Source organism: Pantoea sp. A4 (assembly GCF_000295955.2).
Lineage (GTDB): Bacteria > Pseudomonadota > Gammaproteobacteria > Enterobacterales > Enterobacteriaceae > Pantoea > Pantoea multigeneris.
Genome location: NZ_ALXE01000028.1, coordinates 55,750 through 113,420 on the forward strand (window position 1 = coordinate 55,750; position 57,671 = coordinate 113,420).

The 57,671-nt window shown below is 53.9% G+C and carries 51 protein-coding genes, 1 tRNA gene and 1 pseudogene (1 of these 53 running past the window's edge); 29 read left to right on the top strand and 24 right to left on the bottom strand.

From position 1 onward, the window contains the following. Positions 1–89: 89 nt before the first annotated feature. Positions 90–1,517 carry an exodeoxyribonuclease I gene (sbcB, locus tag B880_RS0114190; RefSeq protein ID WP_017348094.1) on the bottom strand — a complete coding sequence of 476 codons (1,428 nt, stop codon included), beginning with the start codon at positions 1,515–1,517 and terminating at the stop codon, positions 90–92. Positions 1,518–1,727: 210 nt separating this feature from the next. Here sbcB and dacD point away from each other — a divergent pair, with 210 nt between their 5' ends. The 3 genes from dacD (at position 1,728) to tmaR (ending at position 4,641) form a co-directional block, all read left to right on the top strand. Further along, entirely contained in the window at positions 1,728–2,897 is a 1,170-nt protein-coding gene (gene dacD / locus B880_RS0114195) for a serine-type D-Ala-D-Ala carboxypeptidase DacD (RefSeq protein WP_026042655.1), read from the top strand. Between the two features lie 206 nt (positions 2,898–3,103). After that, positions 3,104–4,162 (top strand): FUSC family protein, encoded by a 1,059-nt coding sequence (locus tag B880_RS0114200; protein WP_017348096.1) that lies wholly within the window; start codon positions 3,104–3,106, stop codon positions 4,160–4,162. A 158-nt stretch (positions 4,163–4,320) separates the two neighbouring features. Then, entirely contained in the window at positions 4,321–4,641 is a 321-nt protein-coding gene (tmaR, locus tag B880_RS0114205; RefSeq protein ID WP_017348097.1) for a PTS system regulator TmaR, read from the top strand. Between the two features lie 29 nt (positions 4,642–4,670). On the opposite strand, the gene B880_RS0114210 is transcribed toward tmaR, so the two are convergent. Continuing rightward, on the bottom strand, positions 4,671–5,660 hold the full coding sequence (locus B880_RS0114210; protein ID WP_017348098.1) for a LacI family DNA-binding transcriptional regulator: 990 nt from the start codon (positions 5,658–5,660) through the stop codon (positions 4,671–4,673). Positions 5,661–5,753: 93 nt separating this feature from the next. After that, positions 5,754–6,665: a ketopantoate reductase family protein gene (locus B880_RS0114215; RefSeq protein ID WP_017348099.1), complete on the bottom strand. Its 912-nt coding sequence runs from the start codon at positions 6,663–6,665 to the stop codon at positions 5,754–5,756. A 271-nt stretch (positions 6,666–6,936) separates the two neighbouring features. On the opposite strand from B880_RS0114215, the gene B880_RS0114220 reads away from it, so the two are divergent. From B880_RS0114220 to B880_RS0114250, 7 genes are all read left to right on the top strand, one after another. Next, positions 6,937–7,455, top strand: coding sequence for a GNAT family N-acetyltransferase (locus tag B880_RS0114220; protein WP_017348100.1), 519 nt, complete (start codon positions 6,937–6,939; stop codon positions 7,453–7,455). A 43-nt stretch (positions 7,456–7,498) separates the two neighbouring features. Further along, positions 7,499–9,115 (top strand): ABC transporter substrate-binding protein, encoded by a 1,617-nt coding sequence (locus tag B880_RS0114225; protein WP_017348101.1) that lies wholly within the window; start codon positions 7,499–7,501, stop codon positions 9,113–9,115. Positions 9,116–9,129: 14 nt separating this feature from the next. Further along, a complete protein-coding gene (locus tag B880_RS0114230; RefSeq protein WP_017348102.1) occupies positions 9,130–10,125 on the top strand; it encodes an ABC transporter permease in 996 nt (331 codons plus the stop codon). Next, positions 10,122–10,955 (top strand): ABC transporter permease, encoded by an 834-nt coding sequence (locus tag B880_RS0114235; RefSeq protein ID WP_017348103.1) that lies wholly within the window; start codon positions 10,122–10,124, stop codon positions 10,953–10,955. The genes B880_RS0114230 and B880_RS0114235 overlap by 4 nt, the downstream gene beginning before the upstream one ends. Then, positions 10,952–12,568 (top strand): dipeptide ABC transporter ATP-binding protein, encoded by a 1,617-nt coding sequence (locus B880_RS0114240; protein WP_017348104.1) that lies wholly within the window; start codon positions 10,952–10,954, stop codon positions 12,566–12,568. The genes B880_RS0114235 and B880_RS0114240 overlap by 4 nt, the downstream gene beginning before the upstream one ends. After that, positions 12,565–13,899, top strand: a complete 1,335-nt coding sequence (locus tag B880_RS0114245; RefSeq protein WP_017348105.1) for an LLM class flavin-dependent oxidoreductase — start codon at positions 12,565–12,567, stop codon at positions 13,897–13,899. The genes B880_RS0114240 and B880_RS0114245 overlap by 4 nt, the downstream gene beginning before the upstream one ends. Before the next feature lie 87 nt (positions 13,900–13,986). Then, positions 13,987–15,009 (top strand): LLM class flavin-dependent oxidoreductase, encoded by a 1,023-nt coding sequence (locus B880_RS0114250; protein WP_017348106.1) that lies wholly within the window; start codon positions 13,987–13,989, stop codon positions 15,007–15,009. Between the two features lie 3 nt (positions 15,010–15,012). Here B880_RS0114250 and B880_RS0114255 read toward each other — a convergent pair whose 3' ends face one another. Continuing rightward, positions 15,013–15,621, bottom strand: a complete 609-nt coding sequence (locus tag B880_RS0114255; protein WP_017348107.1) for a glutathione S-transferase — start codon at positions 15,619–15,621, stop codon at positions 15,013–15,015. A gap of 132 nt (positions 15,622–15,753) precedes the next feature. Between B880_RS0114255 and B880_RS0114260 the strand changes: the two genes are divergently transcribed. Further along, on the top strand, positions 15,754–16,671 hold the full coding sequence (locus B880_RS0114260; RefSeq protein ID WP_017348108.1) for a LysR substrate-binding domain-containing protein: 918 nt from the start codon (positions 15,754–15,756) through the stop codon (positions 16,669–16,671). On the opposite strand, the gene B880_RS0114265 is transcribed toward B880_RS0114260, so the two are convergent. Both B880_RS0114265 and B880_RS0114270 read right to left on the bottom strand, forming a co-directional pair. After that, positions 16,631–17,959, bottom strand: coding sequence for an MFS transporter (locus B880_RS0114265; RefSeq protein WP_017348109.1), 1,329 nt, complete (start codon positions 17,957–17,959; stop codon positions 16,631–16,633). The genes B880_RS0114260 and B880_RS0114265 overlap by 41 nt on opposite strands. A 62-nt stretch (positions 17,960–18,021) precedes the next feature. Continuing rightward, positions 18,022–19,074: an Ldh family oxidoreductase gene (locus B880_RS0114270; protein ID WP_017348110.1), complete on the bottom strand. Its 1,053-nt coding sequence runs from the start codon at positions 19,072–19,074 to the stop codon at positions 18,022–18,024. A gap of 105 nt (positions 19,075–19,179) precedes the next feature. Between B880_RS0114270 and B880_RS0114275 the strand changes: the two genes are divergently transcribed. Beyond that, complete coding sequence (locus B880_RS0114275; protein ID WP_017348111.1) at positions 19,180–20,070, top strand: LysR family transcriptional regulator; 891 nt, start codon at positions 19,180–19,182, stop codon at positions 20,068–20,070. 48 nt (positions 20,071–20,118) lie between these two features. On the opposite strand, the gene B880_RS0114280 is transcribed toward B880_RS0114275, so the two are convergent. Continuing rightward, entirely contained in the window at positions 20,119–21,162 is a 1,044-nt protein-coding gene (locus tag B880_RS0114280; RefSeq protein ID WP_017348112.1) for an amidohydrolase family protein, read from the bottom strand. Between the two features lie 227 nt (positions 21,163–21,389). On the opposite strand from B880_RS0114280, the pseudogene B880_RS26115 reads away from it, so the two are divergent. The 4 genes and pseudogenes from B880_RS26115 (at position 21,390) to B880_RS0114295 (ending at position 25,389) form a co-directional block, all read left to right on the top strand. Further along, positions 21,390–21,742 (top strand): annotated as a pseudogene (locus B880_RS26115) (type II toxin-antitoxin system RelE/ParE family toxin). Between the two features lie 4 nt (positions 21,743–21,746). After that, a complete protein-coding gene (locus B880_RS0114285) occupies positions 21,747–22,049 on the top strand; it encodes a helix-turn-helix domain-containing protein (protein WP_017348113.1) in 303 nt (100 codons plus the stop codon). 70 nt (positions 22,050–22,119) lie between these two features. Beyond that, the gene (locus B880_RS0114290) at positions 22,120–23,298 is read left to right on the top strand and encodes a DUF2235 domain-containing protein (protein WP_017348114.1); all 1,179 of its coding nucleotides are present in this window, start codon (positions 22,120–22,122) and stop codon (positions 23,296–23,298) included. A gap of 300 nt (positions 23,299–23,598) precedes the next feature. Then, positions 23,599–25,389 (top strand): 3'-5' exonuclease, encoded by a 1,791-nt coding sequence (locus B880_RS0114295; RefSeq protein ID WP_017348115.1) that lies wholly within the window; start codon positions 23,599–23,601, stop codon positions 25,387–25,389. Between the two features lie 51 nt (positions 25,390–25,440). On the opposite strand, the gene shiA is transcribed toward B880_RS0114295, so the two are convergent. Beyond that, entirely contained in the window at positions 25,441–26,772 is a 1,332-nt protein-coding gene (shiA, locus tag B880_RS0114300) for a shikimate transporter (RefSeq protein ID WP_017348116.1), read from the bottom strand. Between the two features lie 2 nt (positions 26,773–26,774). On the opposite strand from shiA, the gene B880_RS0114305 reads away from it, so the two are divergent. Then, positions 26,775–27,065, top strand: a complete 291-nt coding sequence (locus tag B880_RS0114305) for a hypothetical protein (protein ID WP_036646028.1) — start codon at positions 26,775–26,777, stop codon at positions 27,063–27,065. 172 nt (positions 27,066–27,237) lie between these two features. Next, positions 27,238–27,777, top strand: a complete 540-nt coding sequence (locus B880_RS0114310; protein ID WP_026042657.1) for a DUF2058 domain-containing protein — start codon at positions 27,238–27,240, stop codon at positions 27,775–27,777. 34 nt (positions 27,778–27,811) lie between these two features. On the opposite strand, the gene B880_RS0114315 is transcribed toward B880_RS0114310, so the two are convergent. Beyond that, positions 27,812–28,504: an RluA family pseudouridine synthase gene (locus B880_RS0114315; protein ID WP_017348119.1), complete on the bottom strand. Its 693-nt coding sequence runs from the start codon at positions 28,502–28,504 to the stop codon at positions 27,812–27,814. Positions 28,505–28,714: 210 nt separating this feature from the next. On the opposite strand from B880_RS0114315, the gene B880_RS0114320 reads away from it, so the two are divergent. Next, on the top strand, positions 28,715–29,197 hold the full coding sequence (locus B880_RS0114320; RefSeq protein WP_017348120.1) for a cold-shock protein: 483 nt from the start codon (positions 28,715–28,717) through the stop codon (positions 29,195–29,197). A 48-nt stretch (positions 29,198–29,245) separates the two neighbouring features. After that, complete coding sequence (locus B880_RS0114325) at positions 29,246–29,491, top strand: DUF2543 family protein (RefSeq protein WP_017348121.1); 246 nt, start codon at positions 29,246–29,248, stop codon at positions 29,489–29,491. A gap of 54 nt (positions 29,492–29,545) precedes the next feature. On the opposite strand, the gene B880_RS0114330 is transcribed toward B880_RS0114325, so the two are convergent. The 8 genes from B880_RS0114330 to B880_RS0114365 form a co-directional block, all read right to left on the bottom strand. After that, on the bottom strand, positions 29,546–30,172 hold the full coding sequence (locus B880_RS0114330; protein WP_017348122.1) for a LysE family translocator: 627 nt from the start codon (positions 30,170–30,172) through the stop codon (positions 29,546–29,548). A 22-nt stretch (positions 30,173–30,194) separates the two neighbouring features. Continuing rightward, entirely contained in the window at positions 30,195–31,151 is a 957-nt protein-coding gene (locus B880_RS0114335; RefSeq protein ID WP_017348123.1) for an ornithine cyclodeaminase family protein, read from the bottom strand. A 16-nt stretch (positions 31,152–31,167) separates the two neighbouring features. Continuing rightward, positions 31,168–31,713 (bottom strand): carboxymuconolactone decarboxylase family protein, encoded by a 546-nt coding sequence (locus B880_RS0114340; RefSeq protein WP_017348124.1) that lies wholly within the window; start codon positions 31,711–31,713, stop codon positions 31,168–31,170. A gap of 16 nt (positions 31,714–31,729) precedes the next feature. After that, the gene (locus tag B880_RS0114345) at positions 31,730–32,311 is read right to left on the bottom strand and encodes a bacilysin biosynthesis protein BacA (RefSeq protein WP_026042658.1); all 582 of its coding nucleotides are present in this window, start codon (positions 32,309–32,311) and stop codon (positions 31,730–31,732) included. A gap of 8 nt (positions 32,312–32,319) precedes the next feature. Beyond that, positions 32,320–33,285, bottom strand: a complete 966-nt coding sequence (locus B880_RS0114350) for a branched-chain amino acid transaminase (RefSeq protein WP_017348126.1) — start codon at positions 33,283–33,285, stop codon at positions 32,320–32,322. Beyond that, entirely contained in the window at positions 33,282–34,700 is a 1,419-nt protein-coding gene (locus B880_RS0114355) for a phenylacetate--CoA ligase family protein (protein ID WP_017348127.1), read from the bottom strand. Before B880_RS0114355 ends, B880_RS0114350 begins: the two co-directional genes overlap by 4 nt. Positions 34,701–34,791: 91 nt before the next feature. Continuing rightward, on the bottom strand, positions 34,792–35,214 hold the full coding sequence (locus B880_RS0114360; RefSeq protein ID WP_017348128.1) for a DUF2000 domain-containing protein: 423 nt from the start codon (positions 35,212–35,214) through the stop codon (positions 34,792–34,794). Between the two features lie 17 nt (positions 35,215–35,231). Next, positions 35,232–35,600, bottom strand: a complete 369-nt coding sequence (locus B880_RS0114365) for a Dabb family protein (protein WP_026042659.1) — start codon at positions 35,598–35,600, stop codon at positions 35,232–35,234. Positions 35,601–35,762: 162 nt separating this feature from the next. Here B880_RS0114365 and B880_RS0114370 point away from each other — a divergent pair, with 162 nt between their 5' ends. Then, a complete protein-coding gene (locus tag B880_RS0114370) occupies positions 35,763–36,230 on the top strand; it encodes an Lrp/AsnC family transcriptional regulator (protein ID WP_026042660.1) in 468 nt (155 codons plus the stop codon). A gap of 96 nt (positions 36,231–36,326) precedes the next feature. Here B880_RS0114370 and B880_RS25060 read toward each other — a convergent pair whose 3' ends face one another. Together B880_RS25060 and B880_RS0114380 are read right to left on the bottom strand one after the other, a co-directional pair. Then, positions 36,327–37,514, bottom strand: a complete 1,188-nt coding sequence (locus B880_RS25060; RefSeq protein ID WP_157060559.1) for an MFS transporter — start codon at positions 37,512–37,514, stop codon at positions 36,327–36,329. A 415-nt stretch (positions 37,515–37,929) separates the two neighbouring features. After that, positions 37,930–38,005, bottom strand: a tRNA-Asn gene (locus B880_RS0114380). 253 nt (positions 38,006–38,258) lie between these two features. On the opposite strand from B880_RS0114380, the gene B880_RS0114385 reads away from it, so the two are divergent. Further along, positions 38,259–39,581: an NtaA/DmoA family FMN-dependent monooxygenase gene (locus B880_RS0114385; protein WP_017348132.1), complete on the top strand. Its 1,323-nt coding sequence runs from the start codon at positions 38,259–38,261 to the stop codon at positions 39,579–39,581. 25 nt (positions 39,582–39,606) lie between these two features. Here B880_RS0114385 and B880_RS0114390 read toward each other — a convergent pair whose 3' ends face one another. The 3 genes from B880_RS0114390 to B880_RS0114400 form a co-directional block, all read right to left on the bottom strand. Further along, positions 39,607–40,698: an ABC transporter substrate-binding protein gene (locus tag B880_RS0114390; RefSeq protein ID WP_026042661.1), complete on the bottom strand. Its 1,092-nt coding sequence runs from the start codon at positions 40,696–40,698 to the stop codon at positions 39,607–39,609. A 156-nt stretch (positions 40,699–40,854) separates the two neighbouring features. Further along, positions 40,855–42,978, bottom strand: a complete 2,124-nt coding sequence (locus tag B880_RS0114395) for a TonB-dependent siderophore receptor (protein ID WP_017348134.1) — start codon at positions 42,976–42,978, stop codon at positions 40,855–40,857. A 400-nt stretch (positions 42,979–43,378) separates the two neighbouring features. After that, a complete protein-coding gene (locus B880_RS0114400; protein ID WP_017348135.1) occupies positions 43,379–44,917 on the bottom strand; it encodes an MFS transporter in 1,539 nt (512 codons plus the stop codon). A gap of 144 nt (positions 44,918–45,061) precedes the next feature. Here B880_RS0114400 and B880_RS0114405 point away from each other — a divergent pair, with 144 nt between their 5' ends. Then, a complete protein-coding gene (locus B880_RS0114405) occupies positions 45,062–45,964 on the top strand; it encodes a LysR family transcriptional regulator (protein ID WP_017348136.1) in 903 nt (300 codons plus the stop codon). 26 nt (positions 45,965–45,990) lie between these two features. Here the strand turns inward: B880_RS0114405 and B880_RS0114410 are convergent, their stop codons facing one another. Together B880_RS0114410 and B880_RS0114415 are read right to left on the bottom strand one after the other, a co-directional pair. Beyond that, positions 45,991–47,400, bottom strand: a complete 1,410-nt coding sequence (locus B880_RS0114410; RefSeq protein WP_026042662.1) for an amino acid permease — start codon at positions 47,398–47,400, stop codon at positions 45,991–45,993. Between the two features lie 425 nt (positions 47,401–47,825). Continuing rightward, positions 47,826–48,755, bottom strand: coding sequence for a LysR substrate-binding domain-containing protein (locus B880_RS0114415; protein ID WP_017348138.1), 930 nt, complete (start codon positions 48,753–48,755; stop codon positions 47,826–47,828). Between the two features lie 110 nt (positions 48,756–48,865). On the opposite strand from B880_RS0114415, the gene B880_RS0114420 reads away from it, so the two are divergent. The 6 genes from B880_RS0114420 to B880_RS0114445 all read left to right on the top strand — a co-directional run. Further along, positions 48,866–50,242, top strand: coding sequence for an L-serine ammonia-lyase (locus tag B880_RS0114420; RefSeq protein ID WP_017348139.1), 1,377 nt, complete (start codon positions 48,866–48,868; stop codon positions 50,240–50,242). Between the two features lie 34 nt (positions 50,243–50,276). Then, positions 50,277–51,362, top strand: a complete 1,086-nt coding sequence (locus B880_RS0114425; RefSeq protein ID WP_202813421.1) for a GlxA family transcriptional regulator — start codon at positions 50,277–50,279, stop codon at positions 51,360–51,362. A gap of 357 nt (positions 51,363–51,719) precedes the next feature. Next, the gene (gene glyA, locus B880_RS0114430; RefSeq protein ID WP_017348141.1) at positions 51,720–53,021 is read left to right on the top strand and encodes a serine hydroxymethyltransferase; all 1,302 of its coding nucleotides are present in this window, start codon (positions 51,720–51,722) and stop codon (positions 53,019–53,021) included. 25 nt (positions 53,022–53,046) lie between these two features. Continuing rightward, a complete protein-coding gene (locus B880_RS0114435; protein WP_017348142.1) occupies positions 53,047–54,297 on the top strand; it encodes a sarcosine oxidase subunit beta family protein in 1,251 nt (416 codons plus the stop codon). A gap of 64 nt (positions 54,298–54,361) precedes the next feature. Beyond that, entirely contained in the window at positions 54,362–54,730 is a 369-nt protein-coding gene (locus B880_RS0114440) for a sarcosine oxidase subunit delta (protein ID WP_017348143.1), read from the top strand. Beyond that, a protein-coding gene (locus B880_RS0114445) for a sarcosine oxidase subunit alpha family protein (protein WP_017348144.1) crosses the window boundary here: on the top strand, positions 54,727–57,671 show its 5' portion. 82 nt of this gene lie beyond the right edge of the window; 2,945 of the gene's 3,027 nt are visible here — the first part of the coding sequence; the start codon lies at positions 54,727–54,729; its stop codon lies beyond the right edge, outside the window. The genes B880_RS0114440 and B880_RS0114445 overlap by 4 nt, the downstream gene beginning before the upstream one ends.

Below are 57,671 nucleotides of genomic sequence, written 5' to 3' on the forward strand. Positions count from 1 at the left end.
GGCAAAATAAAAACAGCGGCTTATAGCCGCTGTTTTTTTATGGGGTGCAAGGTGTTATGTGGGTAACAAACCCTGACGGGCCAATGGGGTTAAGACACCAGCCCCTGCACATACTGCCACAGCGCTTTAAGCTGCTTCATCTTCTCTGCATCCTGTTCATGCAGGCTCGCTAACGACTCCAGCTCCAGCATAAAGGCCTGAACCCGCTCCGGGGTGAACACCTCACGTCGGTGCTGTAACCAGCGCTGCTGCTCGGCGTCATCCAGCGTGCCGGGGAAGTTGCGCGCGCGATAGCGGAACAGCAAACGCGCAATGCGCCCATCGTTAAAGCTCAGATCCAACGCAGGCAAATTGGCCGAATCGGTTTGGCGAATAATGTTCATGCCTGCGCGGTCAGCGTCACTGAAGAAGCCATCATACAGCTGCGCATCAACGTTCTCTGACGGTGTAAAAGGCTCCGCTTCTGCAAACAGCGTCACCAGCTTCTCGCGCAGCTCCGGGTGGCTACGCAGCACGGCAAGGTTATCCAGACAGTGCTGACGATCAATCCCTAAGCGCGTGGCGTCTTCCGGGCGCAAAGTGTTGGCTGGTGCCAGCACCGGGCATTTATTGATGTGCACCAACTTCACCGGCACCGCGGCCAAATCACCCAGCTCGCTTTTAGCGGTATACAGGCGCTCTCTCAGTTCACTGGCGTTGAGATCAAGCAGCGGGGCCATGTCGCCCGCCAGATCCACCATAATCACGGCGTTCTTGTTCTCTGGATGCCATGCCAGCGGCACAACCCAACTGGTGTTGCCACGAGCGGCACCAAACATACCGGAAACGTGCACCAGCGGTTTCATTTGTGGGATATCGATAAGCGTGATCAGCTTATTTTTATTACGATGGGTGTAGAGGAACTCAAACAGCTTTGGCTGTTTTTCTTTTACCAGCTTCGCCATGGCAATGGTGGCGTGTACGTCTGACATCGCATCGTGCGCGTTTTCATGGGCCACGCCGTTGGCTTTGGTCAGGTGTTCGAGGCGGAAGCTGGGGAAACCGTCATCGTTTTCTGGCCAGACAATCCCTTCCGGGCGCAGCGCGTAGCAGGCACGCATCACATCCAGCAGGTCCCAACGCGAATTGCCGTTCTGCCAGCTCCAGGCGTAAGGATCGAAAAAGTTACGATACAGCAGGTGGCGCGTGACCTCGTCATCAAAACGTACGTTGTTATAGCCGACAATACAGGTCTGCGGCTCGGTAAACAGCCCGTGAATACGCGCTGCAAAATCTGCTTCGTTAACCCCGCGAGCCTGTGCGACCTGTGGCGTGATGCCGGTAATCATCACCGCTTCTGGATGCGGCAGATAGTCGTCCGCCGGACGGCAATAAAACACCTCGGGTTCTGCTACCGAATTAAACGCTAAATCCGTGCGCAGGGCGGCAAACTGTGCCGGACGATCCAGCGCTGGGCTGGTCCCGAAGGTTTCATAATCGTGAAATAAAAAGCTAGGCGAGGGGCTGGCGTTCGGCAAAATAGGGTTCCGCTGTGGCTGAATATCGGCAAAGCGTCATGGTAAACCAAATCGCCTCGGGTCTAAAGCGCTTGCCCGGAAGTTGCGCACTGTCTCCAGCCTGGCGACATAAATTTGCGCAGTCACACTTTTTTTCAATTTATCTAACCTATTCAGCGCAATATGCCGTAAAAAGTGCGGTTGTTTAGCCCGTTTAATGAGGATGAAGTGTTGAAAAGGCGTCTGTTAATTACTGTTACTGGCATGTTGGTTTGGGCAGCGGCTGCCCATGCGGATGATAACACCATGCCTTTCCCCCTGACGCCACCTGGCATTGATGCCGCTTCGTGGGTATTGATGGATTCGGCCACCGGCCAGGTGTTAACTGCGGGTAGCCCGGATGAGCGCCGCAACCCTGCCAGCCTGACCAAGCTGATGACCGGCTATGTGGTCGACCGCGCGGTGGATCAACACAAAATTTCCCTGAACGATGTGGTTACGGTGGGTAAAGATGCCTGGGCGGCCGGTAATCCGGTGTTCAAAGGCTCCTCACTGATGTTTATCAAACCTGGCGATAAGATCACCGTGCGCGATCTGAGCCGTGGCGTGATCATTGATTCCGGTAATGATGCCTGCGTGGCGCTGGCCGACTATGTCGCTGGCAGCCAGCAGAGCTTCGTCACCATGATGAACTACTACGTGCAGAAGCTGGGCCTGCAAAATACCCACTTCGAAACGGTACATGGTCTGGATGCACCGGGTCAGTTCTCCAGTGCTCTGGATATCGCTAAAATCTCACGCGCCATCATCAACGGTGAGCCTGAGTTCTACGCCATGTACAGCGAGAAAACCCTGAGCTGGAACGGCATCAACCAGAACAACCGTAACGGCCTGCTGTGGGATAACAGCCTGCATGTGGATGGTCTGAAAACCGGTCACACCGAAACCGCGGGCTTCAACATTGTGGCCTCGAACGTGGTAGATGGTCAGCGTCTGATTGCGGTAGTGATGGGCGGTAAGAGCTCTAAAGGGCGTGAAGAGCAGGCGCGTAAACTGCTGGTCTGGGGCCAGAGCAACTTTACGACCGTGCAGCTGTTCCACGCCGGGAAGAAAATCGGTAGCGAAAATGTCTGGTACGGCAACCCGCATCAGGTAGATGTGGGTACCGCAGAAGATGAATCTATTACCGTGCCACGCAGTGAAGCGCAGAACATCAAAGCCAAATATGTTCTGTCTGGTAAAGAGCTCGATGCGCCATTGAATGCGGGTCAGGTCATCGGTGAAATCCAGGTGATGGATAAAGATAAGCAGATCGGCAGCTATCCGTTAGTCGCGCTGAATCCGGTGGATAAAGCCGGCATTGTGACGCGCCTGATTGACTACGTGAAACAAAAAATCTAATGCGTGGGGCGGCTGGTGAAGACCACTGGCCGCCACTTGCAAACAGATTGTTATCTGAACGTTTCCCCGCTGTTTTAAAGGCGTTTCACGCTTGCTCAATAGTGACATGCTGACAAAATAAACGCCTTTTTTCTCGTTTCTACGGTTATTTCTCAGAGAGGCAACCGCTACACTAGCGGCTCGGCTTTTATTCACGGAACACCGTTTTGCGTCCCGACAAACCCATTTCAAAACTCGAATTCTGGTTTTATCGTCACTATCGCAGCGTGCATGGCGTGCGTATTGCCATCGCGTTTGTGCTGTCGTTTCTGTTTGTCCGGATCACGGACATCCCCGAAGGCACCTGGCCGCTGATTACCCTGGTGGTGGTGATGGGGCCGATCTCGACCTGGGGTAACGTTTTCCCACGTGCGGTACAGCGTATTGGCGGCACCATTGCCGGTTCCATTTCGGGTCTGATTGCCCTGAAGTTAGAGTTAATCTCCCTGCCGGTTATGCTGGTGTGGTGCGCGGTGGTGATGTTTGCCTGTGGCTTCCTGACCCTGGGTAAACACCCCTACATGGCGCTGCTGATCGGCATTACGCTTAGCGTGGTGGTTGGCTCACCCGCCGGGGATTTCACCATGGCGCTGTGGCGCGGTGGTGACGTGATTCTGGGGTCGCTCATGGCGCTGATGTTCAGCGCCGTGTGGGCGCAGCGGGCTTACACGCACTGGCGTATTCAGCTCAGCGATGCGCTGGGTGAAATGGCGAAAATTTATCACGCCGGTTTCTCCGCCAATCTGGTTGAGAAGCCACGACTCAATAAGCCGTTTCAGAAGCTGCTCTCCAACGTCATTAAAATGCGTGCGCTGCTGGTGCCCTCCAGCAAAGAGACGCGCATTCCGAAGTCGGTGTTTGAGGCGATCCAAACCACGAATCGTAATATGGTGACCACCATTGAACTCCAGGTGAATGCGTGGTGGGCTTCGCGGGAGAGCCACCTGCTGTTACTGAATGCACCGGGGTTACGTCGCTTGCAGCAAACCACCGAAAATACCCTGCGTGCGCTGTCACAGTTGGCCATTCATGGTAAAAGCGAAGAAGTCACCGCCAGCAGCCATGAACTGGCGGTATTAAGCGCCGAACTCAAAGCCCTGATTGCCGAAGCAGGCAGCGACAAACTGCAAGAAACGCCGATTCACGGCTATTTATGGCTCAGCCTGGAGCTGGCTAAGCAGCTGGAGCGCATCACCGACTTAATGAAACTGGCGCTGCGCAAATAACGCTCAAAGACAATCACTTAATGCGAAGATTGATTTGTTTGCGCTAAGATAAGGCCCAGTCCGATTTACGCTGTTAACATGGCTTTGCGGTGTTGGTGCCGCTAAGCTGTACGTGACGACTTGCTGCCTGTGCAACAGGCATAGAAAAAGGTGCCCCAATGGATAATGCCAAACAATCATTTCAGGACGTGCTGGAGTTTGTGCGGATGTTTCGCCGTAAAAACAAGCTGCAGCGTGAAATTGTCGATAACGAGAAGAAAGTGCGCGATAACCAAAAGCGCGTACTGCTGCTGGACAACCTCAGCGAATACCTCAAGCCTGGCATGAGCATTGAAGCGGTACAGGAAATTATCGCCAGCATGCGCGCAGACTATGAAGATCGCGTTGATGAATACATCATCAAAAATGCCGATCTGTCAAAAGAGCGCCGTGAGCTGTCGAAAAAACTCAAAGCCATGGGTGAACCTAAGCCTGAGTAAGCTTCCCACGACAGCGGGGCAACCCGCTGTCAGTTCACCGGCCTGCCGGTGGTCTCGCGAATGATCAATGTCGCCTTCAATGCTTCTTCCGTCTGCTTTTCCCCCTGCAATTGCGCCACTATCCGCGTGACGCTCACCGCGCCGAGTTGCTGTAAATCCTGCCGAACGGTGGTTAACGCCGGTTGATACCACGCACTTTCCGCGGTGTCGTCGTAGCCGATCAGTGACATCTGTTGTGGAATGGCAATGCCACGCTGATGCAGCGCGCGCATCGCGCCCAGCGCCATCTGATCGTTCGCCACCAGAAGCGCCTGCGGCAACAGGGGTTGCGTAGCGATCGCGGTATAGCCAGATGCGGCACTCCAGTCACCTTGCAGCACACACTCCGCGAGCAATTCATGCTGAGCTAACGCCTGTTGCCAGGCGGCAAATCGTGCCTGGGCGGCAACGGAATCCGCAGGGCCGTTGAGAATGCCTATGCGCTGGTGCCCTAACGCCACCAGATGGTCAACGGCCAACTGCGCGCCAACGTGGGCGGGGTAGAGGCACTTAGCGACCTCGGCTTGCTCCTCGGTATCCAGAAACAACACCGGTTTCTCCCCACAGCGCTGTTGCAGCGTTTCCGCTTCGCCTGCGGACAGCGGCAGGTTGATCAGTAACCCGTCTACGCGCTGGGCTAACAGTTCACTCACCGTATCGGCGGCCGTTCCCCGGTTGCCCATAGCAATCACCAGCCGGTAACCGGCGACAGCGGCACTGTGCTGAATGGCGGAGGCAATCTGAGCGGGTGCCAGCAAAGCTAAATCACTGGTCGCCAGCCCCAGGGTGCGGCTCTGCTTGCCCGCTAACTGCTGCGCAACGCGATTAGGAATGTAATTAAGCTGCTGCATCGCCGCCGCCACTTTGTCACGCGTGGCATCAGCCACCTGATGAGGTGTATTCAGCACCCGGGAAACGGTTTGATAGGAGACGCCCGCAAGGCGAGCTACATCATTCAGGGTGGCACTGCGTGCTGTCATTATCGTCTCCGGGATTAAGAGGAGAGGAGTGTAACAGTCGCAGCGCAAAGCGGGAACAGCCGCACCTTTATGGGGCGCGGCTCAGGTGTGCTATTAGCCCTGCTGGTAAACCTGGAGATTCACATACACCGCATTCAACAGCGGCGTACTCAGGCCATTGCGGCGGGCGCGATGCAGCAGATCGCCAATGATCTGATCGGCTTCAATGCGATAGCCCTGGGTTAAATCACGATACATAGAGGAGGTCATTGCGGTCTCGGGATTGTTCAGCCATTGGTAAATCCCGGCAGTGACCGCGGGACGCGGACGATAGCCATCAGCCGTAATGACACTCAATATTTCACTGAACAACGCCTGTAACAAGGCTTCACCTCCCTCAGATCGCAGCACCTGCTGGGTATTGCCGCGCGCCAGACAGGTAACGGCTCCGAGTGTGCTCAGCAACAGCCATTTTTCCCACAGCTCAGTGATAATATCGGCGCTGGGGAACAGATCGAACTGCGGCGTGCGCAAAGCCTCTTCAACCTGTGCCAGACGCGGATCGTCGCGGTTATCCAGCGTGCCGAAGTAAAGCTGATGCAGGCGAGAAAGTTGGATAATTTCACCCTGATCACCCAGCGTGGCATGAATTTTACACATACCTCCCAGCACCCGATGATCGCCAAAACGCGCGCGCAGCAGATCCAGATGCCGCATGCCGTTCAGCAGCGGCAAGATCAATGTCTCTTCACCCACCGCAGGGACGATATCTTGCAGTGCTTGTTCCAGTGCAAAACTTTTCACACTCAGGATGATCAGATCAAACGACGTGGTCAGCTCTGCGGCTTGCAGCCACTGCGGGCGCAGGATCTCCGTGCTTTCCGGGGTTTGCAGTACCAGACCAAACTGTTGCAGCTGCTGATGGCGGCGCTCACGCACCAGGAAAGTGACATCCCGCCCGGCCTGTGCCAGACGCGCGCCAAAATAGCCTCCGGTTGCTCCGGCTCCTACAATTAAAATGCGCATAGTTTCCCTGTCTTTGTGGTGTCTGAAGCTTAACACCTTAAGGTTTTGTGCTGCGGGATGCCAGCATTGCGGGTGCTGATTTACCTCAGTTTTTTCGGCAAAAAAAGGATTTTTCTCGTCCGATATTATTCATTATTACGCTAACCATAGTTTTAATAGAGCTAACCAAAGTGAATATCTGAATTCAGCACAACCATTGCCACTATTGTCGGTTTACATCCGGGAGGGGGAATTTTAATAATCAGCGCAACAGAGTTAGCCGGATAAAATAATGGCCTCATTGATTCAGGTAGCGCGCGAGACGGATGCAGAGGAAGTCTTTGATTTATTACAACGCGCTTATGCCGCAGTAAAAGAGTTTGATATTCGGTTTACCATTCTGCAAGGCACGGTAGAAAAAGTGCGTGCAGTGATTGCCACAGAAACCGTACTGCTGTTGAGAAGAGAAGGGCGGGCTGTCGCCACGGTAACCATTAGAATGCCGTGGGAGCAGGATGACAACGCACCGGTTCATCTGCCCTTTATTCACTGGTTCGCGGTAGATCCTGATTTTAAACGTCAGGGTTATGGCACGGAAATATTAACCTGGGCAGAACAGCATTTGCTGGCCGATACGCTGAAAGCCCCTGCGGTTTATTTAGCGACGGCCATTCGTCATCCCTGGTTGAGCAATATTTATCAAAACCGGGGTTATCAACCCTTTTTCTGGCGTACCAATCCTCTGGGGGAAGAGATGGTATTTCTGCGCAAATCATTAAGCGTGAGCGCAGCCATACCGGAACGTACGTAGTCATTCCGAACTATAACAACTCAACATAACAACGAAGGATTTTATGAAACTGAGCCTGCTCGCTTTGACGCTGGGAATTGCCAGCCTGTCTGCTATTGCCGCTAACACCAGCGCCGCCGAACAACCTAAATCAGGTGGCGATCTCACCTGGGGGGTTGAAACCGAACCCGCTACCCTGAACCCACAGCTCAACGGCCAGGATAAAGTGGAGCTGCTGCTACGTAACTCGTGGGAATCGTTGTTAGCCCGCACGCCGGATGGCGGTTATGTGCCGTGGTTAGCCCAGAGTTACAGCGTCAGTGACGACGGGAAAACCTACCGCTTCAATCTTCGCCACGATGTCACGTTCTCTGATGGTGAAAAATTCAATGCGGCTGCGGTAGCGGAAAACTTCCGTCACACCCAGGATGCCGCCTACTGCGCAGGTTCAACGCTGTGCGCCAAAGGTGCGCTGATCGACACTATCAGCACCCCGGATGACTACACCGTGGTGGTCACGCTGAAGCAGGTTTACAGTCCGTTCCTGGCCTTCTCTTCAGGGCTGGCGCTGCTGTCACCGAAAAGCTGGCAATCAACCCAGCTCAAATCCGGCGGTAAAGAACTGGCCGGTACCGGACCCTTTATTCTGCAAAGCTACGAAAAGGGCCAGCAGATCACCTTCGTGAAAAATCCGCACTACAACTGGGCACCGGCAACGGCACATCACCAGGGCCCGGCCTGGCTGGATCGCGTGACTTACCGCTTCCTGCCAGAGTCTTCGGTACGTACCGGCGCGCTGCTTTCCGGTCAGGTGGATGTGATTGAAGGGATTTCCGGCAACGATGCCGGTGAATTCAAGGATAACAAAGACTTCAGCTATCAACATGCCCTTAACACCGGGACGCCGTACTCGCTGTTCCTGAATGTGGAATACGGTCCGACCCAGGATGTCAAAGTGCGCCAGGCGCTGCTACAGGGGCTCGACATTGCGCCGATCCTGCAATCGGTGTATCGCGGCGAACGTACCCGCGTCTGGGGCATTACCTCGCCTATCGATCCTCTGTATGACAAAGCCATTGAAGGGAAATATGGCAACAACCCGCAGTTGGGGAATCAGTTACTGGATGAGGCAGGCTGGAAAACCCGTGATGCGCAAGGCTATCGCATCAAGGACGGCCAACGCCTGAGTATTGAAGTGATTCAGGCTCAGGCCACGGTACGCGACCAGCGTGACGTGTTGTTGCAGGCCATTCAGGCGCAGGCCCGTCAGCGTCTGGGCGTGGATATCAAACTGCGCTATGTGGATTCCGGCACCTATGCGGATGTACGCAACAGCGGGAAATTTGGCGCGATTGCCAACTCCAACACCCCGCCGGATGGCATCGATATTGAAAACCACTACCGTCCTGTGAAGGCCGGTGGACCGATCAACTATAGCCGTATTAATGACGCCAAAATCAATCACTGGCTCGATCAGGCCGCCAGTACGCTGGATACCACTCAGCGCCGTGGCTTCTATGGTGAGCTGCAGAACTATGCGCTGTTGCAGCAAGCGGTGGCGATCCCCCTGTATGAGCCGGAAGACCAGGTCGCCGCAGCCAGCTATGTGCACGGCATCCAGTTCCGTAGCTTCAAGCAGATGCCAGAAAACCCGTATGACATCTGGTTAAGCGCCCACTAACGGGAGAGTAAGTCATGAGTGTAGACAGCATTGTAAACCCATCGACCCCGGCGCGCCCGGGGCCCTCACCGCGCCTGAAACTGGCGCGTCGTGTGGGTTTGCGCCTGCTAGGGGGCGTGGCGGTACTTTGGGCTGCGGTATCGGTGGCATTTGCCGCCGTCTACCTGGCACCGGGGGATATCGTCAGCCTGTTGATTGGCGAGCAGGTGCGCACGCCGGAGATCGAAGCCGCGATTCGCGCAGAGTGGGGGCTGGATAAACCCCTGTGGTGGCAATACCTGTCTTATCTCTGGCGGTTACTGCATGGCGACATGGGGCGTTCTTACATGCTCAATACCGATGTCAGCCACCTGTTGATGTCGCAAATCTGGCCCACCCTGAAGTTGACGCTGGCGGCGTTGGTGGTGAGCGTGGTGTTCGCCGTACTGATCTCGGCGTTTACAGCCCATCGCCGCTGGGGGCGACGCATCGCTGCCACCCTGGAACTGCTGCTGGCTTCTACGCCTTCGTTCTGGATGGGGATTGTTCTGCTGTTTATCTTCAGCTTTACCCTGCGCTGGTTCCCGGTTGCCGGGGATCGCCAGTTTTCCGCACTGGTGCTGCCTGCGCTCTCGCTGGGACTGGCGCAGGGGGCGGTGCTGGCGCAGGTGCTGCGACGCGAAATGGAACTGGCGCTGGATGCACCGTTTGCCCTAACGCTGCGCGCCTGGGGCGTCACCGAGTGGCGCATTCGCCTGCGTCATGCTCTGCGCCATGCGGCGTTGCCGGTAGTCACACTCACCGGCTGGTTAACCGGCGGTTTACTCAGCGGTGCGGTCATTACGGAGCAGGTCTTTGGGCGTCCGGGCTTAGGTCGCCTGACGGTGGATGCGGTGCTGGCAAAAGATCTGCCGGTGGTACTGGCCGTGGCCATTGTTTCGGCGCTGATTTATGTGGTGATGAGTACGCTGACCGACATTCTCAGCTTGCTGATCGATCCGCGTTTACGTCTGCGTGAGGGGAAATCATGAGTGCAGTAAGCCTGCGGCGCATTGCCGTTCCGCCAACCGGTTTATGGCTGGCGTTGTTATTTTTACTCATCATCGCGCTGGCGGTGATCGTGCCTGGCTGGTTAACTCATGCCGATCCGCTGCTTGCCGATCCCGTCAATGCACAGCTGCCGTCCTCGTGGCAGCACTGGTTAGGCACCGATCAGTTAGGGCGAGATGTACTCGCCCGGGTGATCTACGGCAGCCGCTACTCGCTGATGATCAGTACCGCTGCGGTGACGGTCGCGGTGGTGTTCGGCACGCTGCTGGGCTTGCTGGCGGCCCTGGCGGGTGGGGTGATCGATGAAGCGATCAGCCGCACGGTGGATGTGATCTCCGCCTTCCCCGATCTGCTGCTGGCACTGATGCTGATTGCATTTACTGGCCCTGGCACCACCAACCTGATCATTGCCCTTGGCGTGGCTTCGGTGCCGCGCTTTGCGCGCGTCGTGCGTACCCAAACCTACCAGGTGATGACTTCCGGCTATGTGGAACAGGCGCGTACTTTTGGCCTGCAGCCGGTGACGCTGATTGGCCGTCACGTATTGCCCCACGCCATGGCACAAGTGCCGGCATTAGCCACGCTGGGTCTAGGCACGGCGATTATTGGCACGGCGGGCTTAAGTTTTCTCGGTATGGGACCACAGCCGCCCACCGCCGAGTGGGGGCTGATGCTGGCTGAGGGACGCAACTACCTGCGCAACGCGTGGTGGATTGCGGTCTGGCCGGGCGTATTTATTACCCTGACGGTGGTGGCGGTGAATACCGTCGGCCGCTACTGGCAGGCCCACTTTAGCGGGAGAGCAGTATGAGCCGCCCCCTGATCGACATTAAAAATCTGAACATTCGCTTTGGTCCGCACACGGTGGTGAAAAACCTCTCGTTACAGATAGCGCCAGGGGAATCCGTGGCGCTGGTGGGTGAGTCTGGTTCGGGGAAAACCCTGACGGCGCGGAGTCTGCTGGGCCTGTTGCCGCCGGGGGCTGAACTCACCGCTGACCGCTTCGTGATCGCGGGTGAAGAGATGGCGCAGGCGAAAGCCCGTGAATGGCGGGGTCTGCGCGGCAAACGTATTGGCTATGTGTTGCAGGATGCGCTGGTGTCACTGGACCCACTGCGGCGCGTCGGGCAACAGCTGGCGGATGCACAGCAAGGCAGTGGGCAGAAACCGACGCAGGCACGCAGCCTGGCGCTGCTTGAAGCCGCCGGGATCGCCGATGGCGCACAGCGTCTGTCACAGTATCCGCACCAGCTTTCCGGCGGACAGCGGCAGCGTACGTTAATCGCCACGGCACTGGCTGCCTCTCCTGACCTGCTGATTGCCGATGAACCTACCACGGCGCTGGATATGACGGTGCAGCGTCAGATCCTGCAACTGCTGGCAGAGCGACGTGCCGCGGGACAGGCTCTGTTACTGATCAGCCATGATTTGGCCGTGGTGTCTGAACTGGCGGACCGGGTATTAGTGATGCGCGATGGTGAAGTGGTTGAAGAGGGGCCGGGCGAGCAGTTATTGCGTCGGCCACAGCACCCCTGGACACGTCAGCTGCTGCGCGCCGTACCGACGCCGGAAACCCGTGGGCAACGTTTGGCAACCGCCGAACCGGAGCCGCTGCCGCAGCGTCAGATCCAACATGATAAACCGCTGCTGGAGGCCAAAGGTCTGTACAAAGCCTATGGCAGCCGTCAGGTGCTGAATAACGTCAATTTTCGCCTGCACCCCGGTGAAACCCTGGGCGTGGTAGGCGAATCCGGTTCGGGGAAAACCTCGCTGGTGCGGGTGGTGATGGGCTTAACGGAGCCGGACAGCGGTACGCTGCTGCTGGAAGGGCAGCGCTGGAATAATCTCAGTGAGGCGGCACGCAGGCCGCAGCGTGCACGGCTACAGCTGATCGCTCAGGATCCTTTCAGCTCGTTTGATCCGCGCTATACGGTAGAGAAAATCATTGGTGAAAGCCTCGACAGCGTCGGGATCTTCGGCGCAGAACGGCAGCGCCGCGTGCGGCAGCTGTTGGATGAAGTGCAACTCGGTGACCGCTTTTTAACCCGCTATGCCCATCAGCTCTCGGGTGGTCAGCGGCAACGCGTTGCCATCGCCCGCGCCTTTGCGCCACAGCCCGCATTGTTGGTGGCCGATGAGCCGGTCAGCGCGCTGGACGTCTCCGTGCAGGCCCAGGTGCTGGATCTGCTGGCAGAGATGCAGGCCGAGCACGGCACCGCGCTGCTGTTTATTTCCCACGATCTCGGCGTGATCCAGCATTTGGCGGATCGCGTAATGGTGATGCGCAATGGGGAAGTGGTCGAGCAGGGCGAAGTGACGACGTTATTCCGCTCACCACAACATCCGTGGACCCGTCAATTGTTGCAGGCATTGCCACATCTGCCTGCCGCTTCTCATATTCATTTTGCAGGGAGTCAGCTATGAGTCAGCAGTCACGTCAGCTTCGTCTTGGGGCGATTATTCAGGGGCCATCGGGCAATATGTCCGCCTGGCGTCACCCGGATGCGGTAGCCGATGCCAGTATCAACGTCGAATTTGTGCAACAGCTGGCGCGCAAGGCCGAGCAAGGGCGCTTCGACTTTCTGTTTATCGCCGATGGTTTGTACATCACACCGCAGTCGATTCCCCATTTCCTTAACCGCTTTGAGCCGATTACGCTGCTCTCTGCGCTGGCATTGGTGACGCGGCATATCGGGCTGGTCGGCACGCTTTCCACTTCCTACAGCGAGCCTTTTACCGTGGCGCGGCAGTTTGCCAGCCTTGACCACCTCAGTGGCGGGCGCGCCGGGTGGAACGTGGTCACGACGCCACTGGAAGGCACCGCGAAAAACTTCTCCCGGGCGAAGCATACCGAACATGATGAACGCTATCGGGTGGCGAGTGAATATTTGCAGGTGACCAAAGGGCTGTGGGATTCGTGGGAAGCCGATGCCTTCACGCGGGACAAAGCCAGCGGCCAGTACTTTGACCCAACCAAACTGCACACGCTGAACCATAAGGGACACTACTATCAGGTACAGGGGCCGCTGAATGTAGGGCGTACGCCGCAGGGCCGACCGATTGTGTTCCAGGCGGGAGCCTCTGATGCAGGGAAAGCGTTGGCCGCCGAAGCCGCCGATGCCATTTATACCCGCCAGGAGACCCCGGAACAGGCAAAAGCGTTCCGTGACGATGTGCATCAGCGCCTGATTGCCCAGGGCCGCAGTCCGGATGAGCTACTGGTATTCCAGGGCACCAGCGTAATTATTGGTGACAGCGAAGCCGATGCAGAACAGCGCTATCAGGCCACGGCACAGTTGGTGACGCTGGAGAAAGCGCTGGAGTATCTTGGCCGTTACTTTGAGCATCATGATTTCAGCCAGTATGACCCCGATGCGCCGTTCCCCGACATTGGCAACCTCGGCGAAAATAGCTTCCGCAGCACCACCGATGCGATCAAGCACAAAGCGCGCGCGGGCAACCTGACACTGCGCCAGGTGGCGCTGGAGGAAGCAACGCCGCGTCCTTCATTCCTCGGCACCGCCGAGCAGGTGGCGGACGGGCTGGCGCACTGGTTCCTCTCTGGCGCGACCGATGGCTTTATTGTGCGCGGTGGCACGCCAACGGCCTTTGATGATTTTGTCGACCAGGTGATCCCACTGTTGCAGGCGCGTGGGCTCTATCGCCGTGAATATGAGGCAACAACGCTGCGTGAAAACCTCGGGCTGCCACAGCCAGAGAATCAGTTCGCGGCGAAAGCACAGCAGGTGGCATAAAGCGACAGGAGGAAGCTCAATTTGGGAGGCAGCTTAGCCAGAGACAGGCTACTCTAGCGGCATATCACTGTGTAAAGGTGCCTCATTATGAAAAAAATTGGATTCCTCTCTTTCGGCCACTGGACGCCGTCAAATCAGTCCGCCACGCGCTCTGCGCAGGATGTGCTGTTACAGTCCATCGACCTGGCCGTAGCCGCTGAAGAGTTAGGTGCTGACGGGGCTTACTTCCGCGTACACCATTTCGCTCGCCAGCTGAGTTCGCCGTTCCCACTGCTGGCCGCGGTGGGTGCGCGTACCAAAACCATTGAGATTGGCACGGGCGTTATCGACATGCGCTATGAAAACCCGCTCTACATGGCGGAAGATGCGGGTGCCGCTGATTTAATCTCCAACGGCCGACTGCAACTGGGCATCAGCCGGGGTTCACCGGAGCAGGTGATTGATGGCTGGCGTCATTTCGGTTTCTCTCCGCGTGAGGGGGAAAGTGATGCGGACATGGGCCGTCGTCACACTGAAGAGCTGCTGGAAGTGCTGCGTGGAGAAGGGTTTGCTGAGCCTAACCCGCAACCGATGTTCCCGAACCCACCGGGCCTGCTGCGCCTTGAGCCTTTCTCTGCAGGGCTGCGTGAGCGCATCTGGTGGGGTTCCGGTTCGAATGCCACGGCGGAGTGGGCTGCGAAACTGGGTATGAACCTGCAAAGTTCTACCCTGAAAGATGACGAAACCGGCGAACCGTTCCATATCCAGCAGGCGAAGCAGATCCGTCTGTATCGTGAAGCCTGGAAAGCCGCAGGTCATACGCGTGAACCGCGTGTTTCTGTTAGCCGCAGTATCTTTGCGCTGGTGAATCAGATGGACCGGATGTACTTTGGCCGCAGCGGTCAGGAGAGCGATTCCGTGGGTTATCTGGATGCCAACACGCGCGCCATTTTTGGTCGTAGCTATGCGGCTGAACCGGAGAAGCTGATCAAACTGCTGGCGGAAGACGAGGCGATTGCCGAAGCGGATACCCTGTTGCTGACGGTGCCAAACCAGCTGGGTGTGGACTACGCGGCCCACACCATTGATGCCATTCTCAAGTACGTTGCCCCGGAACTGGGCTGGCGCTAAGCGCTAGTCATGAGGGTACTGGCTGAACACCGGTAACTGCTCCATCTGTAGCGTCAGGCGCTGCAGATGGGGATACTGGGTGCTGGCTACCACCCCAGGCAACATGTATTGAATAAACCGCCATACCACGGCACTGGTGATCGCCACCTGATCCACCTTTCGCGTTTCCCACTCGCGCTCGGCAATCAAACCATTCCAGGCTGCACAGGCCGCATGTAACTGCTCTTCAACTCGGTCAATCCACGGCTGGTGGCTCTTCTCTTCCGGGCGTACGCGATGTTCGTAGATGTGCTGTACCGCCTTTTCACCGGCGGCGAGGGCGAAGCCCAGAATCCGCAGATCTTCTGCCAGCGCCTGAGGCTGGGTGGGCAACAGCTGGTGCGCTGCATCCGCCTGCGCTTCAAAATAGCTCAGAATCAGATTCGACTCCATCAACGTAGTGCCATCCGCCAGAGTCAGCGTTGGCGCTTTCACCACCGGATTGACGCGCTGGAACGCCGCGTAATCACTGAACACCGACAGCGGCAGGTTTTCAAAGGCAACGCCGTAATAGTGCAGTGAAATCGCGACGCGACGAACAAAGAGTGAATCCAGCATTCCGTACAGCTTCATAGGCAGTCCTGTAAGTAAAAGTGACGTTATTGCGATGTGCAAACACCATAACCGAGCTATTCCGGGAAGAAAATTGCGGATTTCTCACGGATTATGTAAGTTTTACTGACAATTCATACAGAAGGGCGTTCGATGGCCGATTATCCTCCCGTGGCAGCGCTGCGTAGTTTTGAAGCGGTAGCGCGCTTAGGCAGCGTGACGCAGGCAGCGCAGGAGCTGCACGTCAGCCATTCTGCTATTAGCCAGCACCTGAAATCGCTGGAGTTACAGGTGGGCGTTAAGCTGTTTAACCGGCATGGGCGCGGGTTGTTGATCAACGAAGAGGGCCGGTTGTATGCCCTGCATGTGCGGGATGCACTGCAACGCATTGCCGAGGCGACAAGGCTGGTGCAGGCCCGTCCACGCGTCGCCGAAGTGACGCTGGCGCTGGTGCCCTCTTTTGGCAGCCACTGGCTTATTCCGCGTTTGCCGCGCTTTCGCGCCCGTTGCCCGCACATCACGCTGCGATTAATCGCCGGTTTAACCCTGAACGACCTGCCACAGCAAGGTATTGATGTAGCGATTCGCATGGGGAAAGGGGATTGGGAAGGGGTACAAAGTCAGCTGCTGTTTCGCGATGAGTATGTGGTGGTGGCGGCACCGAACTTTAATGGCGGCGTACTGCCGCACACGCCCCAGGCGATTGTCGACAGTGCGTTGATCTTTTCCATGGAGTCCTGGCAGGCATGGTGTGATAAAGCCGGGATCGCCGCGCCGCCCGCCCGCAGCGGACTGTGCATCAATGACTCGAACTTGTTGCTGGAAGCGGTGCGTTTAGGTCAGGGGATTGCGCTGGAACGGCGCTCGGTGGTGCAGGCGGCGATCCAGCGCGGAGAGTTGGTGCAGTTAAGCCCCGTTAGCGTGGCCTATCCGTGGCCTTACTGGTTAGTGACCACGCCGGATCGTGACAGCGATGCGCGGCGTGAGCTGATCGGCTGGTTGCAGGAGGAGGCCGCCAGTTACCTTCAGCTTACTGAGCCGTGGCAAGCTGGCTCTCACGCTGACGCATAAACAGCAGCAGCACCAGCGCCAGACCGGCGGCAAACAGGATCACCCCGCCCATCAGCATCATGCCTGCGGTGAATGAGTTGGTCATCTCGCGGGCGATGCCCATCATAAACGGCCCGGCAAAGCCGCCAAAGGCCCCAATGGAGTTGATTAAGGCGATGCCACCCGCGGCCGCCTGACCGCGTAAGAAGGTGCCGGGCAGGGTGAAAAAGATAGTTTTGGCGGAAATCGTCCCCACCAGCGCAACCGTGATCCCGATCAGGGCGGGTACCAGGCTGGTGAGATACAGGGAAACCATCAAGGCCGTTGCGGCCAACAGCAGGGCAGCGATCAAATGCACCCCAGCTCGCCCGCCGCGGTCGACCGCTCTGGCCCAGAAGATCAACCCCAGCGTGGAGAAGAAGTAGGGGATCGCGGCCAGCCAGCCGATCAGTCCCAGCTCGATGCCCTGAGATTTCAACATCTGCGGCAGCCAGATGCCGATGCCGTAGGTGCCAGACGTGTAGCTAAAGGTAATGGCGCTCAGAAGCCAGACGCGCGGGTCACGCAGTACGGCGCGGAAGTGGTGGCTTTTGTCGTTATGCCCCGCTTCCGTTGCCAGCATTTTACGGTAGGTGTGTTTCTCGGCATCACTCATCCAGTGAGCATTTTCCGGGCGATCCGCCAGCCAGCGCAGGGTGAACAGCCCCAGCACTATCGCCGGTAATCCTTCAATCACAAACATCCACTGCCAGCCCGCCAGTCCTGCCAGGCCGTGCATTTGCAGCAGGCTGGTGGAGAGCGGGCCACCGACTAAAAACGACACCGGGGTGGCAATGGTGAACCAGGCCAGCACGCGGGTGCGAAACTGGGGCGGAAACCACAGGCTGAGATAGAAAATCACGCCTGGGAAAAACCCCGCCTCGGCAATCCCCAGCAGCAGCCGCAGGGTATAAAAACTCCAGGGGCCGACCACCACCGCCATCAGCGTAGCAACTATCCCCCAGCTGATCATAATGCGGGCCAGCCAGACTCGCGCGCCGTACCGGTACATCGCCAGATTACTGGGCACTTCACACAGGCAGTAGCCAAAGAACATAATCCCCGCGCCAAGACCAAACTGAAAGGCCGTCAGGCCGAGCTGATCGCGCATTTGTAGCGCTGCGTAACCGACGCTGGTGCGGTCGAGATAATTAAAGAAGTAGGCCAGACCGAGCAGCGGAATCAGCCGCCATGCGGCGATACGGCACAGGCGGCGCTCTTCGGGGCTTAGCGCCGGTGGTGACAGATCGTTACGGATTTCAGACGTCATGGGGCACCTCGTCAGGATCGTAGGGATCGCCAATGCCGCTTCTGTGAGCGGCTACGGCGATATCAGGCTTGTGACAGCGTTAACTGTTGCTCCAGCATCGCGAGATCCTGCTCGCCGATCGTCAGTCCATCTCTCTCCGCTGCGGCGGCGCGTTGGTTTTCTCGTTCCCCTGGCATATGGATGGCACTGAAGCCCTCAGCCAGAGGGGAAGCTTTGGCCCGTGCGACCAGTTCATCGGCGCGGGAAACGTAGCTCTCCAGCGGCAGGGCAATATCCGGGCGGAAGGTGATAAAGGCATGGCCGACGTTCTGCGGCTGGCTGAAATTACTGTTTTGATTACGCACCTCGCCGCCGTAGCCGCTGCCAGACATCACACCCGCCAGGAGCTCCATCATCAATCCCAGACCGGAACCTTTGGGCCCAGCCATGGGTAACACCACGCCATCCAGCGCGGCTTGTGCATCGGTAGTGGGCTGGCCTGCGGCATCCAGCGCCCAGTCTTGCGGTATCGCCTCACCGCGTCTGGCAGCACGGCGAATTTTGCCAAATGCCACCACCGAAGTGGCCATATCCAGCATCAGCGGCGTTTTACCGCCTGGGGCCGCAAACGCAAACGGGCTGGTACCAAGGAACGGCGTGCGTCCACCCCACACCGGCATCAGCGGCGGCGCGTTGGTAAACACCATCGCCCCTAATCCTGCGTCGAGCGCCTGCTGTAACCAACTGGCCGCCATCCCAAAGTGATTGCTGTTAGAGGCCAACACCATGCTAATCCCGTATTGCTGGCCGCGTGCTATCGCTTCCTGCATGGCTCTGCGTGCGACGAGATAGCCCATGCCGTTATCACCGTCGAGGTGAGCAGTAGCGCCGTCCCCTGCGCTGAGGCGAAACTGCGGGCGCGCATTCACCACGCCGGAGCGTAAACGCTGGGTATAAACCGGTATCCGACCAATTCCATGTGAAGCCACACCGCGTGCTTCAGCATCGACCAGGCAGTGAGCAACCACGGCAGCATCTTCGCTGGGCAGCCAGGCGGAAAAAATTTGTGTCACGGTTGCGCGGAGCTGGCTGAGGTGAACGGTTTGTTGGGCGGTGCAATCAGGCAAAGTGCTCATCCGGTTCTCCTGGGAACAAGGGGGTATGCGCCTATTGTGTGCAATTTGTTCAATGCGGGTCTATCTGCTAATTTTCAGTGATTGTTGAATCTCAGGAATAGATCGATGGATTTTCGTGATCTGAATTACTTTGCCACCGTTGCAGAGTTGGGCCATTTAGGCCGGGCAGCTGAAAAGCTGTGCCGGACGCAGTCGGCGCTGTCGAAATGCATCAAACGGCTGGAAGAGGAGCTGGGGACTCAGCTGTTTAGCCGCAGTGGGCGCAACATTGTTCTGACGCCCGCGGGGGCGGTGTTGCTGGAGCGAGCGAAAGTGCTCCAGCGCGGTGTGGAAGAGTCTAAACGACAAATTCAGGATTTTGCCCGTGGGGTGCGCGGCCACGTCCGGCTGGGGGTGTCCAGCACCATGGCCGAGTTGCTGTTGCCTGCGGTGACGGCAGAATTTATGCGCACGGCTCCCGCCGTGACACTGTCGCTGACGCTGGGCATGAACGATCACCTGCGCAATCTGCTGCACGCAGGGCATATTGATTTAATGCTTGGGCCACTCACGGATGACGACCCGCTGTTTACCGCCTACCCGTTGATCGATGATGAGGTGGTGATTGTTGCCGGCCCGGAGCATCCGATTTTTCAGCAGCCTGCCACTATCGCCAAGTTGGAAGGGCAGCGCTGGGTGCTGGCCCCCAACCCGGTGGCGACGCGCCGCTGGCTCAATGGCCTGTTGGAGCAGCATGGACTCCCTCCTGCCCACGTGCAGATCGAAACCAGTTCAATCCTGCTGGTGCCGCAGTTGATATCACGCAATCACCTGCTGAGTGTGCTCTCGCGGCGCAATCTTGGCCCCGGCAGGCCCGGCCACCCCCTGCGCGAAGTGCCAATTGCTGGCGCGGTGATGCAGCGCACCTTCGGCGTACTCTACCGTGAGGAGACGCTGCTGACCCCGCCAGTGCTCTGCTTGCTGAATATTTTACGCAGTGGAGCCAGCGTCACATGAAAATGTGACGCCAGTCCATTTTTAGGCGGCAATTGTGACATGCATGAATTAAATTCCATGATTGCTATCACGTTCTGGTATCTCCAGCTGATAAACCCGGCTTGCCGTACCGCGAAACAGCCAGTCGCGTTCCGCTGCACTTGCGCCTGCGGTGAGACGTTTAAAGGCATTCCAGCCGTTGCTGTACGGGTATGAGCCTTTATCCACCGGAAAATTACTCTCGAACATACAGCGCTCGACGCCAAAGGCTTCAATGCAGGTCATCATCCACGGCTGCCAGGCCTCAGCCAGCGCGGCAGAAGTGGGCGGGCGCTCACCCTGCTCGAAGTTAAACCCGTTAATGCGCATCCCCAGCCCACCCAGTTTCACATACACATTGGGTAATTGTGCCAGTTGGCGCATGGCGTGTGCCCACTGGGCAAAAACGGTTTCCGGGTGGTTGGCGTAGCGAGCAATGCGCACCACGCCGCCGCAGTGGTTGATGACGATGCGCGTCTCCGGGAAACGCTGGGCCAGCGCGAAGAGCTCAGGCAGCTGCGTAAAGAACAGCCAGGCCTCATAATTGAGGCCGAAATCGGCCAGTTGTTCCACGCCCGCCTGGTAGTCCTTATTCAGTAACAAGCCCGCAGGTGCCGCCGAAAGCGGGTTTACCAGGCTGGGATCTTCATCCCATGCCACCAGATGTCGCACGCCGCGTAAACGGCCATGACTGGCAGCCAGTTCCGCATCCAGCACTTCCCGAACGGCAGCCCCGAGGCGTAAATCGGCATAACCAATAATCCCCTCGGCAACGCGGGGGCGAAGCAATTGCTGATGAGCGGTGGCATCTGCCACATAGGCAACTTCACCCACCGGGCGCAGCGCTTCTGGCCCTTCAGTACGATAGCGCGTCAATGCCTGCATAAAGACCGAAGCGGTAATGTTATGGCCGGATTGCGCATCCGCCAGATACTCCTCCAGCAGATATTGCCAGCCGGGACGATCATAAAAATGGTGGTGGGCATCGATAATGGGTAAATCGGGCTCCAGCGCCGCCTCTGTCCCGCTCGCCAGCCATGCTTCTCTTACCGGAAGATAGTTACTTGTGCTCATCACCCTTACTCCGTGTCAGTTGTCCGCGCTTAACTATAGAACCCAGAGAGTGAATTTTGCGAGGTAGGTTCTGAAAACCCCTACAGGAATGCAAGTCCAGAATTCAGCGTGGAAACCCTCTCCCAACCCCGATTTTTGCCCGCTGTCGTGATCCAACAAAATGCGTACCCTCAGGATTATTGCTTTACACCTATATAGTACCTGACCTATATTGATAAGGAGATCCTGTGTGGGCTATTAAAACCACTGACAGCTTTGATCGTTGGTTTCATGCTTTGCATGAGACCGATCGCGCTTGCGTTCTCGCAGCGTTAATCGTGCTACGGGAAAAAGGTCCTGGCTTACCCAGACCTTACGCAGACACGATTAAGGGGTCGCGCTACAACAATATGAAAGAGCTTCGTATCCAGAGCCGAGGCGAGCCATTACGCGCATTTTTTGCTTTTGATCCTGAACGTACGCCATTCTGTTGTGTGCAGGTAACAAGGTAGGCAATGAGAAACGCTTTTACCGCGAGATGATCCCGCTGGCTGACCAGGCGTTTTTTCAACATCTTCAAAGTCTGACCAAAAAGGAGTAATGCTATGGGTAGTACGCTGGAACAACTGCTGGCTAACGAACAGCCGCAGGTCGTGGTGGAAGCACAAGCGATGGCGACGGATATTTTACTCAATATCCACCTCGCCACGCTGCGGGAACGGGTACAAAAAACACAGGTAGAGATGGCGAATGCATTGGGTATTCGGCAGCCAACGATCGCTGGGATGGAAAAACCTGGCCGCGATCTCAAGCTCTCCACGTTGAAACGCTACGTTGAAGCCACGGGCGGTAAGCTGCGTCTGGATATTGAGCTGCCTGATGGTTCACACTTTGCTTTCGCCCTCTAAAAATTAAGCGCAGCGCGGGTTGGCTTTTCAAGTGCTACTTTTTAAATATAAAAGTCAGCGGAGAGCGTGAATGAGCAAACGTATTGTGATTTGCTGCGATGGCACCGGCAATGAGATCAACACCACCATGTCGAACGTGCTCAAATTTTTCCGCATCCTTGAGAAAAATGAGCAGCAAAAAGTCTTTTATTCACCGGGTGTCGGCACCCTGAGCCTTGCCAACGCCTGGCAACGCATGCGGCAGAAGTGGCGCACGCTGTTTGGGTTAGCGACCGGTTACGGCATGGATGATGACATCCTGGCCGCCTATCAATTCCTGTGCCAGCAGTGGCAGCCGGGTGACAAAATCTACCTCACCGGCTTCAGTCGCGGTGCTTACACTGTGCGGGTGCTGGCCGCGCTGATTGATACCATTGGCGTGCTGGCACCGGAGCAGTACAACCTCGCCAGCTATGGCCTGACCACCTATAAAAAAGCCAGCGGGAATCTCCCCCCGGCAGGACGTGCGACTGCGCTGGAGAATATCTGGTCATTTGGTCGAGTGGCGGGTGGAAGGCAAGCGCGCATTGAGTTTATCGGCGTCTGGGATAGCGTGGCGTCGGTGATTGTGCCACGCATGGACCGCCTGTTCCCCAGCATGCAAACGCTGCCCTTCACGCGCACCAATCGGGCCGTGAAAATCTTCCGTCAGGCGATCTCTATCGATGAGCGTCGTCGCATGTTCCGCCTCAATCGCTGGAATTCGCCGCAAAACTATCGCCCCGATCCCTATGACAAAGCCTGTGAGCTCTCCCAGGATATTCGTCAGATCTGGTTCGCTGGCGTACATGCCGATGTGGGGGGCGGTTATCCAGAAAGTGAAAGCGGGCTGTCGAAATATCCACTGAACTGGATGCTACAACAGGCCCAACAGGCGGGACTCACCTATGATGCAGTTGCGCTACAGGCCATTTCCCACGGCGGTCGGCTGCCGCACAGCGAGGAGATCTTTGTCGCGCCAGACGACGTAGGTGAGTTGCATGATTCACTGACCGGGGGATGGTGGCTACTGGAGTGTCTTCCAAAAGCACTACGCTTTCGTGAGTGGCGTGGGCGAACCGCCTTTTTGGGCTGGTACCTGCCGCTTGGGGAGCCGCGCTTCATTCCTGACGGGGCGCTGATTCACACTTCGGTGCAACAGCGCATGGCGGCGATTCCCGCTTACCAGCCGGTTAATTTACCGGCGCATCCTGTCTGGGTCGATGAATGAGGCTAAATGTATTCTGATCCAGTGCGGTATTATTTTAATAACGCAATTGTGGCTCGATTTTCCTGAATAAATAGCCAGTGGTTTGATCGCTGGCTTAATTATGAAGGAGGATAGGCTGATTAACCGATTACCTCGCTAATTGAAAAAATGACCCTCTAATAACTGAATTCTGCCTGATCAATATAGACAATCAGTGGTTTCCGTCCATAATAAGGCGCTATCATTCCCACCCGCTGACGATGTAAGAATGCCTGTGAACTGTAATATTACAGGACGTCTGCATCGGTAAATGGATATTTCATGGCAAAGCTTATTACCTCTCTCTCTACCTGCTCAGACCGGATGACACCGGGAGAGCGGCGTGTAGCCCAACGACTTGAAGCACTGCTGCCAGATGATTGCCTGATCTGGTACGATATTCCCGTTGGTCGTGACCATCTCCATCCAGACTTTATTGTGATTGACCCAGGCCTTGGGCTTATTTTCCTCGAAGTGAAAGACTGGCGACCTTCAACGCTGCGCTATGCCAGCCCACAACGCGTCACGCTGGAGACTGACAAAGGTGAAGTGCATCACAGTCATCCTCTGGTGCAGGTAAAACAGTATGCTTGTGCGACGGTCAATAAGCTTGAGCAGGAACCCCGGTTGCAACAAACTGGTGCATATCAGGGGAAATTAAATCTGGCCTGGGCTTACGGCGTGGTATTTACCAATATAACCCGACGCCAGCTACAGTCATTGTCCACAAACCCGCTAGACGACGCAATATTCCCCACGGCGCTAACAATCTGTCAGGACGAAATGACAGAAACCACACCCGCGACAGTGTTCAGAAATAAACTCAGCGGTCTGTTCAAGGGTAAGTTCCGACCCCCCATCACCCCGGAAATCCGCGATATTGTCCGCCAGCATCTGTTCCCTGAAATTGTTATCCAGCCCAAAAAGCAGGCCAACTCGCTGGCCAAAGTGATGGATATTCAGCAAGAGGTACTGGCGCGTAATATCGGTGAAGGGCACAGGGTTATTCATGGCGTGGCGGGTTCGGGAAAAACGCTGATTCTGATTTATCGCTGCCTCTACCTGGCAGAAACCCTGCAACGCCCGGTGCTGGTGCTGTGCTACAACATCACGCTCTCAAATTATCTGCGTGAACAGTTGGCCGCACGCGGGCTGGCAGAAAAAGTACACGTCTTCTATTTCCATGCGTGGTGTAAGCACGCAGTGGAAACCTCAGGCGTGAAAATGCTGAGTCGTGGTAGTCATGACAGCCATTTTATTGCGCTGGAGGCGGCACAGGAAAGCGGTGACTATACCGATGCCGGTTATGATGCGGTGGTGATTGACGAAGGGCATGACTTTGACAGCCGCTGGCTGACGCTGATTGCACGCCTGTTCGATAATCAACAGCGATCGCTGTTGCTGATGTACGACGATGCGCAGTCACTGTATCGTCGCGAGCGGGCGCTGAACTTTTCTCTCGCCAGCGTAGGGATTCAGGCTCAGGGGCGAACCTCAATTCTGCGCGTCAACTACCGCAATCCGCAAAGCATCCTGAATTTTGCCTACGCGTTCTCCCGCGAATATTTCGAAAAGCACCACAACAAAGAGATCCCCCAGGTGTTGCCCGAAGCCTGTGGTGAGCTGGGCACTGACCCCGTTATCATCAGCTGTGATTCGGTAGAAAAAGAGGCGCAACAGGTGCTGAGGTGGATCAAGCAAAAACGCGCGCAGTATGGCCGCTGGGGCGACATTGCCATTCTCTTTCCGGCCAAATTCTCGGCGCTACCGCTGTGTGAAAAGCTCAGCGCCGAGGGGATACCTTTCGCGACCTGCTTTGAACCGGCGGAGAAGAAACGCTATGCCCACCAGGATGATGTGGTGCACTTACTGACATATCAGAGCAGCAAAGGGTTAGAGTTTCCGTTTGTCGCGGTACTTAACGCCTCATTTGTGCCGAGTAAATCAGAGGATGAAACCCAGGCAATTCCGGCCCTGTATGTGGCATTTACCCGGGCAACCCAGGAGTTGATGGTCAGCGCTTACCGCAAAAACACCATCAGCCAGCATCTGGAAAGTTTCGCGACGGTGTGAGTTGAGAGAGGCAGGTAACGACCGGAAAGGGCCGATCGTTACCTGAGCAGGTTACGGGTTGTGAGCTTCTGCGGCAGGTTTCATAAAGATGGCGGTTAAGGCAGAGATCAGACAGCCAGCCATCAGGTAAATGGCTACGCTATGCCATTCACCGCCAAAGAATGCCAGCAGCCCGGCTGCAATAAACGGGGTAAACCCGCCGCCAACCACGCTGGCCACCTGATAGCCGACACCGGCACCGCTGTAGCGATAGCTTGCGCCAAACATTTCGGTGAACATCGGCTGTTGCACGCAAACTACCATGTCATGGGCGATGTTAGCCAACAGCAGTGAGAAGATCACGACGCCAACAATCGAACGCTGCTCCAGCGCCATAAAGAACGGGAAGGCGCTCACGGCGCCCAACAGGGCACCGACAATATAGATGCGGCGGCGACCGAAGCGGTCAGCCAGCCAGGCAAACAGCGGAATCGTCAGGCAACTGATGCCGCCAACCAGCAGGCCAATATTCAGAAACAGCTCGCGCGGCAGTCCGAGGTTCTGCGTGGAGTAGTTCAGAGCAAACGCCGTAACGATGTACATCGTCAGCAGTTCACACAGGCGCAGCGCAATAATTTTCAAAAATGCGCCCGGATGACGTAACAGGGCTTCAATCACCGGCAGTCGCTGTTTTTTCTGTTGCGGCTGTGCTTCTTTCGCCTGTTCAAATTCCGCTGACTCTTCCATGCCATTACGGATCCACAACGCCACCAGCACCAGCAAAATGCTGAACAGGAACGGCAGACGCCAGCCCCAGCTTAAAAACTGCTCATTGGTGGTGTGGCTGCTGATCAGGGAAACCAGCCCGGTGGCAAGCAGCAACCCAACGCCGTAACCTACCTGAATCCCGCTGCTGTAAAACGCCTTTTTGCCTGATGGCGCACTCTCCACCGCCAGCAGGGCCGCGCCGCCCCATTCACCGCCCACGGCAAAGCCCTGAATGGCACGCAGCGTAACCAGCAGGGCTGGTGCCCACCAGCCAATGGCAGAGAACGAGGGCAGAATACCGATACAGGCGGTGGCACCACCCATCATCCATACGGTGAGCATCAGCATGCGTTTACGGCCGAGACGATCGCCAAAGTGACCAAACACAATACCGCCCAGTGGGCGAAACAAGAAGCCGACACCAAAGGTGGCGAAAGCGGCTAAAGTCCCCATCGCTGGGCTGATCTGGGGGAAAAATTCACTGTTAAACACCAGTGCTGCGGTAATGCCATAGAGTAAGAAATCAAACCAGTCGACCACGGCACCGGCAAAACTGCCAAGGGCAGCACGTCGGGCGCGGTCTGACGAAGGGGCATTCCCCTCATCAGGGCGAGGGGTAATGAGTGTGGAGTCCATAATTGTCCTGTCCGTATCTCAAATTCTTTATGTATCAAAATGGTGGTGGCGGCTCATCTCGTATGTCTCGTACCCAGGGCGGCTTTTGGCATCAATACCCTGATGATGACGAGGAATATGCAGGCGATATGAGCGTTGCCAGGCCGAACACTATACCCGCCAGCGCGGAAGCGGTGAAGCGAGGTGTGATCATTAACGGCATATTTGCGAGCCGGGTAGGGAAAGGGCTTGCAAAGGGTAAGGATGATTCATCTACGCAGGTGATATATCGCCTAAAACTTGTCCAAATATGAGATTACGTGCGTAGTGGCAGCGGTGAAATAATCACGCTTAACAGGGGGATTTATAATTCACACCTTCAGTTTCAGGCCAAATCACCGTCTCTCCGTGGCCGGTTTTGACTCGCGCAGGCGCTGGCTTTGCGGGTATAATCCGACAAATTTTTCACAGGATTTACAGATAAAAATGGCAAAACTTACTCTCCAGGAGCAGATGCTCAAAGCGGGTTTAGTCTCGAGTAAAAAAGTCGCCAAAGTGCAAAAGACGGCGAAAAAATCGCGTGTTCAGGCGCGTGAAGCGCGCGAAGCGGTTGAAGAGAATAAAAAAGCGCAGCTAGAGCGGGATAAACAGCTCAACGAGCAGATTAAACAGGCCGCACAGGCCAAAGAGTATCAGGCGCAGGTTAAGCAGCTGATCGAAATGAACCGCATCACCGTGGCGAAAGGGGATATCAGTTTCAACTTCACGGATAACAATCTGATTAAAAAAATGCTGGTTGATAAGCTGACGCAGACCCAACTGGTGAATGGGCGTCTGGCTATTGCCCGTTTGAGCATCGATAGCAACGGCGATGCGCAGTACGCCATTATCCCTGCCGTGGTGGCGGATAAAATCGCGCAGCGTGATGCCAGCAGCATCGTGCTGCACAGCGTATTAAGTCAGGAAGCTGAGGATGAAGATGACCCGTACGCCGACTTCAAAGTGCCTGACGATCTGATGTGGTAAATCGCCAATCGTCATGTCGGTTATGACGTGAATGTCAGAACGGGCTGAGATTGCGGGCGTGAATCTGCTCGCCACTCACCGGATGGACAAAATCCAGTGCGCTGGCGTGCAGCATCAGACGAGGTGGCTGCCCGGCGCTGATTAGCCCGCCGTACAGGTCGCAGCCGAGAATCGGGTGGCCCAACTGCTGGCAGTGAATACGTAGCTGATGCGTGCGCCCGGTTTCTGGCATTAACTGCACCCGCGTCAACGGCATTGGCGCTTCTCCTGCGGTTTGACGAGACTCACGCGCTACCACCTGATAGCGAGAACGCGCCGGTTTGCCGTTCAGCGCGCAGATGGACATCAGCGGAAACAGCGCCGGATCTTTGGCAATAGGCGCATCAATCACCCCTTCATTATCCGTCAGGTGGCCGCACACCAGCGCCGTATAAACCTTCGTTACGCTCCGCTGACTGAACTGCTGACACAGTGCCGCATTTATCGCTTTATTGCGCGCGATCACCATCAACCCGGATGTACCAAAATCAAGGCGATGCACCAGGGTACAGCCCGGAAACTGCTGCACCAGGCGGTGATGCACCGAATCGAGATTCAGCGGATTTTTCCCCGAGAGGCTTAGCAGTCCGGTCGGCTTGTTGATCAGCACCAGGTGTTCATCCTGATAGAGAATCTCTATTTCGGCATGGCAGGGTGGGGCAATAAAGTTATCAATGATCGTCGACATCTGGCTGCAAGGCTGGCAAGTGGGGGGCGGATAGTAACCAATTTTGCGCGACCTGGCGAATCAGACTGTGGCTGTCGCTTTTTTATCAACCTCCTCGCACCGCTGAAATTTTTCGTCCAGACTTACTGCAAAGGCGTAGTCTGCGCGGGCGTTGTGCTTTACACTGCGCGCTGCAAAAAACTGAGTAGATTAACGATTAAACAGGCGGTAATGGCGATGAAAGGTACGATCACAACCTGGTTTGCAGATAAAGGTTTTGGCTTTATCAAAGATGAAGAGGGCGAAAACCGCTATTTTCATGTGATTAAGGTCGCCAACCCTGAACTGATCAAGAAAGATGCAGCGGTGACGTTTGAACCGACCACCAACAACAAAGGGTTGTCAGCCTTTGCGGTTAAAGTGGTGCCAGACAGCAAATATATCTACATTGCGGGCGAGCGTCTGAAGCTCACCTCAATTAAGTCTTACCTGGTGTACAGTGAAGACGTGCCAGTAGAAACGCGTATTGATAAAGAAAACCCGGTGCTGTCGGTGGGGATTCTGATGAACAGCATCAAGCCGAAAACCTCAGTACAGCCGGATGAAACGCGTTCGCTGAAAAAACTGGCGATCAACACCTTCCAGGGCACGACGCTTATCTTCACCGCTGATGAGATCGACATCGACAGCACCGTGAAAATGCTCAAGCTCTGATAGTATTCAGGCGGTAACAGATTGACGTTTTAACTTAAGGGGCGCGCTATGAGCAACCAGGTACCAATCAAATATTTTGATATCGCAGATGACTATATTGACGAGTCTGCTAAGCCCGTCAGCGAGCCAGAGCGTGAAGCGCTGGCGCGTTATTTCGAGCTGCTGATCACCCGTTTAAACAACAACGAAGAGATTAGCGAAGAAGCACAGCACGAGATGGCAGCGGAAGCGGGCCTGGCAGCACAGTACATTGATGACGTGGCTAACTTCCTCAATCAATGGGGCAACGAATAATCTTTGTTGCTTTAAGCGGGCCGCTGCGGTTAGAGGCTGCCCGCTTTTCCCCGGTTATAGCGTCTTCGCAACCATACCAAAAGCTGCCAACAGCATGATAGCGCCTGCGGTTCGGAACAGCACTTGCTGTGCTTTGGCACTGGCGAGGAAGCGGCGAATCTTAAGTGCAGCGAGAATAAACGCCGAACCCACCACCAGCAGCACCAGCAGTGTCAGCGGTACTAACATCCCTCCCCAAATCTGCATGGATACCTGATCCAGCGAAATCACCAGCGGCAGAATAGCCAGATAAAACGCAATGGTTTTCGGGTTTCCCAGCGTGATTGTCAAACCAGACAGCCAGGCAGAGGCCAGCTCTTGTTTTGTCGCTTTCTGGTCAATGCTTATCGCCTGCGGTTTATAGCGCCAGAACTGCCATGCCAGCAGACATAAATAGAGAGATGCCGCCCAGTTAATCAGGGTAAATACCGAGGTGTAACTGTGTGCAATAACAGCCAGACCAAATACCGCAATCGACAGATAAATTAAATCGCCCAGTATTAATCCCGCGAGCATGGTAAACCCAGTGATGGCTCCACCGCTGACGCTACGCGCGACAAGGGCCGTCATACCGGGGCCGGGAATGGCAGCAGCTAAGCCGAGAGCAGCCACATAAGAGAGTATTTGTGCGGTTCCTAACATCATTATTCCTGTTAAAAATTCATTAGATTAAAGGCTGTAACTGACTCACGATTGCACGAGAAAAAACCAGATCCTGAACGGCCAGACCTACAGATTTGAATAACGTGCGTGGCAATTTAACGACAAATGGCTTTAAATCGGAGGTGAGCAATTCACCTATTTCAATTCCCATGTCAGTGGGTGTGATAAACCCCTGTTCTTTTGCCTGAATCAGACAACTGGAGGCGTTCCATACCGCTTCCCGTGAATCTACATACAATTTTGTCGCAGAATAAATATCCGGCCCTAATTCCTGAAAACCGAACGCCGAAGCGCCAACAGCATTAATATGACAATGATCGGGAAGATCATTAGCATGCAGGAAAGGCTCCTTTGACGCGGTGACGGTACAGATAATGTCAGCATCCGAAACCGCTTGAGCCGGTGTCATCGCTACCGTCACGGGCAGCCCAGTATGCTGACGACACCAGTCAGCGAAAATGGCAGCGCTGGTTGTATTTCTGCCCCAAACGGTAATCTGACGTAGCGAGCGGATCTCCATCATCAGTAAAACGTGTTTTTTTGCCTGCACGCCAGTCCCTAAAATAGCGAGATGACTGGCATTTTCTGGGGCCAGAATGTCGGTAGCGACAGCAGATGCGGCCGCAGTGCGCAATTCCGTTACCGAAGCTGCGTCAACGAGCACCATATCTTCATGATTAGAAGCACCATACAGCAGAATACAGCCTTCATGGGATGAGCGTTGATGGCTTCGGCTGAAATCAACTTTTACCGTTTTTAGGCCAAAGCCAGCATAGGGACCTTCACTAATATATGCGGGCATCGTCCCCATCATGCTGCTTTGCTCAGAGACAATAACGCTGCGTAATGTCTGTTTGACTTTTCCGTTGCTGAACAGGGAGAAAGCATCCCGGCTCAATTGTAGACATTTTGCGTAGGATAACGCTTGTTGAACACGTTTACGGTCAATAAATTGCATGATAGATCCCCTGTGATTAACGTGCCGGGGCGGACTGGAATTGCGGTTCAATCTGAGTATGGGCAAGACTATTCAGAAGTGTTGACATGGTCTTTTGCGATACACCCAAAATGACATCCAGCACGTTCTGTGCGCTATATCCCGCGGCCAGAACCTCTTCTACCGCTATTGGCGGTATCTGGCCTTGTGCTAAAACGACCTGGCGCGTGAAGCGATAGAGCGCTGCTAACTTGGCGGGAAGTGATTCAGGATCCTGAGCAAGTGCATGTAACACTTGCTCAGGCACATTTTTATGCTGGGCGATCCAGTTATGCGCCTGAACCGTGTAATCACACTGATTCAGTGTGCCAGTGGTGATCCAGACAATTGCACGTTCCTCTTCACTCAGAGAACACTGAGAAAAGGCATCATGTGCGTACTGATAGGATGAAAGTAATGCGGGTGATTCCGCCATAAAGGCACTTTGTCTTGGGATCCAGCCAAAACCATCAATTGAACTTTGAAGTAAAGGGCGGCTGGCGGCGGGTGCACTGTCGATATCATGCAAAGTTAATAAATTCATTTTAGGCCTTTAGTCATTATTGAGTATGAGAAGCAAAAACAGACCACAGCATGTGAATCGGTCTTGTTCGTGAGATGAACTTCAATTTGTGTAATTTCGCTGCTATTTCTGTCGTTAACGCAACATCAGCCTCACCGGATAATACGGCCTTTGCTGCCGCACTGGTGGAAGGCATCTCTATGATTTTTTCAATCAACATCCCATCCGGCAATAACTCTTCAATTAATGGAATTGGGGCTGGATGTGTGGCAATGCTCAGCGGCCTTTGGGGTAATGCGCTATTTGACACTATCCCATAAAGGGGCGTGTCATAAAGGAAAGTGGCCAGTAGTTGTAAGCGGGTATCCATATAAAAGTCATTAATTTTTGGATAGGCATTGGCAACAATTAAAATCCCTTTCATTTCCTTTATATTATTTCTTGCTAACTCATAGGAATCGTTGAGGTGAATGCCGTGTGAACTATTGGTGTAATTCTTACTCATCCAGCTGTGAAAGAATTCTGATGCGTATTCACTGCTTGTTCCAGAAGGTCCAAGCGTATGAATAGGGCAATTAACGACATTATCTAATCCCATGTCTAAGAAATGATGGTTCATTTTTCCACCTAATTATTAATTGAATAGATCGATGTTAACCAATGATTGTAATCACTCAGCTCACCACGAACAATTTTCTGATAAACGGTTTTTATTTTGATTGCAATACTGTCATTATCTGTACTTCTAAGATGATGAAAATCGATTTTAGAGACAGGAGATATTTCAACGCCCGTACCAGTTAAAAAACATTCGTCAGCAGTCAATAGTTCAGACGGTAAAATGTCTCTTTCTTCTACAGTTAGATCCAAATATTGTTTGGCAAGTGTGATGACGGTGTCACGAGTGATGCCTTCCAGAATGTTAGCTGTGACAGGGGGGGTGATGAGTTTTTTATTTTTAACAATAAAAACGTTAGAAGTCGTGGCTTCTGCGACATAACCTGAATGGTTGAGCATGATCGCATCGTTATAACCTCCATTCATGGCGGCTTCCATTGCCAGAGCAGAATTTACATAGCTGCCGGTAATTTTTGCTCTTGCTGGAATAGCATTGTCCGCAACACGACGCCATCCGGAAATCGTACAGGTTAGGCCATCCTGTTTCACATAGGTCTGCATATCTAGACTATTAACAGATAATCCGCTACTCACGCCAGAAAGTTTCACTCCAAAGCCACTTCCTGGAAGAAGGTTGCGTTTATAGGCAATCGGCCTGATGTAACAATCCCCGCTGGTATGATTTCTGTGTAGCAGCGACTGTATTATTTCTTTTAATGCCTGTTGGTCAGGTAAGTCGTTAATCATAAGTATCGATGCTGACTGATGAAGTCGATTAATATGTTCATCTAAGCGAAAGATATTCACCTGACCATCGGAATGACTTTTATAACCGCGAATCCCTTCAAATACTGAGGTGCCATAATTAAATGCCTGGGTGGTAATAGGGAGGACGGCATCTTTGGCTTCAACAAATTCTCCTTCAAGATAACTCCATTGATGGTGTCCTTTCTTTTCTGTTGACGTACTACTCATGATTTAAATCCTTGATTAATGAGAGCCAGAGCTGCTTCGCGATCGCTATTATCTGCAGAGGGCCTTACATCATGAATACGCGCAGCCTTCCAACTCACCATCGCAGACGTTGCTGTTATATTGCTGGTTTCGCCGCTGATAACACTGATTTTTACACCAGGGATCGCCTTTTCCAGATGTGCTTTAACTGTCAGGAGCGTTGAAGCGATGGAGGTATCTGCGTCTTTATCAAACATCTCAACGGTGATATCCAGGCAGTCAATACCGTCTTTAGTGTCAATACGAATTGCATAATCCAGACAGCCGTGGAGCTGTTCAAGGAGTGCGGCTTCTAAATCCCAGGCACAATAAGCGGCACCATTGAGGCTTAAAACATCACGTACGCGCCCAACAGGAATAATTTTTTGTCTGCCATCAGACTGGTAAGTTGAACGTACCATATCGCCAGTGCGATAGCGTATGAGTGGCTTCTGTCCCTCATACAGATGAGTAATGACGAGTTCACCCATCACCTGACCTTGGGTGATGTCATAACTTGTACCGCTGACAGGGTCGATAATTTCGTAGTAATTATTCAACGGTGTGGTGTACAGCTCACTGTCAGCTGCACAAACGGCAAGAATAGAGGATTCTTGCGAGGCATACATGCAGCTATAGACTTTTGCGCCCCATACATCGCCAATATTTCTTAAGAGAGAGGGAGTAGTAAGTTCACCCACGGTGAGAATAAGCTTCACGCTGGTAGAGCCAGGTGATTGTCCTGAACTCTGCATAAAACGTGCAATGGCAATCGCGACGGCGGGAGTACAGACCAGCGCAGTGATTTGCAATTCATTGATCAATGCCATCACTCGTTTCATACCTACAACCGGTGATCGAGGCCACATTTTGACTACGCCGTAGCCGAGGCTACGAAATACATCCTCAAAGGTATCGCCTGTTGAATGAAGTTCGGTAGGCCCCATAACGCCGACGATATGTTCAGAGCCGTATTGCTCAAAGATACTGCGATAATTGATAATAAGCGGAGTATTATTATGGATTGAATCCGTTTCATTTCGTGGGCAAGGGGTGGGTTTGCCGGTGGTGCCGGTAGTTTCGTAATAAATCCAGCTCTTATGCATTGGGGCTGCCACTAATGCTGCCCCCTGATTTCTTAGGTCATCTTTTGTGGTGAAAGGGATATTTGTCAGTTCATCAATTTTCAATGTGCTAATATCTGACGCAGTTAGCCCTTTTAAATGTTCTTTATAGAAGGGGGAGTTTTCAGAAACATACTTAATTACGTCTCTCAGTTTGTTATTTTGATGGCTTTTGAGTTGATCGAGGTTAATGTTTCCTTTGTAAAAATCACAATGCTGATCATAGGTTGCTTTTGCTTGTTTTATTTGTTCTTCTTTGAAAATGGCATACATGTTAATATTCCTTGCGAAATTATTTTTACAGAAGAAAAGCAAAAGCCAGCAGCGTTTTACTGGTGACTTTCTGTTAGCTTATTGGTCTTGCTTAGCGGTAAAGTGGAAGGTTTCCAGTCATTTTGGTGACTTTATTTTTAGGTCCGATAATTCCTATAGCGACCAATTCGATGTTGTTGCTTTTTACTGAGGATATTTTTTCGCCGTACTCTTCGTACGTTTTACAGGATTGGGCCAGTGCACTAAATGGCATCACATAGATATCATCGTCATTTTCCACCTTCGCTTGTATTTCTTGCAGGTATTCACCTGATGCCAGTAATACAGGAAGAGGGCTATAAATTACACCTGGGTAGTTTACATCGTCCAGGCTTTGCATGTCAGGACCAACAAGATTTTCCACCGTACGGCCAAAACTTATGCCAATAACACTGGCTGCATTCATAGCAAGGCCGGCAGGAAGATCTTTATCGATAATAATCGTACAGCGTTGTTGGCTGGCATCAAATTTCATCTTAATTCCTTGACAAGTTAGTGATTGTTTAGGGCTGCATTGTGGAGATCATTCAACACAGAAAGTAAACCCGTGTTTAAAGTAAAGTCACTGGGAAGCTCTATATCTACCACCTTCCAATCCGCAATGAATTTCCATTTCCCTGCGCCTTTTTGATGGTCAGGGTGGATAATGTAAGCATCCAGTTCACTACGATTATTAAACAAACCGATGACGATGAAATCTGCCGCAATATCACGCTTGGTGGTATTTCTGCCACAACTCCACCCTTTTATTTCATCAATATGATGAGGATGGGCACGCGTTGCGCGTTCTGCATCAATAGCCTCTAGTGAAGACCAGTTCCACGGATGTTTAAATGTAAACATAACGATATGCATTAGCATGCGATTAAGCCTTCCTTCATGCCTTGGGTGATAACTCCTTGAGAAACCAGAAACAGTATGCGGCATCTAAATAGAAAATTGTTACCTATATTATTTACTTATTGCCAGGAATTAGGTGAGAATGACCTGTTTTTTGCTTAAAAAGGAAAGGAGTTTCCCATCATGGCACTTAGTCCGACAGATATGAAGATTCTCAAGTTGCTACAAGATGATGCCCGCGTGACCAACCAGGAACTGGCAGAAAAGATCGGCATGTCGGCCTCACCTTGCTGGCGCAAAGTGCGCAAGCTTGAGGAAGATGAAGTGATTCAGGGCTATCGCGCGGTGCTCAACCGTAAAAAGATTGGTTTGGGCGTGATGGTGTTTATCCGCGTGGCGATTGATAGTCACAGTGAAGCCGAAGCACGAAAATTTGAGCAAGAAGTCACGGCGCTAGAAGACGTGGTGGCCTGCTACAGCATCGGCGGAGACGCCGATTTCCTGCTGCAAGTGGTCGCGCCCGATCTCGACTATTATGCCGATTTCGCCATGTCCGTGGTGCGCAGGCTGCCAGGCATTAAAGAGATGCAGAGTATGTTTGTGTTGAAAGAGATTAAGCCGCTGGTAACGTATCCGATTAAAAAGGGGTGAGGGGGATTATTGTCGGGGCGGCGATGTCAGCATCAAGATCAAATCAGAAAGCAAAAACCGCTTAAGTGACCTTAAGCGGCTCCCGATAGACGCGCACTAAGCATTAACCTCAGCAACGTCAGCGTTAAAGTAGCGGTAAAAATAGAGGCTAAGTGCACCTCCAGCGACAGCAGAAATGAAGAGTGAGTGGTTAATACCATAACGATGCGCGAGCATACCCCAAAAGATCGAACCTGATGCCGCTCCCAGATAAACCGAGAAGAAATAGACCGAGAGCCCAAAGGCGCGCTGCTGTGGAGAAAACGTTCTGGTAAAGAGAACATTCAACTTCACCAGAATGACAAAGGTGCATAATCCACATATCAACATACTGATACTGGTGGAGGTCAACTCAGCCGGGAATGTCATCAATAACAGCAATGCGTAGAGCATCAGTAACGCTGCAACCTGATAACTGGCCGAGATTCGCGGTAATTTGTGGACGAACAGCGTTCCGCCTATCGCACCTAATCCCATCATCATTGAGAAAGCAGATATCACAGGAACCTGTTGGTTTAATAACGTGTAGTTTTGCGCGATTGACGGTGTGAGCACCTGTAAACTGCAACAACAGAAGGCCACGGCATAAGCGATGCCGATCAACTTGAAAGGTATTTTCTGCAATGCGGGAGATGTTTTTTCCCCTGAATGTGATAATAACCATGCCCCCTTATCCAGAACCACGATGGTAAAGGCTGCCCACAGTGTAGCGATAGCGCCTATTGCTGCGGGAAGTGTCGGAAGGTTAAACCTCAGAATCAGTGCTAATAACCGCGGACTCAGGAGGCGGGCAATATTCACCGCCATGCCGTGTACTGACAGGACGGATTCGGTTTTCTCTACGGGAAAAAGCGAGATTATGGTCGCCTGATAGGAGGGGCCACGAATCGCAATCCCGGTATTCATCAGGAGCAGAGAAAGCAAACCCAGCGTAAAATTCACTGCATGACTAAAATAGTCATACGCCAGAATTAGCCCGGCCAACACAAAAACTTGCCCAATGAGATGTAACCCTTTGCGTGAAAATTTATCCCCTAAGTAACCCACAAACAGAGTGAGCAGAGCAAAAGGGATATTAGTGGCAAAATACACCCAAAAGGCGTTGTCTGACGTAAGCTGACTCCAGCTCCAGGCGAAGAGCAGGGTCTGAATCTGATTAACAAGTTGCAGCGCCAGCGTTCCAGACCAGTAGGCAGCAAACGTCCGGTTTCTCATAAGATTGACAGTGACCATCCTGGTACTCACAGTAAAATTTCTCTCTGGTGAAAAACTGATCTGCCCACGTCACGACCCATGGATTCAGGCAATCAATATTGATACCGCTTGTGGCACGCAGTGGGTTCGACTTAGTCCCTATTGCACTATTAATGTCTAACGATCCGCAATGTATTCTTTTGAATAAGACTATCTCTAATAAGCAATTAGAATTTGCTGACGCGGTTTTCCATATTCACACATTTTTATTCTCATAATAATGCATGGCGTTGCAGAGCGTTTTTTACGGTGGATGTGAGAATGTTCAGGCAGCAGGCTACGCGGGTACTCAAGTTTTTTGAAGGAGGGGGCGTAATCAAGTGGTCCTGTCGAAGGAGCTGTGATGTTGCTGGCGATGAAAACAAAAAAAACCGCTTAAGTTGCCTTAAGCGGTTTTCTCTAAATTTGGCTCCTCTGACTGGACTCGAACCAGTGACATACGGATTAACAGTCCGCCGTTCTACCGACTGAACTACAGAGGAATCGGTTGATGCGGCGCATATTAGCGATGCGAGACGCAGGCGTCAAAGGCTATTTTACTCTGGTGCGTTCAAGTGCTGCTTTTGCCAGCAAATAAGGCTAAAAATCACCACTTTGCACAGATTTAACCCGATTTTCGGCAAACGAAAGGCGCTTATGTGCAGAGTGATATTGCTCTGCGCTTTTTGTTGGTGGTGCCGGATCTGTGCGGCGAATTATGTTGGGGGATAATTTACCTCTGTTAAGGAACAGGTTTTGAGCGAACAGAAACGCAGGCGTCTAAAGACGCTGGTGGGTGCGGGTAACGTGGTCACGGCAACCAACGATCTGCAACGCGGCTATGGCGTGGCGCGGGCGGCCAAACTGGCACAGATTGCCGAACGGGAGAAAATCACCGGGTTGTTTACCGCCGATTTACTTCAGGCCGATCCGGCTGGGCTCGCGGGAGTGACCGGGAGTCAGGACCCGCTGATGGCACTGGCGGCGATCAGCCAGGCCACCGCCGATATTGGCCTGGTTGCCACCGTCAGCACCAGTTGGCTGCATCCTTATCACCTGGCACGGCAGATGGCGACGTTAGACCACCTGAGCGGTGGCCGGGCGGCGTGGAACGCAGTGACTTCATCGGTGGGTGAAGAGAACTTTGGCAATGAGCCACTGCCAGCGCCCGATGAACGCTATGCCCGTGCCAGTGAATTTATTCGTGCCTACAATGCGTTGTTCGATGCCAACGACCCCGCCGCCGTGCAGCGTAAATCCAGCGGCGGGATCAGTATTGATCCGCAGAAACTCCATCCCATCCATTTTCGCGGTGACTACATTCAGGTCGCTGGCCCGTTAAATGTGCCGCCGCCGCCGCAAAGACGCCCGGTCCAGTTCCAGGCGGGTCAGTCTGAGGCGGGCATCAATCTCGGTGCGCGCTATGCAGAGGTTATTTACACCTCTCAGCCCACGCTGGCGGATGCTCAGCAGTTTGTGGCAGAGGTACAGCGCCGCGCCGTCAGCTTTGGTCGGGCAGGGCGGCTACCGCTGTTTATGAACTCGTTCCATGCCATTATCGGAGAAAGTGAGGCCGGGGTAGAACGTCGTTTGCAGGAAAAATATGACCGCATCGACTATCAGCAAGGGCGTTTACGCCTGGCGGATATGCTGGGCGGTGAAGTCGATCTGTCTGAGCTGACGCTGGATGCGCCGATCCCCTCCGCGCTGATACCGGACGTTTCGCAAGTTTATCGTCGTCAGGGGCGTGCGCAGATCTTCCGCAACTTTGCCCTGCAAGGATTGACGCTGCGTGAACTGATTATCAAGGCGGAAGAGACCGGGCATTGGTTTGTCGCCGGTGTGCCAGAACAGCTCGCCGATGCCATTGAAGAGCGCTATAACGCGGGAGTGCTGGATGTCATCTCGCTACATGGACTGGGCAACCCCGATCAGGAAGATCTGTTGATCAATGGGTTACTGCCTGAGCTGCGTCGGCGTGGCCTGTTGGATAGCGACTATGTAGGGGCGGATTTCCGTTCAAACCTCGAACTGGCATCGCTGCCAGGCTGGCAGCTTGCGGTGCCGTTCAGCAACTGAGCCGCATGAGTCTGCGGCTCAGAAGTCAATTGTGTGTCCAGTAGGTGCCGGTTTCCGGAATCGGCAGAAATTGCTGATTCATCTCCCTTATCGTCTCTTCAGGGGAGAGATCGTGGAACAGCTGCGGATGGAACGTTTTAGCAAAGAATTCCGCTGCCAGTAGGTGCCACGGGCTCATATAGTAATTCTGCCAGAAGGCGTAGGCATGATGTTGTTGCACTGCGGGCAAAGCTGAAGCCATGGTGTCTTGCGATAAGGCACGCAAGAACGTGGTTTTGGCTTGATCTGCATTCACCAGCGGACCCAGTTGCAGCTCGGAGGCGTCATCCGGGCCAGACGCTCCGGTGGCAATGTAGATATCGGGGTTGGCGGCAATCACGGCTTCAGGATTCAACTGACCAAATACGGCAGGAAAACGGCCTGCGGCAATGTTGTCTCCGCCCGCGAAGGCGATCAAGTCAGCCAGATTACCGTGCGCGACCGTGGTGCAGCATTCCGCTTTCTTACCAAGGTGTAGTTGCAACATGACTTTAGGTTTGGTGCCGCGCCACTGCTCAAGGCGATCGCGAATGTGCTGCATATGTTGTTGATAGAACGCAATAAAGCGTTCAGCTTTCGCCTCATCGCCGAGTGCCGCACCCAGTGTGCGCAGGCTGGTAACCGTATTGGCGAGTGGGTTCACGCGAAAATCGAGAAACAGCACCGGAATATTTAGCGCTTGTAGCTGCTGCATAAACTGCGCGTTATTGGGTGGGGTGCGTGCATAGACGGGCAGGATCACCAAGTCAGGCCGTAGGGCGATAACCTTTTCAACATTAAGCTGCGAGAAGTTGGAATTGCCAATCTGGGGGATTTTGCCAATGGCGGGAAACGCTTTGACGTAACGATCCCATGTTTGTTTATCAAGATTACGCAGATCCGCCGGCCAGCCGACTACCCGTTTAGCCGGATTACCCTCTTCTACCAGTGCGAGGGTATAAATCATCCGGCTTTCGCCGATCACGATTCGCTGCGGGTTGTCCGGAACGTCGACCCGTCGATGCAGACTGTCAGTGAGGGTTTTGCTTTGCGATACCAGGGGTAAAAGCAACAGCAATGTCATTAGCACTCTTTTCATCTTGTTACTCATCGTGGGCACGGCCATAAAAGGCATTGCGCGGCAAAAGAGAGGTTAATTACCCGTCTGTAACGTAAATTAATCAATCACAGGCGAGGTTATCGCCTTGACAGACAACTCCCCTGGCCGGGGAGTTGACAGATCAAACGCCTTGTATCAGAACTCTACGCTGGCGCTGAGCACCAGATTACGCGTTTCGCCCTCAGCAACGCGCAAATTGCCGCCACTGGATGGGTAGTACTTTTTATTGAATAAATTGTTGATATTTAACTGCAAGTGCGTTTTTTTGCCGATCAGGTTATTGTCCCAGCCAATAAAGCTGTCTGCGACAGTGTACGCTGGCAGTGAGAAGCTATTATCCGGGTCACCCGCACGTACACCGACATATCTGACACCGCCGCCAATACGGAAATCACCCGGCAGAGGATTAAAGCTGACGTTATGACTTAAATATACCGCACCTGAATTTCTCGGGGTGTTTTGCAGGCGGTTACCATTATTTTCAGTGCTGTTCTTATCCTCAACAATTTCTGCCTGATCGTAGCTGTAGTTTGCGTTGAGATCCCAGCCAGGATAAATCTCTCCATTGAGCTCCAGCTCCAACCCGCTAGACCGCACTTTATCAACAGGATAGGTTGAACCATTGATAAGGAGATCAAAGTTACGGGCATCAATACGATACAGCGCTGCGGTAGCAAAGAGGTTTGGCGTCATCTGCCATTTGCTGCCGATTTCATACGTTGTGCCTTGCTGAGGTGCACCAACATTGCCATTGTCGTCAGGTGTGGTCGATGGCGTAAATGATTTGCTCATGGTCGCGTAAAATGACACGTCAGGCGTCAGTTTGTAAATAACGCCCGTTTGCGGCAAAAACTTATTGCCCACATCGCTGTAGTCTAAAGTAGAAGCACTGCCGCTTGACTCTCGCTGTTCATAATGCTGATAACGTGCACCGAGCACCGCAATCCATTTCGATGTCAGTTCAATATTGTCTTTAAAATAGACGGCACGGTTATGAATACGGTTGAGCAAATTGCTTTGTGAGGCTTTAACCGTCGTGCTATCGGTAATGGTTTCAAGGCCATAGACTGGGTTGCTAATGGTAAAGTCATTATTTTTAGTCCCATTATAACCGTTAGCACGATAGGTTTGATTCATCTCATAATCAGTACCAAAAACGACATTATGCGTCATGCCGAATATTTCAGGCGTACCAATGGCATCCCATGAAACATATTTTGTTTTATGGTTAAACCCTCGGAAAGCATCCGGGCGGCGCGTCACCACACCGGTTGTTGCATTGATGGCCGTTGCGGTAACAGTGTTACTATTATACTGCCTCTGGTTCATGCCAAAAGTGACACGCGTAGACCAGGTGTCGTTGAACTGGTAATCCCAGTGTGAACTGAATGTCTGATTGCGTCCCCACGCATGATTTGAGTAATCATCCAGACGGGTTTTATAACCAATGTTAATTGGTTTGCCATTTATGAAAGCCGTGCCGCGATCGTAGGGAATATCATAGCTGTAACTTTCATAGCTAACATCGAAGCTGGCTTTATCACCGTACCACTGTAAAGAAGGGGCGACCAGGTTATGTTTTTCATTGCCATAACCACGCCAATAGTTTTGTGCTTGTTTCTCAGCGATCAGGCGAAAAGCAAAGCCATTACCCAGCGGCCCAGTGATATCAATATTGCCTGCACCACCGCCCGTACTGTTGTAATGTCCCCCAACAATCGTGTGCCATTCATATTGCGGTTTTTTGCTGACCACATTGATCATCCCGCCGGGGTTTAAAATACCATACAATAACGACGATGAGCCTTTTAATACTTCAACGTGATCGGTTGTGGCATCAAAATTCAGGCCCTGGCTACTGCGGATTCCATCGCGAAACACCGAACCATCAGCATTATTACCAAAGCCACGTCGGGTAATACTGTCTTCGGTCCCGCCTAAGGTATTTGATTGTGCAGTACCACTTACAAATCGCATCGCATCGAACAGGCTAGTGGCTTGATAATCATTAAGTTGTTTTTGTGTTACTACGCTAACTGACTGTGCTTCATTAAGTTTAGCGGTAGGTGTTTTGCTGGCAGCTGACGCAGAAGCGCTGGAATATCCGCTGTCTGTTGGCTCAGCGCTACTCACGATGAGCGTGTTATTTTCGCCTGCGGCATAACTGGATGCCGAAGAGATTAATGCACCGCTGTAAACGACAAACCAGAGTTTCCCAAAAGGACGTTTATGGCTGTAAGAATTTTTATATTCTTTCATTTCCCTGTATTTTCCAAAAATCACACAAGTGGTGATGAGATGATGAGTTTATGCATTCCCAATCTGCTGACGACCATTGTTAAGAAACATGCGTATTCCGCACTGCTCAACGTTAGGCGCAGATGAGAACGAACCTCTGATGTTATTGATAATCATTCAATCACAGGCAAATGTAGTAGTACACTAAAAAGATCCCTGCATTCACTACATTCCAGGGCGGGGATGCCTGGTGAGAAAGCCCCCAATAGCGGCCTGCTGCGGCAGGAATGGCTGGACGAGAAGGGGGCATGTTACGGGAGGATAAAGGCATGAAATCGAGGCTGGCGCATCCCTACCTCAAAGGAAGGGATTTTTACGAGAATCCAGGTAAAAGTCATCAGCGCCTGGGCGCAAACGGTGTTCAGGCTTCATGTTGAATGTGTACGGGTTCATGGGCGCGAGCCCGCCCCAGAAGAATGAATACCAACAGTGCGGTCAGGGTAGCGAGCGCAGCAAGGATGAACAGCACCCAGCGGAAGCTGGCGTCGTAGGTTTGTCGTACCAGATTTTGCGTATCTGCCAGTTGTGCGGTGGCCTGCTGCAATTCGCCCAGCGCGGCACGGTTAGCCGCGGAGACAACGGTCTCTACAGGGGAGGCGGGCAGAGCATTAATGAGCCCGCTCTGGATCAGAAACGCCAGTAGCGCACCGACAAGGGCGATGGCGACCCCATCTGCGGAGACGCGAACGCAGTTAAAGATCCCGGTCGCCATTCCTGCCCGATCTTTCTCCACCACACTAACCGCCATGCCATCCATTAACCCCCAGGGGAGCCCAATACCGATGCCTGTAAGCGCCAGTGGCGCAATCAAGGCTGGACCCGCGCCACCTGAGATCACCTCACCCAGCCAGACTAGCCCCAGCGCAACCAGCAACAGTCCGACGCCGGAGAGCACGCCAGAGGTAAACCAGTGAGAGAGCCAGGCAGCAATAAAGGGCACCAGTAACAGCGGGGCCGCCAGTGCAATCATCATCTGGCCCGCGTCGAAAGCCGAGAGGCCTTCAATGCCAATAAACCGGCCGGGTAAAAGGACGATAAGCGTGACAAAAAAGAACGCGGGTGAAGCGGCAAGCACCTGGACACCGACAAAACGTGCCTGACTGAACAGGCTCAAATCGAGCATCGGCCGCGTGACGCGACGTTCAATCCGTACAAAAGCAACAAACAGCAGCAGGGCCAGTATCAGTGAGCCGATAACGATCCCCTTTTGCCAGCCCGCTTCCGGGGCCAGCAGCACGGCGTAGGTAAACAAGGCAAGCGCAGCGGTAAAGCTGGTCGCGCCAGCCCAGTCGAGCCCTGTTGCAGCAGGATCGCGTGACTCGCGTGCGGCGAAGACGACTAAAATCAGGCCGACCACGCCAATCAGTGCCGTTGCCAGAAATACCCAGCGCCAGCCAGCAATGTCTACCAGCCAACCTGCGGCCAGCGGGCCAAACGCCAGCCCAATACCAAAGGTGGTGCCCAGCAGGCTAAACACTCGGGGTCGACTGGGGCCATGGAAGGTTTGTGCTAATGAAGACATTGCGCCGGCGAACGCTGCGGCACCGCCGAGTCCTTGCAGCAGGCGTAAAATGTCGATGCCAGTCACTGACGTTGCCAACGGGATAGATAGAGTCACCAGCGTGAACAGGAGCAGGCCAATTAACCACACGCGTTTTCTGCCATAGGCATCGGTCAGGCTGCCGGCGGCCATCATGGCGCTGCCGTATGTTAGAATGTAGCCATTGACTACCCAGTTTAACTGTACCGCACTGCCGCCCAACTCCAGGCTTATTGCAGGCAACACAACTGCCGGGCCAGTAAAGCACAGTGGAATTAAAATGCCGGTCAGACAAGCTGCCAGCAATAATAGTCCGTTACGCGCGGCTGAGCTGCCATGAGCAAGCTTATTTTGCGTCATAAATACCCCTGATAGATAAGCTAATTTTCTAGCTGGCAATGCAGCCAATTTATTCACTGAACGGGAGGCTAATAGGATGCGAACGAAAGAAAAACAGGCTACTGTTCCTGACAATTCGGACAAAACTTCTTAAATGGAAATAAGATGGAATCAATGACCGGTATGACCTTCTTTATTCATGCCGCTGAAACTCGCAGTTTCTCAGCGGCGGGAAGAATTTTAGGTGTTTCATCTTCCGCGGTAGGTAAAGGCATCGCCCGGCTGGAACAGCGATTAGGCGTCCGACTATTACATCGCAGCACGCGTAGCATTACGTTAACCGCTGAGGGTGCCATGTTTCTGGAGCGGTGCCGTCGCATCTTACAGGAGCTGGAAGCCGCCGAGCAGGAACTGTCAGAAACGCAGCAGAATCCTCAAGGACGGCTCAGAGTGAGTTTGCCGTTGGTGAGTGGTTTGGTGATGCCGTCAATGACGGCATTTATGGCTCGTTATCCGGAGATTGAACTCGATCTTGATTTCACTGACACCCTGGTAGATGTGATCAACGACGGATTTGATGCAGTAATTCGTACCGGCGAGCTAGCGGATTCACGTCTGATGTCACGCCAGTTAGGTAAATTTCAACTCCAGTTAGTCGCCTCGCCCGCCTATCTTGCCAGACATCCGGTACCGCTGGTGCCAGCAGACTTGCAGCAGCATGCCTGTTTGCAGCATAAGTTTCCCAGTACGGGACGCTTTGAGCACTGGCCTTTAGTCATCCCTGAGGGACAGATGGCACCGGTACTGCCTGCCTCTATGATCTGCAATACCACCGAAGTGCTGATCGATGTTGCCAGAGCGGGGTTGGGGATTGCCTGTCTGCCCGATTTTATGGTGAGACGGGCCATTGCGGCGGGTGAGCTGATCGTGGTGCTAAGGGATTACACCCAGCATCAAGGTGTATTTCGTATTTTGTGGCCTTCAAGCCGTTATCAAACGCCAAAGCTGCGCGCTTTTATTGATTTTATGAGCAGTCATTTATTCCAGGAGTGCGTGGAGCAAAGGTGAGGCGCATTTGCCTCACCTTTAAACGACTACCAGCTACTGTTACGGCTCATCACGCCGCTTACCACTCGCGTTCTGTCCCGCGTGACATACAGGCTCAGGATAAAGATACCCAGCGTCACCGCCAGCGTCAGCAGGCCTTGCTCGCGATACTCATCCAGCACGAACATATAGCCGAGAACCGCCACAATCATGAACATCGCAGCCCAGGTGAGCCAGGGGAACAGCCACATTTTAAACGCCGGGGGCATGCCCAGGCGTTCGGCGTTGCGGCGCATGATCAGCTGAGAAATGGCAATCACCAGATAAACAATCAGCGCAATGGCACCGGTGGTGGAGATCAGGAAGTCAAACACCTTGCCGGGGAAAGCGTAGTTTGCAACGCAGGCCGCGAAACCTGCCAGCGTAGAGCCAATTACCGCCATGCGTGGCACGCCACCGCTGGAGATACGGGCGCAGGCAGCAGGGGCATCTTTACGCCGTGCAAGGGAGAACAGCATGCGTGAAGCGGTATATAAGCCGGAGTTCATGCAGCTACAGACGGCGATAAACACCACGATATCCACCATCAGTTTCGCACCCGGCATATTGAGCGTGGTCAGCACAAACTGGAAAGTCCCCTGTTCGCGCAGGCCTGGATTATTCCAGCCCACCAGCGACACCACGAGGAAGATGGAGACAATATAGAACAGAGCAATACGGTACACCACCATGTTGATGGCGCGGCGAATCTTCTCGCCAGGGTTTTTGGACTCCACGGCGGCAATGGTCACGATTTCTGCGCCGAAGAAGGAGAACATCGTCACCAGAATGCCTGCCAGCACTGCGCCGAAGCCGTGTGGCATAAATCCACCGCTGTTATACAGATGCGCCACGCCACTGACATTGGCTAACGGCCAGAATCCCAGCACCGCCATCAGACCGACCACAATAAAGGCAATGATGGCGACCACTTTGACCAGCGAGAACCAGAATTCAAACTCACCAAAGTTCTTCACATTGAATAAATTGGTCACGGTGAGCAGGGCGATGATGGCGACGGTAAAGGCCCAGGCGGGAACGGCGGTGAAATAAGCATGGAGAATGTTGGCACCGGCAATGGCTTCCACCGGGATCAGCAGCACCCAGAACCACCAGTAGAGCCAGCCGATGGTAAAACCGGCCCAGGGACCCAGTGCAGCCGAGGCGTAAGTGGAAAACGATCCCGAGTCTGGATGCAGAACGGCCATTTCACCCAGCATACGCATGACTAACAGCACCAGTACGCCGGTCATGGCATAGGAAATTAATATGGCAGGGCCGGTAGTGGCAATGGCATTCGCCGAACCGATAAAAAGCCCGGCGCCGATAATTCCCGCGATAGAGATCATGGTGACCTGGCGATTGGTTAAACCATCGCCCAGGGATGTTGGCTCACTTTTTAAATCAGGCATAGTCATTCCTTCCCGCTTGCGATAGGGGTTAATTATGATTAACGCTGTGTTTACTCGTTTAATTATGCTCGCAGTTTTTTGTTGTGATGAAGATTACATATTTTGTTTTCATTTAGTGCCGGAACACGATAGCGATCACATTAACGAACTGAACGTAAATACTTTCTCCTGTTAAACGGCTGCTGGCTTAAATTGAGCGTAACAGTGGCTTTTTTTTACAGCTTGAATGTTTGCGACATTATTTGAGGCTGTTCGCGCCGCAATGACATTTATGGAAGGGAGGTGGCGAAATGAAAAAAAGGCAACCGTTTCACGTAATATTATTTTCTTATTATGTGAACGCTAATACATTCCCGACTGGACAAAATCAGTGGCAGTTATTATCGGAGCCAGGCGCACATGGCTTCATGTGCGCCCGATCACGAATATCTTCAGGTGTATTGTGACTGGCTGAGTTCGGCCTGTTCGATGAGCCAGTCGAAGATGGCGCGTTTGGCGGGGTTGTTTAACGTCCCGTCACTGTAGGCGATAACATAGCGTTTGCGGGCGCTGATACGCTCGCCAAAGGGAATGATCAGCGTGCCTTCATCCAGCTCTTTCTGTATCAGAAACTTACGGGCAATTGCTACGCCCATGCCCATTTTGGCCGCTTCAATGGTCATGTAGTTGCGGTTAAAGCAGTGCCCGCGCCGGACATCAATCCCCTTAACGCCGGTTTCCTTGAGGTAAAATTCCCACTCGGCGTACTCGTAACTGCCGCGCCATGCGGTGACGTCATGCAATAGCGGATAGTGCACCAGCTGGCTGGCATCAGAGAGCGGCGGTCTGCCCGACAGCAGTTCTGGTGAACAGACCGGGAAGATCTGCTCCTCAAATAATACCGTGGTCAGCAGCCCGGCGTAGCTGCCATCGTTGAGGTCGATCGCCAGATCAAACTCCTCGCCACGGAGCGAATCACTGCTGTCTTCCGCATTAATGCGCAGTTCAATGTTGGGAAAGGCTTTTGCCAGTGCCGGCAAGCGCGGCATCAACCACTTATTTAAAAATGAAGGAATACAACGCAGACGAAATACGCCGCTAATCCCGGCCGAGTTGAGATCGCGTAGCTCTTCCATTACCCGTTCATTTATTTCATTTGCGACTAACGCCAGACGTTGCCCCTGCGCCGTGAGCTGCAAACCACGACCGGCACGATGAAATAAACTGAATCCAAGATTCTCTTCCAGCTGTTTGATTTGCTGGCTAATTGCACCGGGTGTGACGTTGAGTTCTTCGGCACAGCGCGTAAAAGAGAGATGTCGCGCTGCGCAGGCAAAAACCTGTAAATGAGCATGAATCTGAGAGGTGGTTATTTTTCGCATTCTTTAGTTCAACTAAACCGTGGTTAAGAATATATCGATTGTCACAACAGGGTGCTGTGTCGCACGCTAAGAAAATAAAGTAACCCTTAACTTAATGTGAGATAGCTATCATGGCAATCAGCGTGTTCGATCTTTTTAAAATTGGCATTGGGCCTTCTAGCTCTCATACCGTGGGTCCAATGCGTGCCGCTGCATTATTTATAACGAAACAGCAGGAAAATAGAATATTAGATCAGATTGAGCGGGTTGAAGTGCGTTTATATGGCTCGCTTTCTGCCACCGGCATCGGTCACGGCAGCGATCGTGCCAGCGTGATTGGGTTAATGGGGTATTGGCCGGACCAGGTTGATCCACAAGAAGCCTCGATGCAGGTGGATGAGGTGATTGCGCGGGAAAAAATCCTGCTGGCGGGCGAGCGTGAAGTCAGCTTTATCTGGCAGCGCGACATGCAGCTGCTCGACAGCTCACTGCCTTATCACCCCAACGGCATGACCATCGTCGCGCAGCTGACCAGCGGTGAGATCGTCGAACAGACCTACTACTCGGTGGGCGGCGGATTTGTGCTGGACGCGGAACAGGTCGCCAGCGGCGTGCTGGACAGCGACAACAGCGAACTGCCGTATGATTTTTCCTCTGGCCGACAGCTGCTGGCGTTGTGCAAGCAGCATCAACTGAGCATTTCGGAGCTGATGCTGGCGAATGAACGCGTCTGGCGAAGCGAGCAGGAGATTGACCAACGGATTGCTTCGGTGTGGCAAGCCATGACCGACTGTATCCAGCGCGGATTATCGCAACCCGGCATTCTGCCAGGGGGATTGAACGTGCGCAGAAGGGCGTTTGCACTGCATCAGCAACTGGTCACGCTGTCTAAATCTAACCTCATTACCCATACGCTCTCTGCGATGCAGTGGGTCAACTTATACGCCATGGCGGTCAATGAAGAGAATGCCGCCGGTGGCCGCATGGTGACCGCACCGACCAACGGGGCCGCAGGCATTATCCCGGCGGTGCTCTATTACTACATGCAGTTCTCACCGGGGGCGACCGCGCAGGATGTGCGCAAGTTCTTCCTCGCAGCGGCGGCAGTGGGCATTCTGTGTAAAAAGAACGCCTCTATTTCTGGCGCAGAAGTGGGCTGCCAGGGCGAAGTGGGATCTGCCTGTGCCATGGCGGCGGCCGGTCTGACCGAAGTGTTGGGCGGCACGCCAGAACAGGTAGAGAACGCCGCAGAGATCGGCCTGGAGCACAACCTCGGCCTGACCTGCGATCCGGTGGGTGGCCTGGTACAGATCCCGTGCATCGAGCGTAATGCGATTGCCGCAGTGAAAGCGATTAACGCCGCGCAAATGGCGCTGAGTGGCGACGGAGAACACTTTATCTCCCTCGACCGGGTGATCCGCACCATGCGCGACACGGGTGCAGATATGCACGAGAAGTACAAAGAGACCTCACGCGGCGGGTTGGCGGTTAACTATGTTGAATGCTAAGGGCAGTGGAGTCACAGGGGGAGAGTATGCTAGCGTGAGTCCCCCTGAAATAGATGAACGCGCCTGGCGAGAACACGCGATGACACTACCGGAAGCACAGCGCCCTTTATCGGTGGGCTTTGTGTTGCTTAACCGTTTTACCTTATTGCCTTTTGCCGCGTTTGTGGACTGCTTACGCTTGTCTGCGGATGAGGGCGATCGCAGTCGCCCGTTGCGCTGCAACTGGACCTTTATGACCAGCTCCGGTGAAAGTGCGGTTGCCAGCTGTGGTGCCATCATCTCACCCTGTAAAACGCTGCGCGATCCGCAGGCGTTCGATTATATCGTGGTGATTGGTGGGGTGCAGGAGGAGCGGGAAAAGGCCGATCAGCGCGCAGTAGAATATTTGCGCCAGGCGGCACAGCTCAATGTCCCGATTATTGGTTTGTGTACCGGGGTGTTTACCCTGATCCATGCCGGGCTGATGGCCGGTAAGCGCTGTTGCGTCAGCTGGTATCACCACGGCGACTTAACCCGTCGCTTCCCGGATGTCACGCCGGTGGCCGATCGGCTGTTTGTCGATGAAGGGCACTTAATCACCTGCGCAGGCGGCGTTGCGGCGGCGGATGTGGCGGCGTATTTGATAGAGCGCCATCTGGGTAAAGCCTGGGCGATGAAAAGCCTGCACATCATGCTGATTGATGAAGTGCGGCGCGGTGAACATCCGCAGCCGCAGCCGGTGATTTTCGAACGCGTGGAGGATCGTCTGGTACGCCGTGCGATTGATATTATTTCGCAGCATCTGGGCGAAGTGATCTCGGTTGAGGAGTTGGCGAAGCGCATCGGGACTTCACGGCGTAACATTGAACGCAAGTTCCAGGATGAGTTAGGCGTAGGGCCGCAGCGTTTCTCACGCAATTTACGGCTGCGCTATGGCCTGTGGCTGTTGCACTATACCGATCGCAGTATCACCGCCATCAGCGAGCGCTGTGGCTTTGCGGACTCGGCGCACTTCTCGCGACATTTCCGCGAAAACTTTGGCTATGCGCCCTCCAGCGTGCGCAAATCCGGCAGCCCGCTGGCGGAAAATCAGGTCGATCCCTTCTTTTTACATATTGATAGCCACGCCACAAAGTGGTGATAAGCCACTGTTCTTTGCTGGCGTAAAAGCTATGCTCAGACGGTAGCCTGTGTTTCTTCCCCCTGTTTCCCCTCTGCTGACAGCCCCATCAGGCTGTCTTCTGATAGCCCATTCAGCAATAACCTTTTCTTATCGATTAGCGCAAACAGACAAATAATCCCCCCTTCATTTTTTGACCAATCTCGCATTTTTACTGGTGTTGACGTGAAAATGGCTAAAATCTTGTCGCAAACGTTCAAGTCACAATAGAGGCGGATTGCTATGCTGCAATCACTGTAGACGCAGGAGGTAATCCGGGTATCTTCCGGGCTTGCTGAGAGCTGTCGGGTCAACTAATCAATATTGAAGGGTAAACGGATGAGTGAGAACCAATTGCAGCACAATGATCCGCAGCTTAACGCGGCGATTGTCAGCGAAATGAAACGTCAGGAAGCCCACATTGAGCTGATTGCGTCAGAGAACTATGCCAGTAAAGCGGTGATGGCGGCGCAGGGTAGCCAACTGACCAACAAATACGCCGAAGGCTATCCGGGCAAGCGTTACTACGGTGGCTGTGAGCACGTAGACGTGGTGGAAAGCCTGGCCATTCAGCGCGCTTGCGAGCTGTTCGGTGCAGATTTCGCTAACGTACAACCCCACTCGGGTGCGCAGGCAAACACCGCAGTACTGATGGCGCTGGTACAGCCGGGTGAAACCATTCTCGGGATGGCGCTGGCACACGGTGGTCACCTGACGCATGGCGCGGCACCTAACGTCTCTGGCAAACACTACAATGCGGTGCAGTATGGTCTCAACCCGAAAACCGGCGAGATCGACTATGAAGAAGTGGCACGCCTGGCGCAGGAGTACCAGCCGAAGCTGATTATTGCCGGTTTCTCCGCCTATTCACGCATCGTTGACTGGAAACGCTTCCGCGAAATCGCTGACAGCGTAGGCGCATGGCTGATGGTGGACATGGCACACGTTGCCGGTCTGGTTGCGGCAAAAGCCTACCCAAGCCCACTGCCTTATGCGCACGTTGTTACCACCACCACCCACAAAACCTTGCGTGGCCCGCGCGGCGGCCTGATCCTCTCAGCGCTGGGTGATGAAGCGCTGTACAAAAAATTAAACGGTGCGGTGTTCCCGGGTCAGCAGGGTGGCCCACTGATGCACGTGATTGCTGCCAAAGCCGTTGCCTTCCGTGAAGCGATGGAGCAGGATTTCGTTTACTACCAGGCGCAGGTGGTGGATAACGCCCGCACCATGGCGAATGTGTTCCTGAAACGCGGCTACGATGTGGTATCTGGCGGGACCGATAACCACCTGTTCCTGGTGTCTCTGATTAATCAGGGCATTACCGGTAAAGCTGCGGATGCTGCACTGGGCCGTGCTCACATTACCGTGAACAAAAATGCGGTGCCTAACGACCCACAGAGTCCGTTTATCACTTCCGGTCTGCGTATTGGTACCCCAGCGGTAACCACCCGTGGTTTTGGTCAGGTGGAGTGCGAGAAGTTAGCCAACTGGATCTGCGACATTCTGGACGTGCTGGCGAAAAAAGAAGACAGCCAGGCCATTGAAGAGCAGGTACGTACTCAGGTCGCTGAACTTTGCAGCGAATATCCGGTTTATGGCGATGCTGTACAGGTAGCCGACCACCAGTTCGCTACGGCGTAAATACAGACACTCGCGGGAGAGCACTATGCAGCGTTATTCAGGATTTGGCCTGATTAAAAATGGCCTGACGTATCATGAGAACTGGCAGAAACTGTGGCATAACCCAACGCCGAAAAAATCTTACGATATTATTATTATCGGCGGTGGCGGGCATGGTTTAGGCACGGCGTATTATCTGGCTAAAGAGTTTGGTATTCGCAATGTCGCCGTAATTGAAAAAGGCTGGCTGGGCGGCGGAAATACCGCGCGTAATACCACCATCGTTCGTTCAAACTATTTATGGGATGACTCAGCGAATTTATTTGAGCACTCGCTGAAATTATGGGAAGGGCTGTCGCAGGATCTGAACTATAACGTGATGTTCTCCCAGCGCGGGGTATTAAACCTCGGCCACACCCTCCAGGACATGCGTGATATTCAACGCCGTGTGAACGCCAACCGCCTGAACGGCATCGATGGCGAAGTGCTGGATGCTCGTGCGGTGAAAGAGCTGGAGCCAATGCTGGATTGTTCCGCCAATGCGCGCTATCCGATTATTGGTGCTTCATGGCAGCCACGCGGTGGTGTTGCTCGTCATGATGCGGTGGCCTGGGGCTTTGCTCGTGGTGCGGATGCACACGGTGTCGATCTGATTCAACAGACCGAAGTAACAGGCTTAATGATCCGCGACGGTAAAATCTACGGCGTACACACTAACCGTGGTGATATCGAAGCGAAAACCGTGGGTTGTGTGGTTGCGGGTAACTCCAGCGTCATCGCCAACATGGCCGGTTTACAGCTGCCGCTGGAGTCACACCCGTTGCAGGCACTGGTTTCCGAGCCGCTGAAGCCGATTGTGAATACGGTTGTGATGTCAAACCACGTACACGGTTATGTCAGCCAGTCGGATAAAGGCGACCTGGTGATCGGTGCCGGTATCGATGGTTTTGTCGGCTACGGACAGCGCGGCAGTTATCCGGTGATCGAACATACCATTCAGGCAATTGTTGAAATGTTCCCGGCGTTCTCGCGCGTGCGCATGAATCGTCAGTGGGGCGGCATTGTGGATACCACCCCGGATGCCAGCCCGATTATCTCGAAAACCAGCGTTGAAGGGCTGTACTTCAACTGCGGCTGGGGAACCGGGGGCTTTAAAGCCACGCCAGGTTCAGCCCATGTATTTGCCGCCAGCCTGGCGAAACGTGAAATGCATCCATTGGCAGCGCCGTTCTCCATTGACCGCTTCCATACCGGTGCGCTGGTAGATGAACATGGTGCCGCCGCAGTAGCGCACTAAATAACGCTGTAAACCATATTATGCGAGAGCTAACTCAGATTTTATTCTGAGTGACGGGAGGCCTATGTTTCATATCTATTGTCCTTGCTGCGGTGAATATCGCGAAGAAGAAGAGTTTCACGCTAAAGGACAGGCGCATATTGAGCGCCCTAAATCGCCAGAAAATTGTTCTGACGAAGAGTGGGGGAATTATTTATTCTTCCGCAAAAACCCGCGCGGTATTCATCACGAGCTGTGGGTGCATGCAGCCGGATGTCGCAAATATTTTAATATGACGCGCAATACCCAGACGTACGAAATTCTGGAAACCTATAAAATTGGTGAGCAGCCGTCCCACACGCAGCATTCTGATGTAGTGGAATTGCCGCGCCAGAAAGAGGCGGCTGTGCAGCACCCTAAGCAGGATAAAGCGCTGGTCGGAGGCAATGTATGAAACAGGTTCATCGTCTGGCACGCGGCGGGCGTATTAATCGCTCACGTCCGATCACGTTTAAATTTAATAACAAAGAGCTGGAAGGTTACGAAGGGGATACTTTAGCGTCAGCATTGCTGGCGAATGGCGTCAACATCGTTAACCGCAGCTTTAAATACTCCCGTCCACGCGGCATTGTCGCTGCGGGCGCAGAAGAGCCAAATGCGGTCGTCCAACTGGGTGGTGCTGAATCTGAGCAGGTGCCAAACGTGCGTGCCACGCAGCAGGCGCTGTATGCCGGGCTGGAAGCGCGCAGCACCAACGGCTGGCCGGGCGTCGAAATCGATTTGATGGGCATGGTAGGCAAAGTGGGTGGTCGCTTTATGCCACCGGGCTTCTACTACAAAACCTTTATGAAACCCGCCTCCATGTGGATGACGTATGAAAAGTACATCCGCAAAGGGGCAGGTCTTGGACGCAGCCCGCTGGAACGCGATGCAGACACCTATGACCACATGAACCGTCACTGTGACGTGCTGGTGATCGGTGCAGGTCCTGCCGGGTTGGCAGCTGCACTGGCCGCCGGTAAAAGTGGCGTGCGGGTGATTGTCGCCGATGAGCAGGAAGAGATGGGCGGAAGCCTGCTGGACAGCCGTGACACCCTGGGTGGCAAGAACAGCATTTACTGGGTCGAAGAGACATTGCAGACGCTGGCCGCCATGCCGAATGTGCTGTTATTACCGCGTACCACCGCGAACGGTTATCACGACCAGAACTTTGTCACCCTGGTTGAACGCCGTACTGAACATCTGGCAGCGACTTCGCCACGAGAAAATGGTGAGAAGCCGGTCAGAACACGTATGCACCGTGTACGTGCCGGGCGTGTGGTGCTCGCCACCGGTGCCCATGAGCGCCCGCTGGTGTATGCCGGTAACGATATCCCAGGCAACTTCGTGGCTGGCGCTATCTCTAACTACATCCTGCGTTACGGTGTGGTGCCGGGCACCAAACTGGTGCTCTCTACCAGCAACGATCACGCCTATCGTGCCGCATTAGACTGGCATGACAGCGGCGCTAACGTGGTGGCGATTGTTGATGCGCGTACCGCACCAGAAGGCACGCTAGTGCGTGAAGCACGTGCCAAAGGTATTCAGGTGATTACCGGCAGTGCGGTGATTGAATCACAGGGGTCGACCCGCGTACGTAAGGTATTGGTTGACCGCATCAACCTGCACAACTTTACCACCCAAGGCCAGCCGACCACGCTGGAGTGCGATACCGTGGCCTCTTCTGGCGGCTACAGCCCGGTGATCCACCTGGCTTCGCATACCGGTGCTCGTCCGGTGTGGCGTGAAGATATTCTCGGTTTCGTGGCGGGCAAAGTAAAAGGGATGCTGATTGTGGGCGGCGCCCGCGGTGCCTACGCGCTGGGCGATGTCTTGAGTGACGGCCTGGAAGCGGGTGAACGTGCGGCGAGTGATATGGGCGGCAATGTCGTGAAAGTGGACCTGCCGGTCAGCAGCCAGCGCCATGAAGGCGAAACCCTGGCGCTGTATCAGGTGCCACACCCGAAACCGACGCTGCGCGCACCGAAGCAGTTTGTTGATCTGCAAAATGACGTAACGGCGGCCTCGATTGAACTGGCGACGCGTGAAGGCTTTGAGTCAATTGAGCATATCAAGCGTTACACCGTGATGGGCTTTGGTACCGATCAGGGCAAGCTGGGTAACATCAACGGTATGGCGATTGCAGCACGTTGTCTTGGCCGCACGATTGCCGATACCGGCACCACCACGTTCCGTCCGAACTATACGCCGGTCGCCTTCGGTGCAATTACCGGTCGTCACGCTGCGGAGCTGTTCGATCCGATACGTTACACCGCGTTGCAGCAGTGGCATCTGGATAACGGGGCGGAATTTGAGGATGTCGGGCAGTGGAAACGTCCGTGGTACTTCCCGCGCAACGGTGAAAACATCCACCAGGCGGTGGCGCGTGAGTGCCGCGCGGTGCGCAGCGGTGTAGGGATTCTGGATGCCTCTACCCTCGGTAAGATTGACATTCAGGGGCCCGGCGCGCGTGAGTTCCTGGAGCGTGTCTACACCAACAAGTGGGCCAAACTGCCGGTAGGACGTGTGCGCTACGGCTTGATGTGCCGTGATGATGGCATGGTCTTCGATGACGGTACCACCAGTTGCCTGGGTAAGAATCACTTCCTGATGACCACCAGTACCGGTAACGCAGCCCGCGTGCTGGAGTGGCTGGAACTGTGGCAGCAGACGGAATGGCCAGATCTGGAAGTGTACTTTAACTCCGTGACCGACCACTGGGCCACCATGTCGATCTCCGGGCCAAAAGCACGCCAGCTGTTGGCAGAAGTGTGCGATATCGATCTCGACCGTGAGAAGTTCAAATTCATGGACTGGAAAGAGGGCAAAGTGGCGGGCGTACCGGCACGTGTGTTCCGTATCTCGTTCACTGGTGAACTCGCTTACGAAATTAACGTTCAGGCTAACTATGCCCTGCACGTCTGGAAAGCCCTGTTTGAACATGGCGGGAAGTATCAGCTGACGCCTTACGGTACGGAAACCATGCACGTCCTGCGTGCAGAAAAGGGCTTTATCATTGCCGGTCAGGATACCGACGGCTCGATGACGCCGGAAGATTTAGGGATGCAGTGGTGTGTGGGCTATGACAAAGCCTTCTCGTGGATTGGTCAACGTGCTCTGACGCGTGAAGACACTAAGCAGAAAGGGCGTAAACAGTTGGTGGGCCTGCTGCCGAAAAATCCACAGGTGATCCCACAAGAAGGGGCGCAGATCATCGCGACGGAACAGCGCACGCTGCCGGTCCCGATGCTGGGCCATGTAACATCCAGCTACTACAGCACCACCCTGAATCGCGGTTTTGCGCTGGCAGTGGTGAAAAATGGCCATGAGCGTATGGGCGAAACCATTTTCTTCAC

Excerpts from the sequence above, each read along its gene's own strand:
- tmaR (WP_017348097.1), top strand. The coding sequence starts at position 4,321 with ATGGATAATGCCAAACAATCATTTCAGGACGTGCTGGAGTTTGTGCGG.
- B880_RS0114210 (WP_017348098.1), bottom strand. The coding sequence starts at position 5,660 with ATGACAGCACGCAGTGCCACCCTGAATGATGTAGCTCGCCTTGCGGGC.
- B880_RS0114215 (WP_017348099.1), bottom strand. The coding sequence starts at position 6,665 with ATGCGCATTTTAATTGTAGGAGCCGGAGCAACCGGAGGCTATTTTGGC.
- B880_RS0114220 (WP_017348100.1), top strand. The coding sequence starts at position 6,937 with ATGGCCTCATTGATTCAGGTAGCGCGCGAGACGGATGCAGAGGAAGTC.
- B880_RS0114225 (WP_017348101.1), top strand. The coding sequence starts at position 7,499 with ATGAAACTGAGCCTGCTCGCTTTGACGCTGGGAATTGCCAGCCTGTCT.
- B880_RS0114230 (WP_017348102.1), top strand. The coding sequence starts at position 9,130 with ATGAGTGTAGACAGCATTGTAAACCCATCGACCCCGGCGCGCCCGGGG.
- B880_RS0114235 (WP_017348103.1), top strand. The coding sequence starts at position 10,122 with ATGAGTGCAGTAAGCCTGCGGCGCATTGCCGTTCCGCCAACCGGTTTA.
- B880_RS0114240 (WP_017348104.1), top strand. The coding sequence starts at position 10,952 with ATGAGCCGCCCCCTGATCGACATTAAAAATCTGAACATTCGCTTTGGT.
- B880_RS0114245 (WP_017348105.1), top strand. The coding sequence starts at position 12,565 with ATGAGTCAGCAGTCACGTCAGCTTCGTCTTGGGGCGATTATTCAGGGG.
- B880_RS0114250 (WP_017348106.1), top strand. The coding sequence starts at position 13,987 with ATGAAAAAAATTGGATTCCTCTCTTTCGGCCACTGGACGCCGTCAAAT.
- B880_RS0114255 (WP_017348107.1), bottom strand. The coding sequence starts at position 15,621 with ATGAAGCTGTACGGAATGCTGGATTCACTCTTTGTTCGTCGCGTCGCG.
- B880_RS0114260 (WP_017348108.1), top strand. The coding sequence starts at position 15,754 with ATGGCCGATTATCCTCCCGTGGCAGCGCTGCGTAGTTTTGAAGCGGTA.
- B880_RS0114265 (WP_017348109.1), bottom strand. The coding sequence starts at position 17,959 with ATGACGTCTGAAATCCGTAACGATCTGTCACCACCGGCGCTAAGCCCC.
- B880_RS0114270 (WP_017348110.1), bottom strand. The coding sequence starts at position 19,074 with ATGAGCACTTTGCCTGATTGCACCGCCCAACAAACCGTTCACCTCAGC.
- B880_RS0114275 (WP_017348111.1), top strand. The coding sequence starts at position 19,180 with ATGGATTTTCGTGATCTGAATTACTTTGCCACCGTTGCAGAGTTGGGC.
- B880_RS0114280 (WP_017348112.1), bottom strand. The coding sequence starts at position 21,162 with ATGAGCACAAGTAACTATCTTCCGGTAAGAGAAGCATGGCTGGCGAGC.
- B880_RS0114285 (WP_017348113.1), top strand. The coding sequence starts at position 21,747 with ATGGGTAGTACGCTGGAACAACTGCTGGCTAACGAACAGCCGCAGGTC.
- B880_RS0114290 (WP_017348114.1), top strand. The coding sequence starts at position 22,120 with ATGAGCAAACGTATTGTGATTTGCTGCGATGGCACCGGCAATGAGATC.
- B880_RS0114295 (WP_017348115.1), top strand. The coding sequence starts at position 23,599 with ATGGCAAAGCTTATTACCTCTCTCTCTACCTGCTCAGACCGGATGACA.
- shiA (WP_017348116.1), bottom strand. The coding sequence starts at position 26,772 with ATGGACTCCACACTCATTACCCCTCGCCCTGATGAGGGGAATGCCCCT.
- B880_RS0114310 (WP_026042657.1), top strand. The coding sequence starts at position 27,238 with ATGGCAAAACTTACTCTCCAGGAGCAGATGCTCAAAGCGGGTTTAGTC.
- B880_RS0114315 (WP_017348119.1), bottom strand. The coding sequence starts at position 28,504 with ATGTCGACGATCATTGATAACTTTATTGCCCCACCCTGCCATGCCGAA.
- B880_RS0114320 (WP_017348120.1), top strand. The coding sequence starts at position 28,715 with ATGGCGATGAAAGGTACGATCACAACCTGGTTTGCAGATAAAGGTTTT.
- B880_RS0114325 (WP_017348121.1), top strand. The coding sequence starts at position 29,246 with ATGAGCAACCAGGTACCAATCAAATATTTTGATATCGCAGATGACTAT.
- B880_RS0114330 (WP_017348122.1), bottom strand. The coding sequence starts at position 30,172 with ATGTTAGGAACCGCACAAATACTCTCTTATGTGGCTGCTCTCGGCTTA.
- B880_RS0114335 (WP_017348123.1), bottom strand. The coding sequence starts at position 31,151 with ATGCAATTTATTGACCGTAAACGTGTTCAACAAGCGTTATCCTACGCA.
- B880_RS0114340 (WP_017348124.1), bottom strand. The coding sequence starts at position 31,713 with ATGAATTTATTAACTTTGCATGATATCGACAGTGCACCCGCCGCCAGC.
- B880_RS0114345 (WP_026042658.1), bottom strand. The coding sequence starts at position 32,311 with ATGAACCATCATTTCTTAGACATGGGATTAGATAATGTCGTTAATTGC.
- B880_RS0114350 (WP_017348126.1), bottom strand. The coding sequence starts at position 33,285 with ATGAGTAGTACGTCAACAGAAAAGAAAGGACACCATCAATGGAGTTAT.
- B880_RS0114355 (WP_017348127.1), bottom strand. The coding sequence starts at position 34,700 with ATGTATGCCATTTTCAAAGAAGAACAAATAAAACAAGCAAAAGCAACC.
- B880_RS0114360 (WP_017348128.1), bottom strand. The coding sequence starts at position 35,214 with ATGAAATTTGATGCCAGCCAACAACGCTGTACGATTATTATCGATAAA.
- B880_RS0114365 (WP_026042659.1), bottom strand. The coding sequence starts at position 35,600 with ATGCTAATGCATATCGTTATGTTTACATTTAAACATCCGTGGAACTGG.
- B880_RS0114370 (WP_026042660.1), top strand. The coding sequence starts at position 35,763 with ATGGCACTTAGTCCGACAGATATGAAGATTCTCAAGTTGCTACAAGAT.
- B880_RS0114390 (WP_026042661.1), bottom strand. The coding sequence starts at position 40,698 with ATGAAAAGAGTGCTAATGACATTGCTGTTGCTTTTACCCCTGGTATCG.
- B880_RS0114395 (WP_017348134.1), bottom strand. The coding sequence starts at position 42,978 with ATGAAAGAATATAAAAATTCTTACAGCCATAAACGTCCTTTTGGGAAA.
- B880_RS0114400 (WP_017348135.1), bottom strand. The coding sequence starts at position 44,917 with ATGACGCAAAATAAGCTTGCTCATGGCAGCTCAGCCGCGCGTAACGGA.
- B880_RS0114405 (WP_017348136.1), top strand. The coding sequence starts at position 45,062 with ATGGAATCAATGACCGGTATGACCTTCTTTATTCATGCCGCTGAAACT.
- B880_RS0114410 (WP_026042662.1), bottom strand. The coding sequence starts at position 47,400 with ATGACTATGCCTGATTTAAAAAGTGAGCCAACATCCCTGGGCGATGGT.
- B880_RS0114415 (WP_017348138.1), bottom strand. The coding sequence starts at position 48,755 with ATGCGAAAAATAACCACCTCTCAGATTCATGCTCATTTACAGGTTTTT.
- B880_RS0114420 (WP_017348139.1), top strand. The coding sequence starts at position 48,866 with ATGGCAATCAGCGTGTTCGATCTTTTTAAAATTGGCATTGGGCCTTCT.
- glyA (WP_017348141.1), top strand. The coding sequence starts at position 51,720 with ATGAGTGAGAACCAATTGCAGCACAATGATCCGCAGCTTAACGCGGCG.
- B880_RS0114435 (WP_017348142.1), top strand. The coding sequence starts at position 53,047 with ATGCAGCGTTATTCAGGATTTGGCCTGATTAAAAATGGCCTGACGTAT.
- B880_RS0114440 (WP_017348143.1), top strand. The coding sequence starts at position 54,362 with ATGTTTCATATCTATTGTCCTTGCTGCGGTGAATATCGCGAAGAAGAA.